The organism is Citrobacter sp. NCU1 (genome assembly GCF_010231475.1).
Taxonomy (GTDB): Bacteria; Pseudomonadota; Gammaproteobacteria; order Enterobacterales; family Enterobacteriaceae; genus Citrobacter_D.
This window is the reverse complement of record NZ_NRDO01000017.1, coordinates 1-57,671: the sequence shown is the minus strand read 5'-3', so window position 1 is coordinate 57,671 and position 57,671 is coordinate 1. Positions and strand designations below refer to the sequence as shown.

Sequence of the window (57,671 nt, the reverse complement as noted above, 5' to 3'; positions counted from 1 at the left end):
TCAGGGTATTGCTAACGCAGTCGGTATGGCTATCGCAGAAAAAACGCTGGCGGCGCAGTTCAACCGTCCGGGCCACGACATCGTTGACCACTTCACCTATGCCTTTATGGGCGACGGCTGCATGATGGAAGGTATCTCTCACGAGGTATGTTCCCTGGCCGGTACGCTGAAACTGGGCAAACTGGTCGCGTTCTACGATGACAACGGCATCTCTATTGATGGTCATGTTGAAGGCTGGTTCACCGACGATACCGCTAAACGTTTTGAAGCCTACGGCTGGCACGTGGTGCGTGGCGTTGACGGACATGATGCACAAGCGATTAAACGCGCAGTTGAAGAAGCGCGTGCTGTGACTGACAAACCGTCCCTGCTGATGTGCAAAACCATCATCGGTTTCGGTTCCCCGAACAAAGCCGGTACTCACGATTCCCACGGTGCGCCGCTGGGCGATGCAGAAATTGCACTGACCCGTGAGCAACTGGGCTGGAAATACGCGCCGTTCGAAATCCCGTCTGAAATCTACGCCCAGTGGGATGCGAAAGAAGCCGGTCAGGCGAAAGAGTCTGCATGGAACGAGAAATTCGCCGCTTACGCGAAAGCCTTCCCGCAGGAAGCTGCTGAATTCACCCGTCGTATGAAGGGCGAAATGCCGTCTGACTTCGACGCGAAAGCGAACGAATTCATTGCTAAGCTGCAGGCCAACCCGGCAAAAATTGCCAGCCGTAAAGCGTCTCAGAATGCGATCGAAGCTTTCGGCCCGCTGCTGCCGGAATTCCTCGGCGGCTCCGCTGACCTGGCACCAAGCAACCTGACCCTGTGGTCCGGTTCTAAAGCAATCAACGAAGATACTGCCGGTAACTACATCCATTACGGTGTACGTGAATTCGGTATGACCGCGATTGCCAACGGTATCTCCCTGCACGGTGGTTTCCTGCCGTACACCTCGACCTTCCTGATGTTCGTTGAATACGCACGTAACGCCGTACGTATGGCGGCTCTTATGAAGCAGCGTCAGGTGATGGTCTACACCCACGACTCCATCGGTCTGGGCGAAGACGGCCCGACTCACCAGCCGGTAGAGCAGGTGGCTTCTCTGCGCGTGACCCCGAACATGTCCACATGGCGTCCGTGTGACCAGGTTGAGTCCGCAGTAGCGTGGAAATATGGCGTTGAGCGTCAGGACGGCCCGACCGCACTGATCCTTTCCCGTCAGAACCTGGCGCAGCAGGATCGTACCGAAGAGCAACTGGCGAACATCGCTCGCGGTGGTTACGTGCTGAAAGATTGCGCAGGCCAGCCTGAGCTGATCTTCATCGCTACCGGTTCTGAAGTTGAGCTGGCTGTGGCCGCATGGGATAAACTGTCTGCCGAAGGCGTTAAGGCGCGCGTGGTTTCCATGCCGTCTACCGACGCGTTCGACAAGCAGGATGCCGCTTACCGTGAGTCCGTACTGCCGAAAGCCGTTTCCGCACGTGTTGCTGTGGAAGCGGGTATCGCTGACTACTGGTTCAAATATGTGGGCCTGAACGGCGCCATCGTTGGCATGACCACCTTTGGTGAGTCTGCGCCGGCTGAGCTGCTGTTTGAAGAGTTCGGCTTCACCGTTGACAACGTGGTTGCGAAAGCGAAAGCGCTGCTGTAATTACGCTGTTTTCGTTAAAAACGGGTCGCTTTGCGGCCCGTTTTTTTTGAGTGGTCAGGATAAATGTAACGGGGATGGGGTTAACAAATGACCTTGTTCAAGGCGAACCACACGTGGAAAGTGATGCTGTGTAAATGCAGCGTCATGGCTAATCGCTACCACGCTGGTTTCCCGCTGGCGGCATATGGCGAGCCAGTTCTCGAAGACGGCCAGCCAGTGTGCGTCAAAGTCCCGGCTGGGTTCATCAAGCAGCAGAATAGCGGGAGCTATTGCCTCAAGGCTTGCCACGGCGACCATACGACGCTGCGCCGTATGCAGATCCAGCGGATGCGCGTCGGCAACATCGTCTAACTGACACAACTGCAATGCAGCGGCAGTGCGTTGCGCAATCTCATCCGGCGGGCGTTTTTGTAACCGCAATCCAAAAGCGACTTCTTCTGATACTTTGCTGTGAAATATTTGGTTTTCAGCTTCCTGAAACAGTACACCGAGCTTTTTGGCGCGTTCCCGATTTTTCAGTTGCGCAATCGGTTTTCCCTGAAGGAGGACGGAACCGGATGACGGGGAGAGCAACCCGGCCATCACTCGCAGCAGAGTGGATTTGCCCGCACCATTATCTCCGGTCAGAGCCAGCCATTCGCCGGTTTTGACCTCCAGCGAGATTGCCCGAAGACAATCGTCAGACGCTCCCGGCCAGCGATAATTGACCTCAGTTAGCGTTAGCATTGTGCAGACAATTCTCCGTGTTGAAGCTGCCAGGTGTGTTGGCAATAGGCGATAAAAGGCGTGGGATTGCGCTCGAAAAGGATAATCAGCGTCTGTTGCGCCTTCGCCCAGGCCTGCAAACGCTCCAGCAACTGGTGGGTGGCGTGTGCGGTTAAACGACTGAACGCCTCATCCAGAATCAATATCCTGGGCTGCATGGCGAGTGCACTGGCAATCACCACGCGTTGCGTTTCTCCTCCTGAAAGCGTTCCAGGATGGCGATGGCGCAGCAACTGACATGCCGTCAGTGTCAGTGCTGCGTCAATCCGGCGCATAATTTCAGCTTCGGTAAGGCAGAGATTTTCCGGGCCAAACGCCACTTCCTCCTCAACGCTGAACGTACAACCGGAAAGCTGCAAATAGGGTGATTGCTGCACAAGCTGGATGGTACTCGACTGCTCGACGAGCGACAGTTGTCCGATGGCGTTACCCAGCAGCGTCCCCTGGCCTTCAATTTCTCCGGGTAGAAAGTCGGGATACCAGCCTGCCATGAGCTGAGCCAGCGTGCTTTTCCCGCTGCCGTTATCACCAAAAATCGCCACCATACCGGGTTCTGCGTAGTGGAAATTCATTCTACACGCAGGACGTGCGGTCTGTGTCGGGTGATAGCAAAACTGCTCTAGCGTAACCATATCCAGACTCCTGCTTCCGCCAGCATGAAAAGCACCATACTGTAGCGCGCCACACGCTGACACGTACTGTCTGCTGGCGCCCATAGCGTGGTACGGCGTTGGTGTAAACGAAATGCCCGCATATCCAGTGCTGCGCCGCGTACTGCCAGATCGTTGAGGGCATTATGTGTCAGAGGAACAATCAGCGCGGATATGGCACGAAGCCGCTGATACCAGCCTTCATCCAGAGGCACGCCGCGCGCGCGTTGCGCTTCGTGGATGATCGACAGTTGTTGCCTGAACTGCTCTACCACCAATAGCGGTCCGGCAAACAGGTAGGCGACGCCAGGTGGTAAACGAGACGCAAACAGCGCGCGGATAAACTGGCGCACCGGCACGTACTGCATCCAAAGTTGTGATGTGGAGACGATTGCCAGGATCCTTAGCCACAACGTGATGGCCTGCGCCCAGCGCTGTGGGTCACGTGGCTTACCGCTGATCCACTCGCTCAACCAACCGCCATGCACGAGCCACAGGCCAAATCCCAGCGATATCATCAGCCACGTAACGTATTTTGCCCGCTGACGTGTGGCCTTCACCCCCGCTAAACAGAGAAAGGCGGCTGCGCTGTAGAGCGGAAGTATGACGTCAGTGGGCAGCAGCAACGTGGAACAGGCCGCTAATGCCCATAGGGTTAACGAGGTAAATGGATGCATTAGCGCACGGCAGACATCGTTGGGAAATGGCGTGTGGTGCGAAGCGGCAGTTGTCGCAGTAGCATCCAGACGATGATCGCCGTCAGGATCTTATCGACCAGATTGGCACCCAGCACGGTAATGGCAACAGACTCCACCAGATTCTGGCCGACAGAGTTCATCCAGGCGATGAACAGATCGGCGCCGCTGCCGGTCACGCCGCCAAAGAGCGCGGTACGCAAGGGCACGGCAACCAACGTGACTGCCAGCGTAATCACAACGCCGCTGGCCACCACTTTCGGTAATGTGCGAAACCAACCTGCCCGTGCCAGCCATCCTGCGACCAGTCCAATCACCATGGCGACAGGCGCGAATGCCGCCGCAATAGGGTCGGTCAACAAACCCCAGAGTAGATTGGTCAGTAGTCCGGTCAACATACCAATGACGGGACCTAACAGCACTGCGCTGAGCAGGGTGCCGATTGAATCCAGAAAAATGGGCAGTTTCAGCATACTGATGAGCTGTCCGCCGATCATATTGATGGCAATAGCAATCACAATCAGCACCAGAGACTGGCTGGAAAATTGACGACGCGCCATAAAGAACCTCTTGCAAAGTAAAGGATTAACGGGAGGAAATCACCAGTTCGTCATAGTGGGACATCGCGCAAGGCTGGCGACTAAACGCCAGTGCGGTTAGCTCGCCGATCACCAGTTCAAGTGTGGTGCGAACAGTGCAGCCAGGCATCATATGGCCGCCCAGCATGGCGCCCTTTGGATCTGAGACGCAGAGATGAAGATGTTCGCCAGTGAGTTCGAGGGTGCCGCTCAGGGAGATCACTTCATAGGTTCCGCGAAGCAGTGTGGTTTCTTCCTGTCCGGCGTATCGCAGGGCGACGTCAGTCAGACTTCCGGTACAGCCTGCAATCCAGGCGGCTTGCAACTGGTGTTGAATGACAAACGCATGTAACTGTGTGAGGACTTCCTGACCGGGAAGCAAACGCAGCGCATAAAACCGTGCTTCAGACGATGGGGGATGAGATGCAGTCATATTTTGAGGGACTCCGAGACTCGGACGTAACGCTGATAATATAGACGCGGGTGGCTGCGCTTCCTGATATAAATCAGGATTTATGACGCGACAACGAAAAGATCTTGCTACGCTTATTCGCAATTCTGGAATATGGAATAAAACCGACGCGAATGGCTACCGAAATGTGATGTACGTCAGATAACTGTGTTCTTTGGCTGGACAATCATTCCTTTTATTCCGCGTTTCGCTTATTCTAGCTGAAGCGTTTCAGTCGCTTAAATGTTCGACAAATAATCAATCAGTCGCAGTTTGCGACAGGTAAGGTTTTCCTGGACGATTTGCTGGATTACTCTGTCAGCCTCATTTGAATCGGGATAGCCTTGCAGGAGACCTATGACCGTACGCGTAGCGATTAATGGCTTTGGTCGCATCGGGCGTAATGTGGTTCGTGCTTTGTATGAATCCGGACGTCGGGCGGAAATCACCGTGGTGGCAATCAACGAACTGGCGGATGCTACTGGCATGGCGCATTTGTTGAAATATGACACCAGCCATGGACGTTTTGCATGGGATGTTCGCCAGGAGCGCGACCAACTCATCGTCGGCGAAGATGCTATTCGCATTTTGCACGAACGGACTCTCGACGCGCTTCCCTGGCGTGAACTGGGTGTCGACGTTGTGCTGGATTGCACCGGCGTCTACGGTAACCGCGAGCACGGCGAAGCGCATATCGCCGCGGGCGCAAAGAAAGTGCTCTTTTCACATCCTGGCAGCAACGATCTCGACGCCACCGTGGTATTTGGCGTGAATCAGGAACAGTTGCGGGCTGAGCACCACATTGTCTCGAATGCCTCCTGCACCACGAATTGCATTATTCCGGTCATCAAGTTGTTGGATGATGCTTACGGCATTGAGTCCGGAACCGTCACCACGATCCACTCGGCTATGCACGATCAACAGGTGATTGATGCGTATCACCCTGACCTGCGACGTACACGAGCCGCGAGCCAGTCGATTATTCCGGTTGATACCAAATTGTCTGCCGGTATCACGCGAATTTTTCCGCAATTCAACGACCGATTCGAAGCGATTGCTGTTCGTGTGCCGACCATAAATGTGACGGCGATCGATTTAAGCGTGACGGTGAAAAAACCAGTAAAAGCCAATGAAGTCAATCAGTTGCTGCAAAAAGCAGCACAAGGTGCATTTCATGGTATAGTTGACTATACGGAATTACCGTTGGTCTCGATAGATTTTAACCACGACCCGCACAGTGCCATCGTCGATGGGACTCAAACACGCGTGAGTGGTGCGCACCTGATTAAGACGCTGGTCTGGTGCGATAATGAATGGGGCTTTGCTAACCGGATGCTCGACACAACGTTAGCGATGGCTGCTATTGGTTTCAGGTAAGGCGCGTGAGCGCTTGCAAAACTTAAAGAATCAACGAGAGGATTCACCATGTCTGTAATTAAGATGACCGATCTGGATCTTGCTGGTAAACGTGTTTTTATCCGTGCGGATCTGAACGTACCAGTTAAAGAAGGGAAAGTAACCAGCGACGCGCGTATCCGTGCTTCCCTGCCAACCATCGAACTGGCCCTGAAGCAGGGTGCAAAAGTGATGGTAACTTCCCACCTGGGTCGTCCTACCGAAGGCGAGTACAACGAAGAATTCTCTCTGCTGCCGGTCGTTAACTACCTGAAAGACAAACTGTCTAACCCGGTTCGTCTGGTAAAAGATTACCTGGACGGCGTTGAAGTTGCAGCCGGTGAACTGGTGGTTCTGGAAAACGTTCGCTTTAACAAAGGCGAGAAAAAAGACGACGAAGCACTGTCTAAAAAATACGCTGCATTGTGCGACGTATTCGTCATGGACGCCTTCGGTACGGCTCACCGTGCGCAGGCTTCCACTCACGGTATCGGCAAATTTGCTGACGTAGCGTGCGCAGGCCCGCTGCTGGCCGCTGAACTGGACGCGCTGGGCAAAGCACTGAAAGAACCTGCTCGCCCGATGGTGGCTATCGTCGGTGGTTCTAAAGTTTCTACCAAACTGACCGTTCTGGACTCTCTGTCTAAAATCGCTGACCAACTGATCGTTGGTGGTGGTATCGCGAACACCTTCGTTGCGGCTCAAGGCCACAACGTGGGTAAATCCCTGTACGAAGCTGACCTGGTTGATGAAGCAAAACGTCTGCTGACCACCTGTGACATCCCGGTTCCAACTGACGTTCGCGTAGCGACGGAGTTCTCTGAATCCGCGCCTGCGACTCTGAAATCTGTTGCTGACGTGAAAGAAGACGAGCAGATCCTGGATATCGGTGATGCTTCTGCACAGCAACTGGCTGAAATCCTGAAGAATGCAAAAACCATTCTGTGGAACGGTCCGGTGGGCGTGTTTGAATTCCCGAACTTCCGTAAAGGTACTGAAATCGTGGCTAACGCCATTGCAGACAGCGAAGCATTCTCCATCGCTGGCGGCGGCGATACTCTGGCAGCTATCGATCTGTTCGGTATTTCCGACAAGATTTCCTACATCTCCACTGGCGGCGGCGCATTCCTTGAATTCGTGGAAGGCAAAGTTCTGCCGGCAGTAGCAATGCTCGAAGAGCGCGCTAAGAAGTAAGTCATTTAAGGGCAGGGAAACCTGCCCAATTTTCAGCGCGCTTCGCAAGCACGCACTCTTTCTAAGGCCCGACGATACAGGACAACGAAACATGTCTAAAATTTTTGATTTCGTAAAACCAGGCGTAATCACTGGTGATGACGTACAGAAAGTGTTCCAGGTAGCAAAAGAAAACAACTTCGCTCTGCCAGCAGTTAACTGCGTCGGTACCGACTCCATCAACGCCGTTCTGGAAACCGCTGCGAAAGTAAAAGCGCCGGTTATCGTTCAGTTCTCTAACGGTGGTGCTTCCTTCATCGCGGGTAAAGGCGTGAAGTCTGACATTCCTCAGGGCGTCGCTATCCTGGGCGCTATCTCTGGTGCGCATCACGTTCATCAGATGGCTGAACACTACGGTGTTCCGGTTATCCTGCACACTGACCACTGCGCGAAGAAACTGCTGCCGTGGATCGACGGTCTGCTGGACGCGGGTGAAAAACACTTTGCTGCTACCGGCAAGCCGCTGTTCTCTTCTCACATGATCGACCTGTCTGAAGAGTCTCTGGAAGAGAACATCGAAATCTGCTCCAAATACCTGGCGCGCATGTCCAAAATCGGCATGACCCTAGAAATCGAACTGGGTTGCACCGGTGGTGAAGAAGACGGCGTGGACAACAGCCACATGGACGCTTCTGCACTGTACACCCAGCCGGAAGACGTTGATTACGCATACACCGAGCTGAGCAAAATCAGCCCGCGTTTCACCATCGCCGCTTCCTTCGGTAACGTACACGGCGTCTACAAACCAGGTAACGTGGTTCTGACTCCGACCATCCTGCGCGACTCTCAGGAGTATGTTTCTAAGAAACATAACCTGCCGCACAACAGCCTGAACTTCGTCTTCCACGGCGGTTCCGGTTCTACTGCTCAGGAAATCAAAGACTCCGTAAGCTACGGCGTAGTGAAAATGAACATCGATACCGACACCCAATGGGCGACCTGGGAAGGTGTTCTGAACTACTACAAAGCAAACGAAGCTTACCTGCAGGGCCAGCTGGGCAACCCGAAAGGCGAAGATCAGCCGAACAAGAAATACTACGATCCGCGCGTATGGCTGCGTGCTGGTCAGGTAACCATGATCACTCGTCTGGAGCAGGCTTTCACTGAACTGAACGCGGTTAACGTTCTGTAATGTGAGTCATTCTGCATGACATGAGGCCCGCTTTTGCGGGCCTTTTTTATGGCGAATTCAAGATACTGTCAGTACAAAAAGTGTGATCGATTTGGCAGAGTTCGTCTTTTTTGTTTACCCTTGTCCAGACTGCCAGTTTTTTGGGACCGGCTTTATTTTCCCGTTTGGGTAAGCAAAAAAGGAATAGTGAATGGAAGATCTCAATGTTGTCGACAGCATTAACGGTGCAGGCACCTGGCTGATTCGCAACCAGGCATTACTGCTGAGTTATGCCGTTAACATCGTTGCAGCTATCGCTATCATCATCGTCGGGATGATCGTGGCGCGTATCGTGTCGAATACCGTGAACCGTCTGATGGTTGCGCGTCAAATTGATACGACCGTCGCTGACTTTCTCTCAGCACTGGTACGTTACGGAATCATCGCCTTTACGCTGATTGCGGCACTGGGTCGTGTTGGGGTTCAGACAGCCTCCGTCATTGCGGTACTGGGTGCCGCAGGTTTAGCCGTTGGTCTGGCACTACAGGGTTCATTGTCTAACCTCGCGGCAGGGGTATTACTGGTGATGTTCCGTCCATTCCGTGCGGGTGAGTATGTGGATCTGGGTGGTGTTGCGGGAACGGTACTTAACGTGCAGATTTTCTCCACTACTCTGCGTTCTGTGGACGGTAAAATCGTGGTGATCCCGAACGGTAAAATCATCGCCGGCAATATTATTAACTTTTCTCGTGAGCCGGTTCGTCGTAACGAATTTATGATCAGCGTGACCTATGACTCCGATATTGATCAGGTGAAAAAAATCCTGACCGATATCATTCAGTCTGAAGACCGTATTCTGAAAGACCGTGAAATGACGGTGCGCCTGAATGAGCTGGGCGTATCATCGATTAATTTCGTGGTTCGTGTCTGGAGCAACAGCGGCGATCTGCAAGAGGTGTATTGGGATGTGCTGGAGCGCATTAAACGTGAGTTTGATGCGAAGAGCATTCGCTTCCCGTCGCCGAAAATGGACGTCAACTTCAAGCGCGTAAAAGAGAACGTAGCAGAGTAATTTTTACCTTCGCGTATGGCCTGATGGCGCAGCACCATCAGGCCGATCAAGCCAGTCTTTCATCGTTCGTATCAAGCATTAGCGGTCATCTGGCCTTTTCTCCTCTTCTCATTAACTTCTCTAATCTGTGATTAAAATTATCAATTTCCGCTAATGATTTTGCCGCGCTATAGTCTGCACTAAAGATGAATAGTTCGGGATATCTAACGTGTTGTCTTATTATTTTCAAGGTCTTGCGCTCGGCGCAGCCATGATTCTGCCGCTCGGTCCGCAGAATGCGTTTGTCATGAATCAGGGGATTCGTCGGCAATATCATCTGATGATTGCCTTACTTTGCGCCATCAGCGACCTGCTGCTGATTTGTGCGGGGATCTTTGGCGGTAGCGCATTGTTGATGCAGTCGCCGTGGCTGATGGCGCTGGTCACCTGGGGCGGCGTGGCCTTTCTTCTGTGGTATGGTTTCGGCGCGTTAAAAACGGCAATGAGCAGTAACCTGGAACTCGCCAGTGCGGAAGTGATGAAGCAGGGGCGTTGGAAAATTATCGCCACCATGCTGGCGGTAACCTGGCTGAATCCGCATGTTTATCTGGATACCTTCGTGGTGTTGGGGAGTCTGGGTGGACAACTGGAGGTAGAACCCAGGCGCTGGTTTGCTCTCGGCACGGTAAGCGCGTCATTTCTTTGGTTCTTTGGTCTGGCGTTGCTGGCCGCCTGGCTGGCACCGAGGTTGCGTACCGCCAAAGCCCAACGCACGATTAATATTCTGGTCGGACTGGTGATGTGGTTTATCGCTTTTCAACTGGCAAAAGAAGGTGTTGCGCACGTTCACGCCCTCTTTATTTAGGTCTGGTCTGATAGACAATATGCAGATACCCGCTAAGCTTGCCTGCATGCGCCCTGAGTTTTTGGGCGATTAACGAAACATGGAGGAGCGACAGTGAAGTTCAAAATGATAGCCCTGGCGGCATTAGTCGGATTCAGTGCAATGTCGGTACAGGCAAATGAACTGCCTTCCGGACCGCACATTGTGACCTCCGGTACAGCAAGTGTGGACGCGACTCCAGATATCGCGACACTGGCAATTGAAGTTAATGTTGCGGCAAAAGATGCGGCAACCGCCAAGAAACAGGCGGACGAGCGTGTGGCTCAGTACCTTTCCTTTCTTGAGCAAAATCAGATAGCGAAGAAAGATATCAGTTCAGCCAACCTGCGAACGCAACCGGATTACGATTATCAGAATGGTAAAAGTGTCCTGAAAGGCTACCGTGCAGTGCGGACCGTTGAAGTGACTTTGCGTCAACTGGATAAACTTAACGCCCTGTTGGATGGTGCATTGAAGGCGGGTTTGAACGAGATCCGTTCAGTCTCGCTGGGCGTTGCGCAGCCGGAAGAATACAAAGACAAGGCGCGCAAAGCGGCGATTGACGATGCCATCCATCAGGCTCAGCAACTGGCGGCGGGTTTTAACAGCAAGCTGGGTCCGGTCTACAGTGTGCGCTACCACGTCTCCAATTATCAGCCGAGCCCGGTGGTACGGATGATGAAAGCGGATGCGGCGCCTGCTGTATCAGCTGAAGAAAGCTATGAGCAGCCAACCATCCAGTTTGGCGATCAGGTCGATGTGGTATTCCAGTTGGAACCTGCCGCAGGGCAGCAACAGGCAACCACCACTAAAGCTCAGTAATCTACAGAACCCGGCGCCACTGCCGGGTTTTTTAATCCTTTCCTTTTTTCCCGCATTTTTTCTGTGAGCAACTGTAAAAGTGGGACGCACGTCCAGTCTTTTTCTTCGACAGAATGAGGATATGCCCTGGTGATTTTATGAGGTGACTATGGATATCTTTATTTCAAAGAAGATGCGTAATTTCATTCTGTTGGCGCAAACTAATAATATTGTCAGGGCGGCAGAAAAAATACATATGACGGCTTCTCCCTTTGGCAAAAGTATTTCGGCGCTGGAGGACCAGATTGGTTACACGCTGTTTACCCGCAAAGATAACAGCATCAGCCTGAACAAGGCGGGGCAGGAGTTGTATCAAAAACTTTTTCCGATTTATCAACGTTTATCCGCAATCGATAATGAAATTCACCACTCGGCTCGTCGCTCACGCAATATTGTGATCGGCATTGACAACACCTACCCCACCATTATTTTCGATCAACTGATAAGCCTCGGCGACAAGTATGACGGCGTGACCGCACAGGCCGTTGAATTTAGCGAAAACGGGGTGATCGATAACTTGTTTGACAGAAAACTCGATTTTATTCTTTCGCCGCAGCAGGTGTCAGCCCGCGTTCAGGAGCTGGACAATCTCACTGTGACTGACTTGCCGCCGCTGCGTTTGGGGTTTCTGGTCTCCCGGCGTTATGAAGAGAGGCAACCGCAGGCGCTTTTACAGGAGCTACCCTGGCTACAAATGCGCTTCCAGAACAGAGCCAATTTTGAAGCAATGCTGGATGCATATATGCGCCCGTGTGGAATTAGCCCTACGATTATCTATCGGCCTTACAGTTTTATGGCCAAAATTAGCGCCGTAGAGCACGGGCAGTTTTTGACGGTAATACCGCATTTTGCCTGGCGTCTGGTGAATCCGGCAAAACTCAAATACTTCGACGCGCCGCACAGCCCGATGTATATGCGTGAGTTTCTCTATTCCCTGAAAAACCATCGTTATACCGCCACGATGCTTCAGCATATTGCCGAAGATCGTGACGGTACCGCGAACTAACCGAGCATTGAACCGCTTTCCAGCAGGTTGCGGTGCAGATCAAACGCATGACTCAGATCGTGATGGATATGCCCGCCGGGGGCATTTTCCATATACCGGTGCAGATAATCCCGGTACAACGGATGCGCGCAGTTGTCGATAATCGTGTGCGCGCGCTGAAGCGGAGATAACCCGCGCAAATCAGCAATACCTTGCTCGGTAATGATGACTTTAACGCTGTGTTCACTGTGATCAACATGACTGCACATCGGGACAATCGTTGAAATCTTCCCGCCTTTCGCAATAGACGGCGCCATAAAGATAGACAAATAGGCGTTACGTTCAAAATCGCCGCTGCCTCCGATGCCATTCATCAGATTGACGCCAGCAATATGCGTCGAGTTGGCGTGACCATAAATATCAAACTCAAGACCGACATTCAGCGCAATCACACCAAGACGGCGAATAATCTCCGGATTATTAGAGATCTCCTGTGGGCGAAGCACGATACGGCTGGCGAAGAAATCCATATTGTCGTAAATCGTCTGCAGTGAGCTGGCAGAAACGGTCAGGCTGGAGGCACTGGCACCGGTAATTTTCCCGGTCTCCAACAGATGCACCACCGAGTCTTGCAGTACCTCGGAATACATCATAAACGGCGGGATCTCCGGATTTTCGCCAAGCCTCGCCATGACGGCATTGTTTATATTGCCAACCCCGCTCTGCAAAGGCAGAAATTCAGGTGGAATGCGCTGATTCACGATTTCATTCAGTAAGAACGCCACGACGTTGTCGGCAATTTGCTGGCAGGTCGGGTTTTCTTTTATCGTCATGTTTCCGGCGTCGGGTAATTCCGTGTCCACCAGGGCGACAATCTTTTTGGGATCAATCTGCACACAATGGCTGCCAACGCGATCCATAGTATGAAAAATGGGGACGCTATTACGTCTCGGCGGCGCGCCGGGAATGACAATATCGGCCAGTTCACAGACCCGTGGGCTATGGTAGTGATTCAGTTCAATGATCACTTTTTTCGCTCGCAACAGCCAGGTCGGTGCGTTGCCGATCCCGCTGGAAAGCCAGATCCGGCCATCCGGCGCAATCGATGAGGCTTCGATCACCGCAATGTCGATGTCGCCAAAGAAGCCGTAATTGACCATTTGCGCCACTTCGCTCAGGTGCAGATCGACAAATTTAACCTGCCCCTGATTGATTTTTTCCCGCAGGCCGGCGGAGGTCTGGTACGGCGCTCGCCACGAGACGGCATCCGCCTCAGACAATGCGTCATCCGCCGCAGCGCCGATAGACGCGCCAGTCAATAGACGGATCTGAAAGGGCTGTTGTGCATCATGTTTTTCACTGGCACGTCTGGCAATGGCGGCGGGCAGGGCTTTCGGCGATCCTGCCGGGGTAAAGCCGCCGAAGGCAACCATATCATCGTGCTGAATAAACTCCGCCGCTTCATCGGCGCTCATTCGTTTCATCCTGCGTTCCTTCGTTGGACGCGATTAATGACCGACAAAATTCGGTTTCCGTTTTTGCAGGAACGCGTTCATCCCTTCCTGATAGTCCTCGCTGTCGTAAACGGCGCGACGCATTCCCTGGATACGCTCAAATTCATCAGAGTTCATGGTGTGTGCTTCACCCAGTACCCGTAGCTCTTCCTTGATGACGGCGATCGCCAAAGGCGCTTTTTCTGAAATATGGTGTGCCATCTGGAGGGTAAAATCTTCCAGTTCGGCGGCATCGACCACATGGTTAAGAATGCCGACAGCCAGCGCCCGTTGCGCGGTAATGGGGGAGGCGGTAAAAATCAGCTCTTTGACGATATGGAAACCGGCGTCGCGCGTCAGGTTGTGAATGCCCACCAGGTTATACGGCACACCGAGATTGACCGGGGTCATCGAGAAGGTCGATGTGCTGGCGGCGATAATCAGATCGGAACTCATGATCATCTCAAACGCGCCGCCCCAGACGCTGCCTTCAACCATAGAGATCACTGGTTTGGGATATTTTTGGATCATGCGGGTGATCTGGCGCAGCGGATCGTCATAAGAAAGCGGATCGCGCCGTCCGGTGGGCAACTCGTGGATGTCATGGCCCGCCGAGAAGACTTTTGCCCCGCTGGGGGCGCGCAAAATAATGCAACGAATTTCCGGTCGATTAAGGTCGCTCAGCGCCTGCATTAAATCGTCCATAAACACTTTACTCAGGGCGTTGAGTTTACGGGAATAGTTAAACTCAATAACGGCAACTTTCTGAATAATGACAACGTTAACATATTGATAAGACATAAAAGATCCTTTATTCAAAATACTGATGCTGAAGAAATTCGTTGATGTGACGCAGGCCAGCGCGCGGTGACAGGTCATTGTTTTTGACCGCCTGCAACATTTGATGGAAATAATGGTTAAATTCGGTGCGGGTAAACAACAGGTGCAGCACCGATGCTTCGGTCTGTTTTTGCAACCACTCAACCGACTGCTGCTGGCGAACTTGCGCCAGTCGACCGCTGGCGGTGAGTGCGGCTCTGAAGTCGGCGATGGTCTGCCAGATCTCTTCAATGCCGCGTTTCTCAAGTGCGCTGCAGGCCAGAACCTGTGGCGGCCACTCTTCATACTTGCGGCGTAAAATGTGCAGCGCGGATTCATACATATGGCGGGCAATGGCAACGTTGGGGCGATTGTCACCGTCGTCCTTGTTGATAATGATCAGATCCGCCATCTCCATGATCCCTTTTTTGATCCCTTGCAGAGCGTCGCCACCCCCGGCGATTTGCAGCGAGACAAAGCAATCCACCATGCGGGCGACTTCAACTTCTGACTGACCCACGCCAACGGTTTCGACAATGACCACATCGAAGCCCGCGGCTTCGCAAAGCAGCATCAATTCGTGAGCGCGCTGGCTGGTGCCACCCAGATGCCCGCTGGAAGGCACCGGGCGAATAAACGCGGCATCTGAGCGTGCCAGCTCTGTCATACGGGTTTTGTCACCGAGAATACTGCCGCTGCTCACCGGGCTGCTTGGATCGACGGCGATAACCGCCACCCGCAGGCCGTGGCTAATAAGCAACATGCCGAACGCGTCCAGAAAAGTGCTTTTTCCCGCGCCTGGCGTACCGGTAATGCCCAGACGCAGGGCGTGGCCTGTAAACGGCATAATCGCATCCAGCAGTGTCGTACTCAGCGCCTGGTGTCCAGGATGACGGCTTTCTATCAGCGTCATGGCCTGAGCGAGCGTAGAGCGATCGCCCAGCCGTAATCGCCGGATAGACTCTGCCAGTGTGGCGTCGTTAATCATGATGTTGCCCAAGGCGGCTCAACACATCGCGTACGCTTTCCAGCATGGGGGTGCCGGGACCATAAATTGCCGCAACACCGTGTTCTTGCAGGAAGGCGTAATCCTGAGGCGGGATCACGCCGCCTGCCACGACGCAGATATCTTCGCGACCCCAGTTTTTGAGCGCAGTCACCAGTTCAGGGATCAACGTTTTATGTCCGGCGGCCAGCGACGATGCGCCGACCACATGCACGTCGTTTTCAATCGCCAGGCGGGCGATCTCCTCTGGCGTGGAAAACATCGGACTGAGATCAACGTCAAAACCGAGATCGGAATAGGCGCTGGCGATCACTTTCGCGCCGCGATCGTGGCCATCCTGGCCCATTTTGGCGATCAGGATCCGTGGGCGTCTGCCGTGGTCGGCGAGAAACTGTTCGGTTTGCGCAAGGATGGCGTCGAACTCAGCGGCGGACTGGCTGGATTGGTGATAGCTTTGCGCAATCACGCCCGTGACGCACTGGCTGGGGACCAGATAACGGTCGAACGCGGTTTCCAGCGCGTCAGAAATTTCACCCAATGTGGCGCGTGCGCGTGCGGCAATCACTGCGGCAGCGAGCAGGTTTTCATTATGCTGTGCGGCATGGGTGAGGGCGGTCAGCGCGGATTTGACCGTCGCCTCGTCGCGTGTGGCGCGGATGTGTTTCAGTGAGGCAATTTGCTCGTTGCGGACTTTAACATTGTCAATTTCCAGCACTGACGTTTCATCTTCCTTCTCCAGCTTGTATTTATTCACCCCGACGATCACCCGTTTTCCCTGATCGATCAGCGACTGTTCGCGAGCAGATGCCTCTTCGATCATCCGTTTCGGCAGTCCGGCTTCGATAGCCTTCGCCATGCCGCCCGCCTCGTCGATTTGCTGGATGATAGCCCGCGCCTGCTTGACTATCTGATCGGTCAACGACTCGACGTAGTAAGAGCCCGCCAGCGGATCGACGGTGCGACAAATTTCTGACTCTTCCTGAATGATGATCTGCGTGTTGCGGGCGATACGCGCTGAAAAATCGCCAGGCAGGCCCAGCGCTTCGTCAAAGGCGTTGGTATGCAGAGACTGCGTACCGCCAAGCGTAGCGCCAAGTGCTTCTATGGTGGTACGGATGACATTGTTATAGGGATCCTGCTCGGTCAGACTCCAGCCGGAGGTCTGGCAGTGGGTGCGCAGCGCCAGCGATTTCGGGTTGGTCGCCCCAAAACTGCTGACCGCTTCGCTCCACAGGTAACGTGCGGCGCGCAGCATGGCGACATTCATAAACAGATCCATGCCGATACCGAAGAAGAAAGATAAACGGGGGGCAAAATCATCTATTTTCAGTCCGGCACAGAGCGCCGCTTTGATGTATTCAATGCCGTCCGCCAGGGTGAACGCGACCTGCTGCACACAGTTGGCGCCAGCTTCACCCATGTGATAACCGCTAATACTGATGGTGTTAAAGCGGGGCATATTGTCCGAACACCAGGCAATGATGTCGGCGATGATGCGCATGGAGGGTTTTGGGGGATAAATATAGGTGTTGCGGCACAGGTACTCTTTCAAAATATCATTTTGAATCGTGCCGGTGAGTTGGTCTGGTGTGACGCCCTGTTCTTCCGCAGCCACGATATAGAACGCCATGACGGGCAATACCGCGCCGTTCATGGTCATGGAGACGGACATTTTATCCAATGGGATCTGGTCGAACAGGACTTTCATATCTTCCACGGTATCAATAGCGACACCGGCTTTACCCACATCGCCAGCCACACGTGGATTATCAGAGTCGTAACCGCGATGGGTGGCTAAATCAAACGCCACAGATAGCCCTTTTTGCCCGGCGGCGAGGTTGCGACGATAAAAGGCATTGGACTCTTTGGCGGTAGAGAAACCGGCGTACTGGCGAATGGTCCAGGGCTGCGCCGTGTACATGGTGGCGCGTGGGCCGCGAACGTAAGGCGGCAGGCCGGGGAGGGTATCCATCACTTCCAGGTTATCGAGGTCGGCGGAGGTATATAACGGCTTGACGGCGATCCCTTCTGCCGTATGGCGTACAAGATCCTCAATGGTTTTTTCCTGGCGGCTGAGTTCCTTATTGGCCAGCCGTTGCCAGTCCTGCAAATTTGACATGTGGTGCTCCGTATTACGCAATGGAATGGGGTCTTGCGAATACGGTGAGCTTTTTAACTTACGCTGTCGCCAGCAAAAAATAGCCAACGACGCGTCGTTTTTTGCCGCCTTGAATTATTAATTTTTGTGATGGATTTCAAAGATTTTTTTGGGTGAGTTAGCCGGATAAACTCAACGCTATCCGGCAATCGGGCATTAATCCTGACGCAGCACTTTATGACCGTACGCCAGCAGCGCGTCAGTGACGTTGCGCATCATGCGGCTCTCCGGCGCAAAACGGTGCCAGTAGAGCATCCTGCGTTGAAACAGACCGGGCGTTAAGTCGATCAACTCGCCGCTGTCCAGCTCTTTCTCAATCTGCAAATGGGGGATCATACAGCAGGTCGTGCCCTGACGAGCCAGCTGTACAAAGGCTTCAGAAGAGTTAACGATGTGACACGGTACGCTACCCGGCGGCAGGTCGAAGTTTTGCTGCAAAAAGGCCTGGTGCATATCATCAAGATGGTCAAACGCCACGGCGGGCGCTTTCAGCAGCGCCGAGCGAGTGACGCCGTTCGGGAAATAGCGTGCCGCAAAGGCTCGTGAGGCCACGAACAGATAGTCGAGTGCGCCGAGCTTATCCACCAGACAGCTTGGCAGCGCCTGGTGCTGAATACTCACGGCGCCCACGACCTCGCCACGGCGCAGACGTTCTTGTGTACGGGTTTCATCTTCCACCTGCAAGTTCAGGCGGATAGGCGAATCAGCCAGCACTGGGGCCAGTGCGGGCAGCAACCAGGTTGCCAGACTGTCGGCGTTAACCGCCAGTGACAACAGCAGCGGCGTGGAGCCGGTTTGCTCGTCTCCCAGCCATTCATCTTCCAACAGCTCGACCTGACGCAGCAGCGCCAGCAGCTTTTGCCCTTGCTCAGTCGGGCGTGGCGGAACGGTACGTACCAGCAACGGCTGCCCGAACATATTCTCAAGCTGTTTTATGCGTTGTGAGACGGCGGATTGTGTGATGCACAGCTTCTGTGCCGCGCGCTCAAATCCTCGTTCACGGATCACCGCATCCAATGCTTGTAGTGTTCTGTAGTCCGGACGTTTCATTGCTCTGACGTACTCCTGAAATTTTTGGGGGTTCTGCACTATGACACAAATTTGCGTTGGGTACAGACGAATTCCGCCGTCTGCAAATGGGGTTGGGGACATTTTTCTCATCAATGTTCTATAATGCGCCTGAAATTTCACACCACAGGCGAAACGATCATGACGCAGGATGAACTGAAAAAAGCAGTAGGATGGGCGGCACTTCAGTATGTACAACCCGGAACCATTGTAGGCGTAGGGACAGGCTCAACCGCCGCGCACTTTATTGATGCGCTGGGTACAATGAAAGGCCAGATTGAAGGCGCAGTGTCCAGTTCGGATGCGTCCACTGAAAAACTCAAAAGCCTTGGTATTCACGTTTTTGATCTTAACGAAGTGGACAGTCTGGGTGTCTACGTTGATGGCGCGGATGAAATCAACGGCCACATGCAGATGATCAAAGGCGGCGGCGCGGCGTTAACCCGTGAAAAGATCATCGCCTCGGTGGCGAAGAAATTCATTTGCATCGCGGATGCTTCCAAAGAGGTGGATATTCTGGGGAGTTTCCCACTGCCAGTAGAAGTGATCCCGATGGCGCGTAGCGCCGTTGCACGCCAGTTAGTGAAGCTCGGTGGTCGTCCGGAGTATCGTCAGGGCGTGGTGACGGATAACGGGAACGTGATCCTCGATGTACACGGTATGGAAATCATCGACCCTATCGCAATGGAAAATGCCATCAACGCGATCCCGGGTGTTGTGACTGTCGGCCTGTTCGCCAACCGTGGTGCGGACGTTGCGCTGATTGGCACCGCTGACGGTGTGAAAACCATCGTGAAATAATCTGACAGGGGAACCGCTTCCCCTGTTAAAAAATTTTTGGTAGGGCAAATTTGGTGACATGTATCACGTTTAGAATCTTGCCCTGCCGATCTCGCTAAACTCTCGCGACTTACTAGCATTTTCCTCTGTTATTTCCTGTCGAATGATATGTCCTCAGAATGGCAACGCAAACGTTCATATTGCCGTGATAGTTTTTTTTGATATGTTGAAGGCGGATGCAAATCCACACACACAACATCAGATTGATAAAAAGACAGGATCGGGGAAATGGCAAAGGTATCGCTGGAGAAAGACAAAATTAAATTTCTGCTGGTTGAAGGCGTGCACCAACGGGCACTGGAAAGCCTTCGCGCAGCAGGTTATACCAACATCGAATTCCATAAAGGCGCTCTGGATACCGAGCAACTGAAAGAATCGATCCGTGATGCCCACTTCATTGGTCTGCGATCCCGTACTCATCTGACTGAAGAGGTGATTGAATCGGCAGAGAAACTGGTGGCGATTGGCTGTTTCTGCATCGGCACCAACCAGGTTGATTTGAGCGCCGCATCAAAACGGGGTATCCCCGTGTTTAACGCGCCATTCTCAAATACCCGTTCTGTTGCAGAACTGGTAATTGGGGAACTGCTTCTGCTGCTTCGCGGCGTCCCGGAGGCAAACGCCAAAGCGCATCGTGGCGTCTGGAATAAACTGGCAACGGGCTCTTTTGAAGCGCGTGGCAAAAAACTGGGCATCATTGGTTACGGCCATATCGGTACTCAGTTGGGTATTCTGGCGGAGTCGCTGGGGATGCATGTCTACTTCTATGATATTGAAAACAAATTACCGCTGGGTAATGCGACTCAGGTGCAGCACCTCTCCGATCTGCTGAACATGAGCGATGTTGTGAGTCTACACGTACCGGAAAACGCCTCGACCAAAAACTTGATGGGCGCGAAAGAGATTGCGTTGATGAAACCAGGTTCACTTCTGATCAACGCTGCGCGTGGGACGGTCGTGGATATTCCGTCACTGTGCGATGCGCTGGCAACCAAACATTTGGCGGGTGCCGCGATCGATGTTTTCCCGACGGAGCCGGCAACCAACAGCGATCCTTTCACCTCTCCGCTGTGTGAGTTCGACAACGTGCTCCTGACTCCGCACATTGGCGGCTCAACTCTGGAAGCGCAGGAGAATATCGGCCTTGAAGTTGCCGGTAAACTGACGAAATACTCTGATAATGGATCCACGCTTTCTGCGGTTAACTTCCCGGAAGTGTCTCTGCCGTTGCACGGCGGTCGCCGTTTGATGCACATTCACGAAAACCGTCCTGGCGTATTAACTGCGCTTAACCAGATTTTTGCTGAGCAGGGCGTCAACATCGCGGCGCAATATCTGCAAACCTCTGCACAGGTGGGTTATGTGGTCATTGATATTGAAGCCGATGAAGATGTGGCGGAGAAGGCGCTGCTGGCGATGAAGGCGCTCCCGGGCACTATTCGCGCGCGTTTGTTGTACTGATTTACCTGTCCTGCCCGGTGGCGTTACGCTACCGGGCCTTATTTCGTGTAGCCATCCACACCGTAGCCCCAGCCAGGCAAAGACGTCGCCCGGTTCGGATGAACATCCCTGAGTCGTTTCCTTTCGCAGTTGAGTCCTCTTGTAACGTATACATCCTGTTTACGAGCGTTGCCGCAATCGGTGATTAAAGGCAGCTTTCCGTGTTGTACAGCAATAAAAGGAATTTACGATAGGAGCTCAGCAGAGTGCTGGAACGGGAAAGCCCCTGGGGAAGCAGGGGCTTTAAAAAGGAAAGGGACGATGATGAGATACGTCATCATGCTGCTAATCCTGTTAATCATCGCTTCGCCAGCATATTAACAGAGAGTACGCAGGAGGGAGGTTCGCCTCCCTCACCCTTTACTGAGGAATTTAGGTCAAAAAAACGACGCTGTCAATCGGCAAAAAACGGCTACCATTCCCACACTTTCGACGGTGTCACTACAGCCGGTAAGGGAATATCCCACTCTTCAACCGGCAGTTTTTCGACTAACTGGCAGTCATGGGCATAGCCTATCGGTTGAATCCTGTGTTGTCGCCAGTTCTGCAATGTCCGGTCATAAAATCCACCGCCCATGCCCAGACGCTGCCCCTCTTCGTCAAACGCCACTAACGGCGTGACCAACACATCCAGTTGCGCAAGGGGTAATACGTCGTGCACATCCAGCTTCGGCTCCTGGATCTTCAGGCGATTAGTGACCAGTTCGCTGTGGGGATGATAGTGCAGAAACAATAAATTGCCGGGGCTAAACGGATGCAGGACCGGGAGATAAACACGTTTTCCGGCTCGCCAGAGTTGTTCAATCAGCGGTTGAGTGTCGAGTTCGCCATCGAACGAGAGGAATAACGCGACAGTGTGTGCCATCACTACCGGCGGGTAAGCAAGCATTCTGTTTGCCGCGTGCTGGCCGAAATCGGTTTGCTGTTGAGGAGTCAGTGCCCGTCTACGTTGACGTATTAGCTGGCGGATTTCTTGTCGGGACAAAGAGAGATCGGGAAGTTGTGTCATAGCTATTGGTAGATAGAAGGGGAATCTCCGAGATGCCGCCGCAGGCTGTAACCCTTGAACCCTTGGTTCAAGGTGAATGCGTCGTCACAGTTTTAAGGCTTCTCGGACGGACCGAGCATGCTCACCAACCGTGGAGCGCCACATTCTTGTGGTATGAAATATCGGCTCAGGGGACTGGCCCGCTTGCAAACATCTCAGAGAAATTTTGTCTTCACGGTCACTCTACCATAGTAAACCGAAAAGTGTTATTCAAAGTTTTGGCCCGTTTTTTCGGTTATGCGACCCTGATCAAGCAACGCCTGTTCGATGGTCTGTTGCAGCATCCGAATACGTTGTTCCATGCTCGCCGCGTAGTCACGCGTCTTCGCTTTTTCCTGAGCTAATTCATAGCTGATGTTCAATGCGGCGATGAAAACCAGCTGCTCAGTATTTGTGACTCTAGTGCGAACTTTTAGATCTTGCAACCGCTGATTAAGATCGTCCGCTGCCTGATTCAACGCATCCTTTTGTTCAGGCGGGCAATTCACTCGCAGTGAACGGCCAAATATTTGGATATCGACGGGTTGTGCAGACATGCCACCTTCCTGCTGATTGACTGCGCTGCCTTCGTCTTCGAACCCTGGGTCCGCGAAGGGGCGACACTATAGCTACCCTGGTATGAAGATACAAGCCCTTTTCTGGTTCACCAGGGTCCAAAGTGGTAGCATATCATGAATATCCTCCCTTTGATGACGAATGCTTATGTCTATACAGAACGAAATGCCTGGTTATAACGAAATGAACCAGTTTTTGAACCAGCAAGGGGCAGGATTGACCCCAGCCGAAATGCACGGTTTGATAAGCGGGATGATTTGTGGCGGCAACAATGACAGCTCCTGGCAGCCGCTGCTTCATGACCTGACAAACGAAGGTCTGGCCTTTGGTCATGAACTGGCGCAAGCATTGCGCAACATGCACGCTGCAACCAGCGATGCGCTGGAAGATGACGGTTTTCTTTTTCAGCTTTTTCTGCCTGAGGGAGACGATGTCAGCGTGTTCGATCGCGCCGATGCACTGGCGGGTTGGGTCAATCACTTTTTACTCGGACTTGGCGTCACACAGCCTAAGCTCGACAAAGTGACGGGTGAGACTGGCGAAGCGATTGACGACCTGCGAAACATTGCGCAGTTGGGGTATGACGAAGACGAAGATCAGGAAGAGCTGGAGATGTCGCTCGAGGAGATCATCGAATATGTGCGTGTTGCGGCGCTGTTGTGCCACGACACCTTTACGCGTCAGCAGCCCACCGCGCCGGAAGTGCGCAAACCGACCCTGCACTAAGAACGAAAACGCCAAGGAGAGTGTTATGAGCGAGCTATCCCTGCAAGAATACCTGCGTCGTCGCCAGGCATTACTGGCGCAAATGCCACCGGGCAGCGCGGCGCTGATTTTCGCCGCGCCAGAAGCTACGCGTAGCGCGGACAGTGAATATCCGTATCGTCAGAGCAGCGACTTCTGGTATTTCACCGGTTTTAATGAACCGGAAGCGGTGCTGGTACTGATTAAAAGCGATGACACTCATAACCACAGCGTTTTGTTTAACCGCGTTCGCGACCTGACCGCAGAGATTTGGTTTGGCCGTCGTCTCGGGCAGGATGCTGCGCCAGAAAAGCTGGGTGTGGATCGAGCTTTGGCGTTCAGCGAAATCAATCTGCAACTCTTCCAACTGCTCAATGGCCTGGATGTGGTGTACCACGCGCAAGGCGAATATGCCTGGGCGGATGAAATCGTCTTTACCGCGCTGGATAAGCTGCGTAAAGGGGCGCGTCAGAATCTGAAAGCGCCTGCGACACTTACCGACTGGCGCCCGATGGTGCATGAAATGCGCCTGTTTAAATCAGCGGAAGAAATCGCCGTAATGCGACGTGCCGGAGAGATCAGCGCGCTGGCGCATACACGGGCGATGGAGAAATGTCGTCCGGGCATGTTTGAGTATCAACTGGAAGGGGAGATTCACCACGAATTTACGCGTCATGGCGCGCGTTATCCTTCCTATAACACCATTGTTGGCAGCGGCGTAAATGGCTGCATCCTGCATTACACCGAAAATGAAAGTGAAATGCGCGATGGCTCGTTGGTGTTGATTGATGCTGGCTGCGAATACAAAGGATATGCCGGGGACATCACGCGAACCTTCCCGGTCAACGGCAAGTTCACCCCCGCACAGCGCGAGATCTACGACATTGTGCTGGCGTCGCTGGAGACCAGTTTGCGTCTGTATCGCCCGGGTACCTCCATTCAGGACGTGACCGGTGAGGTGGTGCGCATTATGGTCACCGGCCTGGTGAAACTGGGCATCCTGAAAGGCGAAATCGATCAACTGATCGCCGATAACGCCCATCGTCCTTTCTTTATGCATGGCCTGAGTCACTGGCTGGGGCTGGACGTGCATGATGTCGGCACCTATGGCAAGGATCGCTCCCGTCTGCTTGAGCCGGGCATGGTTCTGACCGTGGAACCGGGTCTCTACATCGCGCCGGATGCCGACGTACCGGAAGCGTATCGTGGTATTGGTATCCGAATTGAAGATGACATTGTCATCACACAAACCGGTAACGAAAACCTGACCGCCAGCGTAGTGAAAAAAGCGGACGATATTGAAGCCTTAATGGCTGCGGCGCGCCAACAATGAGTGTGATTATCGTAGGCGGCGGGATGGCTGGGGCGACGCTGGCGCTGGCAATATCTCAACTGAGTCATGGCAAACTGCCGGTGCATCTGATTGAAGCGACATCACCTGAAGCACAGGATCATCCAGGTTTCGACGCCCGGGCGATCGCTCTGGCGGCAGGCACCTGTCAGCAACTGGCGCGGATGGGGATCTGGCAGGCGATTGCCGATTGCGCAACGGCCATTAATACCGTTCACGTCAGCGATCGCGGACATGCCGGGTTTGTGACCCTGGATGCGCAGGATTATCGTATTGCGGCGTTAGGACAGGTCGTTGAGTTACACGATGTCGGTCAGCGTTTGTTCGGACTGTTGCGCAAAGCGCCGGGCGTGACGTTGCATTGCCCCGCTCGTGTCGCCACTGTCTCACGCACGCAGGAGCAGGTAAACGTTACGCTGGAAAACGGTGATGTGATTACCGGCGACGTGTTGGTTGCGGCTGATGGCACGCGCTCAGCGCTGGCAACGGCTTGCGGTGTGGACTGGCAGCAAACGCCCTACGAACAGTTAGCGGTGATCGCTAACGTGGCTGTCTCTGTGCCCCATGAAGGTCGTGCGTTTGAGCGCTTTACTCAACATGGACCACTGGCGATGTTGCCAATGTCCGCAGAGCGCTGCTCGCTGGTATGGTGTCATTCGCTTGAGCGGCGTGATGAAGTGATGGCCTGGTCTGATGAACAGTTTTGCCGTGAATTGCAGAGCGCATTTGGCTGGCGGCTGGGGCGTATTACCCAGGCGGGGAAACGCAGTGCCTATCCGCTTTCGCTGACGACGGCGGTCAAAGCTGTCACCCATCGTACCGTGCTGGTGGGAAATGCCGCACAGACACTGCACCCTATCGCAGGACAAGGTTTTAATCTTGGGTTACGCGATGTGATGAGCCTTGCCGAAACGTTGACCCAGGCATGGCAAGCCGGCGAGGACGTCGGCGAATATCGCGTGCTGTCGCGTTATCAACAACGTCGACAGGCTGATCGTGAAACAACGATTGGCGTGACAAACAGTCTGGTTTATCTGTTTGCCAATCATTGGGCGCCGCTGGTTGTCGGGCGTAATGTCGGATTGATGGCAATGGAATTATTGACACCGGCACGCGATGTGCTGGCGGAGCGCACCCTGGGTTGGGTCGCGCGTTAAAGATGACCTGTAGGCCGGATAAGGCGAAGGCGCCATCCGGCAGGGGTACCCGCACAAATGCCTGATGGCGCTACGCTTATCAGGCCTACGGATTACAGGTTTTGTTTCGAGGAGCAAACAGTGCAAAGTGTTGATGTAGCTATTGTGGGGGGAGGCATGGTAGGTCTGGCCGTCGCCTGCGGTTTACAGGGTAGCGGCTTACGCGTCGCCGTGCTGGAACAGCATGTCCCTCAGCCACTGGCGAATGATGCTCCACCGGCGCTTCGCGTGTCGGCCATTAATGCGGCCAGCGAAAAATTGCTCACGCGTCTGGGTGTATGGTCAGATATTGTTGCCCGTCGGGCCAGTTGCTATCACGGTATGGAAGTCTGGGATAAAGACAGTTTTGGACGCATTGCGTTCGATGATAAAAGCATGGGATACAGCCATCTTGGGCACATCGTTGAAAATACGGTGATCCACTACGCTTTGTGGCAAAAAGCGCAGCAATCCTCAGATATTACGCTGATGGCTCCTGCCGAACTGCAGCAGGTGGCCTGGGGTGAAAACGAAACGTTTCTGACTCTGAAAGACGGCACGATGTTAACTGCTCGTTTGGTGGTTGGGGCGGACGGCGCGAACTCCTGGCTGCGTAACAAAGCCGATATTCCGCTGACCTTCTGGGATTACCGCCATCATGCGCTGGTAGCCACCATTCGCACCGAAGAGGCGCATGATGCGATTGCGCGCCAGGCGTTTCATGGCGAGGGTATTCTCGCGTTTCTGCCACTCACCGACCCACATCTTTGCTCTATTGTCTGGTCGCTTTCGCCGCAAGAGGCTGAGCGGATGCAACACGCGAGCGAAGAGGAGTTTAACCGGGCGTTGAATATTGCATTTGATAACCGACTGGGGCTGTGTCGTGTGGAAAGCGAACGTCAGGTGTTCCCGCTGACGGGGCGCTATGCGCGCCAGTTTGCCGCCCATCGCCTGGCATTGGTCGGCGATGCCGCCCATACCATCCATCCGCTGGCGGGGCAGGGGGTTAACCTCGGTTTTATGGATGCTGCGGAACTTATCGACGAACTGAAGCGCTTGCAGCGCCAGGGCAAAGATATCGGTCAGTATCTCTATTTGCGTCGTTACGAGCGCAGTCGTAAGCACAGTGCCGCCATGATGCTGGCCGGTATGCAAGGTTTTCGCGAGCTGTTTGCGGGTGAAAATCCAGCGAAGAAATTACTGCGCGACATTGGTCTGAAACTGGCCGATACCCTCCCAGGTGTAAAACCGCAGCTTATCCGTCAGGCGATGGGGCTTAATGATTTGCCTGAGTGGCTTCGTTAAGACATCCCCCGCTTTTAAGAGTTTGAGACCCGTCACACTTTCTTCTCCCGGCCTTCACGCCGGGGGACTCTCCTCATTTGAAATAATCTAATTCCACGCTGTTTTTCGCATTAGATTTTTTTATATCACATTTTTTTCTCGTCTCGATTTTTGGCATTTTTTTAGAATTTAATATCGATTTATTTGGTTTTAACTGCCGCATAATCATGTGTTATGGATGTGTTAATGGTATTTTTGGTTTTTTGTTCTGTGGTCTGCTTTGCCAAATTTTGGCATAAGCTAATGTGATGGTTAATTTTACCTTATGGTTAAGCGTCAGTTTCGGTGGTAAGTTCAAGGGAAAGAGAACGTTTGCGTTGAGGCCATAACGTGGCTTCGATAACGGGTTTCGTGGCGTAAATTTCATCACGAAATGGTTGTAAGCCCTGCTTATTCAACGAGGAAAAGATGGCTCAACAGACTCCTTTGTACGAACAACACACGTTATGTGGTGCACGGATGGTCGATTTCCATGGCTGGATGATGCCGCTGCATTACGGTTCCCAGCTCGATGAGCATCATGCTGTGCGCACCGATGCCGGTATGTTTGATGTTTCGCACATGACTATTGTCGATCTGCGAGGCAGCCGCACCCGGGAGTTTTTGCGTTATCTGCTGGCAAATGACGTGGCAAAGCTAACGAAGAGCGGGAAAGCCCTCTACTCCGGTATGCTTAATGCCTCGGGCGGCGTAATAGATGATCTTATCGTCTACTACTTTACTGAAGATTTCTTCCGCCTCGTTGTTAACTCCGCCACCCGCGAAAAAGACCTCACCTGGATTTCCCAACACGCCGAACCTTATGCCATCGACATTACCGTCCGTGACGATCTGTCATTGATCGCCGTACAGGGACCAAACGCACAGGCGAAAGCAGCAGCGTTGTTTACTGAAGAACAGCGTCGCGCAGTCGACGGGATGAAACCGTTCTTTGGCGTCCAGGCGGGCGATCTCTTCATTGCGACAACCGGTTATACCGGTGAAGCGGGCTATGAAATCGCCATGCCAAATGAAAAAGCAGCCGATTTCTGGCGTGCGCTGGTGGAAGCTGGCGTGAAACCGTGTGGTCTGGGAGCGCGTGATACGTTGCGTCTGGAAGCAGGTATGAACCTGTACGGCCAGGAGATGGACGAAAGCATTTCTCCATTAGCCGCCAACATGGGCTGGACCATTGCCTGGGAACCGACTGACCGTGATTTTATCGGTCGTGAAGCGCTGGAAACGCAGCGTGAAAAAGGGCATGAGCAGTTGGTCGGTCTGATCATGACAGAAAAGGGCGTGTTGCGTAATGAATTGCCAGTTCGCTTTATTGACGCGCAGGGCAACACGCAGGAAGGCATTATCACCAGCGGCACTTTCTCTCCGACGCTGGGTTACAGCATTGCGCTGGCGCGGGTGCCAGCGGGCATTGGTGAAACGGCGATTGTGCAGATCCGTAACCGTGAGATGCCAGTAAAAGTAACGAAACCTGTTTTTGTGCGTAACGGCAAAGCCGTCGCGTGATTCATCCTTTTTTGGAGATTGATTGATGAGCAACGTACCAGCAGAACTGAAATACAGCAAAGAACACGAATGGCTGCGTAAAGAGGCGGACGGTACTTACACCGTGGGCATTACCGAACACGCTCAGGAACTGTTGGGCGACATGGTGTTTGTCGATCTGCCAGACGTCGGCAGCACCGTTAGCGCAGGCGATGATTGCGCGGTTGCAGAGTCCGTTAAAGCGGCCTCTGATATTTATGCGCCAGTCGGTGGCGAGATCGTCGCCGTTAACGACGCGCTCAGCGACTCTCCGGAGCTTATCAACAGCGAACCGTATGCCGGTGGCTGGATTTTCAAAATCAAAGCCAACGACGCGAGCGAAATCGACGCGCTGCTGGATGCGACCGCATACGAAGCCCTGTTAGAAGACGAATAATGTTGTGCCGGATGGCACTGCGTTTATCCGGCCTACAGGTCACCGTAGGCCCGGTAAGCGTTAGCGTCACCGGGCAATTGAGTTAGAGACAATCACGATTCACTGCACGTTTCAGGAACCATCGCCCATGACACAGACGTTAAGCCAGCTTGAAAACAGCGGCGCTTTCATTGAACGCCACATCGGACCGGACGCTGCGCAACAGCAAGAAATGCTGAATGCCGTAGGTGCCGAGTCGTTAAACGCGCTGATCGGCCAGATTGTGCCGAAAGATATTCAGCTTGCGACCCCGCCGCAGGTAGGTGAAGCCGCGACCGAATATGCTGCGCTGGCAGAACTCAAAGCTATCGCCAGCCGCAATAAGCGCTTCACGTCTTACATTGGCATGGGCTACACCGCCGTGCAATTGCCGCCGGTTATCTTGCGTAATATGTTAGAGAATCCGGGTTGGTATACCGCGTATACGCCATACCAGCCGGAAGTTTCTCAGGGGCGTCTGGAATCGCTGCTGAATTTCCAGCAGGTGACGTTGGATCTGACCGGACTGGACATGGCCTCTGCGTCTCTGCTTGATGAAGCGACGGCGGCTGCCGAAGCGATGGCAATGGCAAAACGCGTCAGCAAGCTGAAAAACGCTAACCGTTTCTTTGTCGCCTCTGACGTACATCCGCAAACGCTGGACGTGGTCCGCACCCGTGCAGAAACCTTCGGTTTTGACGTCATTGTCGACGACGCCGCAAAAGTGGTTGATCACCAGGACGTGTTTGGCGTGCTGTTGCAGCAAGTGGGTACGACCGGTGAAGTCCACGATTACAGCGCGCTGATTGCCGAGTTGAAGTCGCGCAAAATTGTGGTCAGCGTCGCCGCCGACTTTATGGCACTGGTTCTGCTGACTGCGCCGGGCAAACAAGGCGCAGATATCGTTTTCGGTTCTGCACAGCGCTTTGGCGTACCGATGGGCTACGGCGGCCCACATGCGGCATTCTTTGCCGCGAAAGATGAATTTAAACGCTCGATGCCAGGCCGTATTATCGGCGTATCTAAGGATGCGGCGGGCAATACCGCTTTGCGTATGGCGATGCAGACCCGCGAGCAACATATTCGCCGCGAGAAAGCGAACTCCAATATCTGTACCTCTCAGGTACTGCTGGCCAATATCGCCAGCCTGTATGCGGTTTATCATGGCCCGGTAGGGTTGAAACGCATCGCTAATCGCATTCATCGCCTGACCGATATTCTGGCAACTGGCCTGCAACAGAAAGGGTTGAAGCTGCGTCATGCGCACTACTTTGACACGCTGTGCGTGGAAGTGGCTGACAAGGCTGCGGTGCTGGCGCGCGCTGAAGCGGCAGAAATCAACCTGCGTAGCGATATTCACAACGCGGTCGGCATTACGCTGGATGAAACGACCACCCGTGAAAACGTGCTGGCGTTGTTCTCCGTCCTGCTGGGCGATCATCATGGCCTGAATATCGACACGCTGGACAAAGACGTAGCGCATGACAGCCGTTCTATTCAGGACAGCATGCTGCGTGAGGACGAGATCCTGACGCATCCGGTGTTTAACCGTTATCACAGCGAAACCGAGATGATGCGTTACATGCACTCTCTGGAACGCAAAGATCTGGCGCTGAATCAGGCAATGATCCCGCTGGGGTCTTGCACCATGAAACTGAACGCGGCTGCCGAGATGATCCCCATTACCTGGCCGGAATTTGCTGAACTGCATCCTTTCTGCCCGGCGGATCAGGCGGAAGGGTACCATCAGATGATAAGCCAGCTTTCTGAATGGCTGGTTAAACTGACCGGTTATGACGCCGTCTGCATGCAGCCAAACTCAGGTGCGCAGGGTGAATATGCCGGTCTGTTGGCGATTCGTCATTACCACGAAAGCCGCAATGAAGGACATCGCGATATCTGCCTGATCCCGGCGTCTGCTCACGGTACAAACCCGGCGTCCGCACAAATGGCGGGGATGCAGGTTGTTGTTGTCGCTTGCGACAAACAAGGCAATATCGATCTGGCGGATCTGCGTGAGAAAGCAGAGCAGCACGGCGACAGCCTCTCCTGCATCATGGTGACTTACCCGTCCACCCACGGCGTGTATGAAGAGACGATCCGCGAAGTGTGCGAAATCGTTCACCAGTTTGGCGGTCAGGTTTACCTTGATGGCGCAAACATGAACGCGCAGGTCGGTATTACCACGCCAGGCTTTATCGGCGCAGATGTATCGCACCTCAACCTGCATAAAACCTTCTGCATTCCGCACGGCGGTGGCGGCCCAGGTATGGGGCCTATTGGGGTGAAATCGCACCTGGCTCCGTTTGTGCCTGGTCATAGTGTGGTGCAAATCGAAGGCATGCTGACCCGTCAGGGCGCGGTTTCCGCCGCGCCGTTCGGTAGCGCTTCTATTCTGCCTATCAGCTGGATGTACATCCGCATGATGGGCGCAGAGGGCCTGAAAAAAGCAAGCCAGGTGGCTATTCTCAATGCCAACTACATTGCCAGCCGTCTGAAAGAGGCTTATCCGGTGCTGTACACAGGGCGTGATGGCCGCGTGGCGCACGAATGCATTCTCGATATTCGCCCGCTGAAAGACGAGACTGGCATCAGTGAACTGGATATCGCCAAACGCCTGATCGACTACGGTTTCCATGCGCCGACCATGTCCTTCCCGGTTGCGGGTACGCTGATGGTGGAGCCGACGGAATCCGAAAGTAAGGTTGAACTGGATCGCTTTATCAATGCGATGCTGGCGATTCGTGCTGAAATTGATCGCGTGAAAGCGGGTGAATGGGCACTGGAAGATAACCCTCTGGTTAACGCGCCGCACACCCAGAATGAGCTGGTGGCGGAGTGGAATCATGGCTACACCCGTGAAATCGCCGTGTTCCCTGCGGGCGTAGAGAACAAATACTGGCCGACGGTAAAACGTCTCGACGATGTTTACGGCGACCGTAATCTGTTCTGCTCTTGCGTACCGATGAGCGAATATCAGTAATTTTCCGCTTCAGCTATCTTTTAAAGGCGCTTCGGCGCCTTTATTTTTGGAGGGAATGATATGGCAATCGCACTTGTCACGGGAGGCAGTCGGGGGATCGGTCGCGCAACGGCATTGCAACTGGCGACAGAGGGTTACACCGTCGCCGTTAACTTTCACCATAATATTCGCGCGGCTACGGAAGTGGTTAATATGATTGTCGCCGCAGGCGGTAAGGCATTTGCTCTGCGCGCAGACATTAGCGATGAAAGCCAGGTGATGGCGATGTTTGACGCTCTCGATCGTAGTGGCGAACCGTTGTCTGCGTTGGTGAATAACGCCGGGATTTTGTTTGAACAAAGCACGGTAGAAAACCTGACCGCCGAACGGATTAATCGCGTGCTGGCCACTAATGTGACCGGTTATTTTCTGTGTTGCCGGGAGGCCGTGAAGCGAATGTCGCTTAAGCATGGCGGTAAAGGAGGGGCGATTGTGAACGTCTCTTCGGCGGCGGCACGGCTTGGTGCACCCTTTGAGTATGTCGATTACGCCGCGTCGAAAGGGGCGATAGATACACTCACCACTGGACTGGCGCTGGAAGTGGCGGCTCAGGGGATTCGCGTAAACTGCGTACGCCCTGGCCTTATCTATACCGAAATGCATGCTTCTGGCGGTGAGCCTGGCAGGGTTGATCGCGTTAAGTCCATGTTACCTATGCAACGAGGCGGGCAACCGAAAGAGGTTGCGCAGGCGATTGTCTGGCTTTTGAGTGAGAAAGCGTCGTATGTGACGGGCAGTTTTATGGATATAGCAGGCGGGCGATAATGCCCGGTGGCGCTACGCTTACCTGGCCTGTGGTTTTGTAGGCCGGTGCAAGCGTAGCGCAGTCTGGCGAGACAGCGTTAAAGTGATTCGCCGTTGCTGGCAATCACTTCTTTATACCAGTTGAAGCTTTTCTTACGCGAACGAGACATATCGCCCGTGCCGTCGTCATGCTTGTTCACATAGATAAAGCCGTAGCGCTTGCTGTACTGGCCGGTGGTGAACGATACACAGTCGATGCAGCCCCACGGGGTATAACCCATGAGATCCACGCCATCATAGGTCACGGCTTTTATCATCTCTTCAACGTGGGCACGCAAATAGTCGATACGGTAGTCATCGTTAATACTGCCGTCTTCTTCCACTTTGTCGTAGGCACCAAACCCGTTCTCCACGATAAACAACGGTTTCTGATAGCGTTCATACAGCTCGCAAAGTGCGTAACGCAGACCGGTCGGGTCAATTTGCCACCCCCAGTCGGAGGCTTTCACGTGTGGATTCGGTACACTGCCTTCGAAGCCGGAAATCGCATCGCCACTGCCGCCTTCGGCTTTCACGGCGTTGGTCATGTAATAGCTGAAACCAAGGTAATCACAGGTACCTTCACGCAGGACTGCGTTATCACCTTCTTCCATTTTGATGTTAAAACCACGGCGTTCCCATTCGTTCAGCACATAAGAGGGGTAGTAACCGCGAAGCTGAACGTCGGTAAAAACATAGCGCTCGCGCATTGATTCCTGGGCGAACATCACATCTTCGGGTTTGCAGGAGAAGGGATAGAGCGGCACCATCGCCAGCATGCAACCGACTTTCATTTCAGGATTAATACGGCGTGCCGCTTTCACCGCCAGGGCGCTGGCGACAAACTGATGGTGCAGTACCTGATACAGGGTTTCTTCTGGGTTTTCATGTTCGGTGTAGACCACACCAGAACAGCAGTAGCCAAACAGTGGCGCGCGCCAGTTCCGCTGATTGTTTATCTCGTTGAAGGTCATCCAATATTTGACCTTGTGCTGGTAGCGTTCAAACACGACTTCAGCGAAACGCACAAAGAAATCCACGACCTTACGGTGAGTCCAGCCCCCGTATTGCTGTACCAGATGCAACGGCATTTCGAAGTGGGAGAGGGTGATAACCGGTTCGATATTGTATTTGAGCAATTCGTCGAACATGTCGTCGTAGAATTTCAGCCCCTCTTCGTTAGGTTGGGTTTCGTCACCTTGCGGGAAGATGCGAGTCCAGGCGATAGAGGTTCGGAAGCATTTAAAACCCATTTCAGCAAAGAGTTTAATATCTTCTTTGTAGTGACCGTAGAAATCGACCGCTTCGTGGTTGGGATAGTATTTTCCCGGCACCACTTGCTGGGTGATTTCACGTGGAACGCCGTGTGCGCCGCCGGTCAGCACGTCGCAAATGCTCGGTCCTTTGCCGCCTTTGTTCCAGCCGCCTTCAACCTGGTGGGCAGCGACTGCGCCACCCCATAAGAAATCTTTCGGTAAGGTGAGTTTTTTCATTTAGGCTCAATCTCAAATTAATAATCTTCTGATTTTGAGTCTAACAAAGAGAAATGAAATGTCACGATATAACAAAATAGCCGCGTTGTGACTTATTACATCGAAAAAACAAATTGTTTTTTTACGCTAATTTTTTCGCAAGTTTACGGCCTAATGTTTCAAGAATATAAATAACCGGGATCTGCGTAGTAATATCATAAACACCGGCAATGCGCGTTTGCGGCACATGCCAGGAGAGATTAAAGTCAGCCAGTTTTGCCAGTGCGGAGTGTTCATGGCTGGTAACAGACAGTACTTTGCAGTTATGCAGGCTGAACTGGCTGGCAAAACGCAGGATCTCCGCAGTTTCTCCAGAGACTGAAAGTACGATCGCAAGGGCGTTTCTGGCCATATCATTGGTGACGGGGAAGTAGGGGTCATCAATGTGATTACTGAATTTCCCGACATTCGAGAAAAAACGCGCGCCATATTTAGCTAAGGCCCCGGAGGTTCCGGCACCGACAAATATAATTCTCTCGGAAGATAAAATAATCTCTACTGCACGATCGAGTAATTTATCAAATTCGTCGTTATTCACACTTTTAAAAAAGCTGATAATTTCGCTGGCGCCGAAATTAGCCTGTTGCGGTTCATTCTGCTCTAAATATAATTTAAACCGCACACGAAACTCAGAGTAGCCATCACAGTTCAGTTTGCGGCAGAAGCGAAGCACCGTGGTGGTCGAAACCCCCGCAGCATCTGCCAGTTCGCGAATGGTCATGTAGACGATGTTATCGCGGTTTTTGATGACATAGTTGTAGACCAACATCTCAAGATTGTTGAGACTGGCGATGGCAGCGTGGGAGAACATACTCACAATGGCAATACTCACTCATCAGACTTCATCTTCAGGAAATAATAACATGCAGCCAAACGACATCACTTTTTTTCAGCGCTTTCAGAATGACATTTTGGCGGGACGTAAAACCATTACCCTGCGGGACGCTTCAGAGTCTCATTTTAACGTGGGGGATATTCTGCGTGTAGGGCGTTTTGAAGATGACGGCTATTTCTGCACGATCAAAGTCACAGGAACCTCAACCGTGACCCTGGACACGCTCAGTGAAAAACATGCGCAACAAGAAAACATGACTCTTGATGAGTTGAAACGGGTGATTACGGAAATTTACCCAGGACAGTCACAATTTTATGTGATTGATTTTAAATCTCTTTAATTGTTAAGAACAACTGTTAGTTGAAAATTATGATTTAATCACATGATTTATAATGATTATTTTAAATCGAGTATTTATTTGAGCTAACAGGTGTTCACTGGAACCATTCTCAGTTACGCTAGAGAGGCAATCACGAACGTGAACGTTTCTCCGGAGTTACTCATGGTTAAAAAACCATTAATAAAACAGGGATACTCTCTGGCTGAAGAAATAGCCAACAGCGTCAGCCACGGGATTGGCCTGGTATTTGGCATTGTGGGGCTGGTTCTGTTGCTGGTACAGGCGGCAGAAAGTCATGCCAGTGTCACGGCAATCACCAGCTATAGCCTGTACGGCGGCAGCATGATTCTGCTTTTTCTGGCCTCTACGCTGTATCACGCTATTCCACATCAGCGGGCGAAAGTGTGGCTGAAAAAATTTGACCATTGTGCGATTTACCTATTAATTGCAGGTACTTACACGCCGTTTCTGCTGGTAGGGTTGGATTCACCGCTGGCGCGTGGACTGATGATCGTCATCTGGAGCCTGGCGCTGCTGGGCATTCTGTTCAAGCTGACCATCGCGCATCGGTTCAAAGTGCTCTCGCTAGTGACATATCTGACGATGGGTTGGCTGTCGCTGATTGTGGTGTATCAACTCTCGGTCAAACTGGCGGCAGGTGGCGTGACATTGCTGGCGGTCGGCGGCGTGATTTACTCGCTGGGTGTGATTTTCTACGTCTGCAAACGCATTCCCTATAACCATGCAATCTGGCACGGTTTTGTGCTGGGGGGCAGCGTCTGCCATTTCCTGGCGATTTATCTGTATGTCGGACAGGCATGAGCTGTTGTTGCCGGATGACGCTTACACGTATCCGACCTGGAAACGCTGATCGTAGGCCGGACACGGCATAAGCCTCTATCCGGCCATTAATACATTATTCTTCCAGCGAGTATGGCAGCGGTTCAATGTGCAACGTGTTGGCATCGTCGCGAACGCGAAATACGCTGTCGGCTTCCATGTCGTTGTTCATTACAACCTGTAAGCGCAACCGGCCATCATCTAACTGTACCGCAGCGAGAACCGTACCGGTACGACGCCAGTTTTCACCCATCTGCAGTTCAAGATCTTCTCCCGCTTCCGGCACCCGACTGGCAACGCCCACCAGGGACCACAGCGCCCGTTTGTTGGCGCCACGGAATTTCGCACGAGCCACCATCTCCTGACCGGTATAGCAACCTTTCTTAAAGCTGATCCCTCCCAGCGCCTGAAGATTGGTTGCCTGAGGAATAAACTGTCCGCTATTTACCATGTCAATGACCGGGATACCGGCTTCAATATCCAGGGCAAGCCATTGCTGGCTGTTGTTGAGTGCGGCTTCGCCGTGCAACTTTTCGGTCAGCGCTTTTGCTGTGGCGGTATCGGTTACCAGCAGGAAACGCTCCGACGGATGTTCAAACCACAATAACGTCGAAGCACCTTTCGTTACCACCGGGTTTGCGGCGTCCGGCAACTCACTAAAGAGAGGCGTCAGTGCAGCGCGTGCCTGAAACCCGGCAACGCCAAGCAGAACACGCTCATCATCAGGCGCGATGACGACTTTAGAGAACACGGCGTACTTTTTCAGTTCAGTCAGTTGGGCATCGCGCAGACTACGGCGCTCAATCCAGGCAAACCCTTCGCCATCACGGAACAAACGAAGATTGCTCCACATCTTTCCTTTGGCATCGCAATGAGCGGCCAGGACATGCTGATGCTCCGTAAGTTGACTCACGTCGGCAGTGACCTGCCCCTGGATATATTTTTCGCAGTCTGCACCAGTAATGGTGGCCAGTGCCCAGTCATCTAATGTGATCAACGTCAGAGGCAAACGCGCCGACGTTGAAGGCTGACGAGGAGGAAAAGGTGTAAACGCCATAATAATGTCCTGATTTGCTTAACGCCGTAATAATGACTAATGGTAAAAGAGCTATTGCCCATTGCAAGCGCTTTAGGCATTCCATTTGTGCCCTTTCGTCCGCTTTGCGAAGCGCCATGCAAAATGGATGAAGCATTTGACTCAATGCCTTTTTATTTAGCGATCGCGCTTCCGATGATGGAGATTCCCGCAAAAGAACATGAAAAACACGTTACAATAGCCGGGTACTTCATTTTCGCGAAACAGGAAGAAGAACATGGATATTAACAACAAAGCACGTATTCACTGGGCATGCCGTCGCGGTATGCGTGAGCTCGACATTTCCATCATGCCGTTTTTCGAACATGAGTACGATAGCCTCAGTGATGATGAAAAACGCATTTTTATTCGTTTGCTGGAATGCGATGACCCGGATTTATTCAATTGGTTAATGAATCATGGTAAGCCGGCAGATGCAGAACTGGAGCAGATGGTGAGACTCATCCAGACACGGAATCGGGAACGTGGTCCTGTGGCAATCTGATTTACGCGTCTCCTGGCGCGCGCAGTGGATGTCCCTGCTGCTTCATGGGTTGGTCGCCGCATTGATTTTGTTGATGCCGTGGCCATTAAGCTATACCCCTTTGTGGCTGATATTGCTCTCACTGGTGGTGTTCGATTGCGTGCGTAGCCAGCGACGTATCAATACCCGTCAGGGCGAGATTAAATTGTTGATGGATGGGCGTTTGCGCTGGCAGGGTCTGGAGTGGGCGATTCTGAGTACTCCCTGGATGCTCAAAACGGGCATGATGTTGCGTTTACGCTCGGATAGCGGTAGACGTCAACATTTATGGCTGGCGGCAGATAGTATGGATGAAAAAGAATGGCGTGAGTTACGTCGGGTCATGTTGCAGAAAACGGAACAAGAGAAGCACTGACGAACGGGCGGAATGCCTGATTCGTCAGTGAGGCGTATCTGAAAGCAATCTTTTTAATGGCTCTCGTTTCAGGAATAGTGTTCAGCCATTTCACTGAGAATTTGTTCGCACCAGACCTGAATACGTTCGTCGCTAAGATCGTACTGATTGGTTTCATCCAGCGCCAGACCGACAAACAGTTGCCCATCGGCAATCACCGGCTTAGGGCTGGTGAACTCGTATCCTTCTGTTGGCCAGTAGCCGACAAATTTCACCCCTTTGGTGGCGAGTTTGTCATGCAGCATGCCAAGCGCATCCAGGAACCATTCGCCGTATCCCAACTGGTCACCCATACCGTAAAGCGCGACGATTTTGCCTTCCAGATTAAGAGAGTCCAGTTGTTCCCAGACGGCTTCCCAGTCTTCCTGAATTTCACCGAAATCCCAGGTAGGGATACCTAAAATGAGCACATCGTACTGCTCCATTAAGGTGGGGGAGTCATCCTTGAGGTTGTGCAATGTCACCAGCTCGGGCCCCAAAATATCGCGGATTTTTTCTGCCGCCATTTCGGTGTAACACGTGCTGGAACCGTAAAAAAGACCCATGTTCATTACGTAACATCTCGATTCTGCTGTAGCGTTGCGGGTAGTGTACCAGAATCGCTGCATTCACGGCACAATGAGGCATAATGCATCAAAAATGAGAGTGGAATAAGGGGCGAAAGTGGAACAGGATCTGGCACGCATTGAGCAGTTTCTTGATGCTCTGTGGCTGGAGCGCAATCTGGCGGAAAATACGTTAAGCGCGTATCGTCGCGATCTGTCGATGGTGGTTGAATGGTTGCATCATCGCGGGGTGTCGCTGGCGACGGTGCAAAGCGACGATCTGCAAGCCTTACTGGCGGAACGGATGGATGGCGGCTATAAAGCCACCAGTTCTGCACGCTTGTTAAGCGCCATGCGGCGTTTTTTTCAGCATCTTTATCGTGAAAAGTTTCGTGAAGACGACCCGAGCGCGCAACTTGCGTCGCCTAAACTTCCGCAGCGTTTGCCAAAAGATCTCAGTGAAGCGCAGGTAGAGCGTTTGCTGCAAGCGCCGCTGATTGAACAACCGCTGGAGCTGCGCGACAAAGCCATGCTGGAAGTGCTTTATGCCACGGGGCTCCGTGTCTCTGAGCTGGTAGGACTAACGATGAGCGACATCAGCCTGCGCCAGGGGGTTGTGCGGGTCATCGGTAAGGGAAACAAAGAACGGCTGGTTCCGCTGGGCGAAGAGGCGGTGTACTGGGTGGAAACGTATCTCGAACACGGCCGTCCCTGGTTGTTGAACGGAGTGTCGATTGATGTTTTGTTCCCCAGCCAGCGTGCGCAGCAGATGACACGCCAGACATTCTGGCACCGAATTAAACACTATGCCGTGCTGGCGGGGATCGACAGCGAGAAATTGTCACCACACGTTTTGCGTCACGCTTTTGCTACGCATTTGCTCAATCATGGCGCGGATTTACGCGTTGTGCAGATGTTGCTCGGGCATAGCGATCTCTCGACGACGCAAATTTATACTCATGTCGCGACCGAGCGCTTGCGTCAACTTCATCAACAGCATCACCCCAGAGCGTGATGCTGACAGGAAAGGATTGGTTATGAAAAAAAGTATTATGATGTTCACCCTGCTGTCGACGGCGTTTGCGGGTATGGCACATGCCGACGATGCCGCGATTCGCCAGTCGCTGGCCAAACTGGGTGTTCAGAGCGCGGAGATTCAGTCGGCGCCGGTTGCCGGAATGAAAACGGTGATGACCAATAGCGGTGTGCTGTACGTTACCGAAGACGGTAAACACATTATCCAGGGACCGATGTATGACGTCAGCGGCGCCCATCCGGTAAACGTCACCAATAAATTGCTGATGAATCACCTGAACGCGCTGGAAAAAGAGATGATCGTCTATAAAGCGGCGCAGGAAAAACACGTCATTACCGTTTTCACCGACATCACCTGCGGCTACTGTCACAAGCTGCATGAAGAGATGAAAGACTATAACGCGCTGGGGATCACCGTGCGTTATCTGGCCTTCCCGCGCCAGGGGCTGGCAAGTCAGGCTGAGCAAGATATGAAGTCTATCTGGTGTGCAAAAGATAAAAATAAAGCTTTTGATGATGCGATGGCGGGTAAGAGCGTCACCGCTGCCAGTTGCGATGTGAATATCGCTGACCATTATGCGCTGGGCGTGCAGTTTGGCGTCAGCGGTACGCCGGCAATCGTGTTAAGTAACGGCTATGTTGTTCCCGGATATCAAGGCCCGAAAGAGATGAAAGCCTTCCTTGATGAGCACCAGAAACAGACCAGCGGTAAATAATTCGCGTGAAACAACAGATACAACTGCGTCGGCGTGAAGCCGATGAGACGGCGGATCTTCCCGCTGATTTGCCGCCTTTGCTGCGCCGTTTGTACGCCAGCCGGGGCGTGCGCTGCGCGCAGGATCTTGAGCGTAGCGTTAAAGGCATGCTGCCGTGGCAGCAATTGAGCGGCGTCGAAAAGGCCGTTGAGATCCTCTATAACGCATTTCGCGAGGGAACCCGCATTATCATCGTGGGCGACTTTGATGCAGACGGGGCGACCAGCACCGCGCTCAGCGTGCTTGGAATGCGCGCGCTGGGCTGTGACAACATCAGCTACCTGGTGCCTAATCGTTTTGAAGATGGTTATGGTTTAAGTCCAGAAGTGGTGGATCAGGCGCATGCCCGTGGCGCGCAATTGATCGTGACCGTGGATAACGGCATCTCCTCCCATATGGGTGTGGATCATGCGAAAACGCTGGGTATTCCGGTCATCGTGACCGATCACCATTTGCCGGGCGATACACTGCCTGCCGCAGAGGCCATCATCAACCCGAATTTGCGTGACTGTACATTTCCGTCGAAGTCACTGGCGGGTGTGGGCGTTGCGTTTTATTTGATGCTGGCGCTGCGGACTTTCCTGCGTGATAAAGGGTGGTTTGAGGAGCGCGGTATTGCGCCGCCGAATCTGGCGGATCTGCTGGATCTGGTCGCGTTAGGAACGGTGGCGGACGTGGTGCCGCTCGATACGAATAACCGTATCCTGACATGGCAGGGGTTGAGCCGTATTCGGGCGGGCAAGTGTCGTCCGGGTATTAAAGCGCTGCTTGAGATCTCAAATCGCGATCCGCAAAAACTGGCCGCCAGCGACCTGGGCTTTGCGCTTGGGCCGCGACTCAATGCGGCAGGGCGGCTGGACGATATGTCCGTAGGCGTGGCGTTATTGCTGTGCGACAACATCGGGGAGGCGCGCGTACTGGCCAATGAACTCGATGCGCTGAATCAGACTCGCAAAGAAATAGAACAGGGTATGCAGGCGGAAGCGCTGACGCTGTGCGAGAAGCTGGAGCGTAGCGGCGAAACGTTACCTGGCGGTCTGGCGATGTATCACCCCGAGTGGCACCAGGGGGTCGTTGGGATCCTTGCCTCTCGCATTAAAGAGCGTTTTCACCGCCCGGTGATTGCTTTTGCCCCTGCGGGTGACGGCACGCTAAAAGGATCTGGTCGTTCGATTCAGGGACTGCATATGCGTGATGCGCTGGAGCGTTTAGACACGCTCTATCCGGGCATGATGCTGAAGTTCGGCGGTCATGCGATGGCGGCAGGATTATCTCTGGAGGAAGCCCAGTTTGAACGCTTCCAGCAACGATTCGGTGAACTGGTTACCGAGTGGCTTGATCCGGCGCTTTTACAGGGTGAAGTGGTCTCCGATGGTCCGCTGAGCGCAGATGAGATGACGATGGAAGTGGCGCAATTGTTGCGCGATGCCGGACCGTGGGGGCAAATGTTCCCTGAACCGTTGTTCGACGGGCGATTTCGCCTGTTGCAGCAACGGCTGGTGGGGGAGCGTCATCTGAAGGTGATGGTCGAACCCGTCGGCGGCGGCCCACTGCTTGACGGTATCGCGTTTAACGTCGACACGACGTGTTGGCCGGACAACGGCGTGCGCGAAGTGGAACTGGCCTACAAGCTGGATATTAACGAGTTCCGCGGCAATCGCAGTTTACAGATTATCATTGATAACATCTGGCCGATTTAGCATCACTTTCACTGTAATTGAAGGGCGAAATCCGCTAATATTCCGCCCTTATAACCGCATTTTGACTCGTCCAATAAAAGAAATCAGACCATGTTTGAAATTAATCCGGTAAATAACCGCATTCAGGACCTCACGGAACGCTCCGACGTTCTTAGGGGGTATCTTTGACTACGATGCCAAGAAAGAGCGTCTGGAAGAAGTAAACGCCGAGCTGGAACAGCCGGACGTCTGGAACGAACCCGAGCGCGCTCAGGCGCTGGGGAAAGAACGTTCTTCCCTTGAGGCCATTGTCGATACGCTCGATCAAATGTCGCAGGGACTGGAAGATGTTTCTGGCCTGTTGGAACTGGCTGTAGAAGCCGACGACGAAGATACCTTTAACGAAGCCGTTGCTGAACTCGATACGCTGGAAGACAAACTGGCGCAGCTGGAATTCCGTCGTATGTTCTCCGGTGAATATGACAGTGCGGATTGCTATCTCGACATCCAGGCAGGTTCCGGCGGTACTGAAGCGCAGGACTGGGCAAGCATGCTGGAGCGTATGTATCTGCGCTGGGCAGAAGCGCGCGGCTTTAAAACAGAAATTATCGAAGAGTCGGAAGGTGAAGTGGCAGGGATCAAATCCGTGACCATTAAAATCTCTGGCGATTACGCGTATGGCTGGCTGCGTACCGAAACGGGCGTGCACCGCCTGGTGCGTAAGAGCCCCTTCGACTCGGGCGGCCGTCGCCATACGTCGTTTAGCTCTGCGTTTGTTTACCCGGAAGTGGACGATGATATCGATATCGATATCAACCCGGCTGACCTGCGTATTGATGTCTATCGCGCATCCGGCGCGGGCGGTCAGCACGTTAACCGTACAGAATCTGCGGTGCGTATCACCCACATTCCGACCGGGATTGTTACCCAGTGCCAGAACGACCGTTCCCAGCACAAAAACAAAGACCAGGCCATGAAGCAGATGAAAGCGAAGCTTTATGAACTGGAAATGCAGAAGAAAAATGCAGAGAAACAGGCGATGGAAGACACCAAATCCGACATCGGCTGGGGTAGCCAGATTCGTTCATATGTCCTTGATGACTCCCGCATTAAAGACTTGCGTACTGGGGTAGAAACCCGCAATACGCAGGCAGTGCTGGATGGCAGCCTGGATCAATTTATCGAAGCAAGTTTGAAAGCAGGGTTATGAGGAACCAACATGTCTGAACAACACGCACAGGGCGCTGACGCGGTAGCCGATCTTAATAATGAACTGAAAACGCGCCGCGAGAAGCTGGCTGGCCTGCGCGAGCAGGGTATCCCGTTCCCGAACGATTTCCGTCGCGATCACACCTCAGACCAACTGCACGCTGACTTCGACGCGAAAGAAAACGAAGAACTGGAAGCGCTGAATATCGAAGTGTCCGTCGCGGGTCGTATGATGACACGTCGCATTATGGGTAAAGCGTCTTTTGTTACGCTGCAAGACGTCGGCGGCCGTATTCAGCTGTACGTTTCCCGTGACGACCTGCCGGAAGGTATCTACAACGAGCAGTTCAAAAAATGGGATCTCGGCGATATCCTTGGCGCGAAAGGTAAGCTGTTCAAAACCAAAACGGGTGAACTGTCGATCCATTGCACCGAGCTGCGTCTGTTGACCAAAGCGCTGCGTCCGCTGCCGGATAAATTCCACGGCCTGCAGGATCAGGAAGCACGTTACCGTCAACGTTATCTGGACCTCATCTCTAACGATGAATCCCGCAACACTTTTAAAGTGCGTTCACAGATCATGGCGGGTATCCGTCAGTTCATGGTGGGTCGTGGCTTTATGGAAGTAGAAACCCCGATGATGCAGGTGATCCCTGGTGGTGCCGCAGCACGTCCGTTCATCACTCATCATAACGCGCTGGATCTGGATATGTACCTGCGTATCGCGCCGGAACTGTATCTGAAACGTCTGGTGGTGGGTGGTTTTGAACGTGTATTCGAGATCAACCGTAACTTCCGTAACGAAGGGATCTCCGTTCGTCATAACCCAGAGTTCACCATGATGGAACTCTACATGGCATATGCGGACTATAAAGATCTGATCGAACTGACCGAATCTCTGTTCCGTACGCTGGCGCAGGACGTTCTGGGTACCACTGAAGTGCCTTACGGTGATGAAGTCTTCGACTTTGGTAAACCGTTCGAAAAACTGACCATGCGTGAAGCCATTCAGAAATACCGTCCGGAGACGAATATGGCGGATCTGGACAGTTTCGATTCTGCTAAAGCGATTGCTCAAAGCCTCGGTATCAAGATTGAGAAGAGCTGGGGTCTGGGTCGTATCGTGACCGAGATCTTTGAAGAAGTAGCAGAAGCGCATCTGATTCAGCCGACCTTCATCACGGAATATCCGGCTGAAGTCTCTCCTCTGGCGCGTCGTAACGATGAAAACCCAGAAATTACTGACCGCTTCGAATTTTTCATCGGGGGCCGTGAAATCGGTAATGGCTTTAGCGAGCTGAACGACGCCGAAGATCAGGCTCAGCGTTTCCTGGATCAGGTTAACGCGAAAGATGCGGGTGATGACGAAGCAATGTTCTACGACGAGGACTATGTGACGGCGCTGGAACACGGTTTGCCGCCAACGGCGGGTCTGGGCATTGGTATCGACCGTATGGTTATGTTGTTCACCAACAGCCACACCATCCGCGACGTGATCCTGTTCCCGGCGATGCGTCCGGTGAAATAAACCTCACGGTGTCAGTGAAAACAACCCCGGCAAATGCGTCGGGGTTTTTTACTTTTGGCGGCTGTAATTTAGCAATGCCTCACGCGCTGCATCATCCGATGCCTGCATCACCATCCACGGACTGAAAGCCCACGGTGTAGCGCCAATCCCATCCAGAACACTTTCCAGAGCGCACCACTGGTACTCCATCACCTCATCGTTATTCACGCTGAGCTCGCTGACCATTTGCGCAGCGTAGACCGGGCACACTTCGTTCTCCACAATTCCGTTTGGATCGGTGGCTCGGTAACGAAACGCAGAATAAACAGGGGTGAGGCCAGCGATCTCCACGCCCAACTCAAAACGGCAGCGTCGAACAATAGCGTCTTCTGTACTTTCGCCTTGCTGTGGATGGCCACAAACCGAATTCGTCCAGACCCCCGGCCACGCCTTTTTCGACAGCGAACGACGGGTGACCAGAAGCTGGCGCTGCGTGTTGAACAGCCAGCAAGAGAAGGCGAGATGCAAAGGAGTATTGAAGGTGTGGCCAGCATACTTTTCCAGCGTTCCGGAAGGATTATCCTGCTCATCCAATAAAATGATGTGTTCCTGTTGCATAAAATCTCGCCGTGAATTTTTAACACACACCATTATAGGGCATGAAATATCGCGACAGAATGATTAATAACTATTGTACGTGAGTCTGTGGCATTCGACATCCGCGTCCAGGGCTGGCGGATGTCGGGAACAAGGAGAGGATTAGAAAATCGCGATGGGGATGAAAGCGCTGGGAATACTCTCTTCCCGAGGATAATCCGAGATGGCTTGCGCATTGATACGCAAATCTGGACGCGCCGTTCATAACAAAACGCCCCGACCACAAGGCCAGAGGGAAGATGTCAAAAATCCGTGAGCCAGTAAAACGTCGTGCGGCTTCGCGTAAGTGAACGGTACTGCGCGCCACGCAGACCTATTGGTATAAGAGTAGGGAAATCTGTGGCTTACAAACCGTACTGTTTAATTTTTCGGTATAGCGTGGCGATACTGATCCCCAATTCTGCCGCCGCTTGTTTCTTACCCTCAACGCTTGATCCAAATCGTTGTATGCCGTTTTCAATAGCGTCCCTTTCCGTTTGTCTGCCCTGGTCTGAAAGTTGGCGAGGTTGAGTCTGTAAGGCGGTTTTTCTGCCGTCAGCCGCGGTAAGCAGGTAAGGAGGTAGGTGACTCGCGTTGATCCCGGCAGCCTCTCCGCGCATGACAAAAATGTACTCAATGACGTTTCGTAATTCACGGATGTTGCCGGGCCAGTGCCAGGTATACAGGCGGTTGATTACATCATCAGGTAGCTTTTGTGGGGGGCGCTGGTAGCTTGCTGAAAACTCGTCCGCAAAATTTTGCGCCAGGACGGCGATATCAGCACGTCGCTCTCTCAGGGAAGGGAGCACAAGAGGGACCACATTCAGGCGATAGAAAAGATCTTCGCGAAACTGATTATTCTCGACCATCGCATTAATGTTTTTATTCGTCGCCGCAATAATACGTACATCAATATCGATGATGTTGTTCGAACCAACGCGGGTGATTGCTTTTTCCTGCAGTACTCTGAGCAATTTGGCTTGCAGATGAAGTGGCATGTCACCGATCTCATCCAGAAATAAGCTCCCACCGTTGGCCAGTTCAAATTTACCCATTCGTCCTTTGGGATCAGCGCCACTGAACGCACCGCGAACGTAACCAAAAAGCTCGCTTTCCAGCAACTGCTCGGGTATGGCTGCGCAGTTGATCGTCACGAAAGGAGCGACTTTACGCGGGCTGCTCTGGTGGATAGCAAATGCCACAACCTCTTTACCTGATCCACTCTCCCCGGTAATAAGAACGCTGGCGTAACTGTTAGCGATTTTGCCAATGGTACTCCTGAGCTGTTCCATTGAGGGAGAATGGCCGATCAGGCGTACCTGAGTGTCAAACTCATAAGGGGACGTGGCGATAGTGCTGAGATAGTCTCGCGCATCGCGAAAGATAACCATGGTTAAGCGATCATTATCCTGTGATGACAGTGAGATTTGTTTGCACAGCACATGGTGTTTTTGTCCTTCAAGCGTCAGCCACGCTTCTTCATCACCATACAAACTGTCGCCGGTTGTCTCAATGGTCAGGGGCAAACCCTGAACCTCACGATTGAGAATGCGATCTGCTGAATGGTTGGCATGCCAGATGCGGCTATTACCATCGATAGCGACTACACCGCGATCCATGGCATCAATCAGAAGACGAAATGCCCCCAGCGTTTCCTGCGCGCGCAACCGTTCCAGACATTCAAAGACCTTACTTGAGATCATGACGGCGATTTGTTCAATGAAAGTGACAAACTTATCGATCTGACTCAGCAAAGTTTCACGCTGTGCCTGTGTTGAGCAAATAATCCCGATCACCCCAATGACGCGATTATTGAGAAAAATGGGAGCATTCAAATCAAGCATTTCTGAACAATAACGATGTTTTTCACAGAGCTGGCAGAGCGGATGTTCACCCGGATTTTTGATCAACACCGTTTCGCGTACCTGCAAAACATGACGATAGATATAGCCATTTTTAGCCACATTTTCGTTGAGCATATGCCGGTATTTCCCCGTGCCAGCTATGCGCGTTAAAGATTCATCAATGATTTCAACATCCGTACCGGTAATACCGGAAATAGCGTCGGCATAATTGCAGATATCATCCTGAATATTACTGAGTACTGAAATCATGCTACATCTCCGGCAGGGCTGAGAATTTCTCAGGGAGAATGATAAATATGCGAATTTCTGTCAGATTGATTTGAGTGGAATCAATTTATTGCTTTGTTTTTAGATATGTTTTTTGTTTTCTCTTCTGCGATCACACTATTTCTCATTTGTGAGAATTTATCAAAGTGACTCGAGAAATCCGGCAAGCCATTTTTGCCGGGTAAGTTGCTGCTCTTCTTTTTAATTTATTGAAATTAAAGATATTATTAAAAAATATTCATAAATTTGTCATTTTATAAAAAACTGGTAAGCATTTTGCTTTTATGGATTACCGCTCGCTTAATTATCTCTGTATGACATCGATTACAGGGAATGAAATACCAGGACAATGAGGCTCTATGATGCAGGAAAAATTATCATTTTTTATCAACCAGACGCCGTTTACCGAGAACCCCGATGCACCATTGGCACCGTTTAGTCACCAGGAATTGGTAAAAGCGCTGAATTTTCATCGTTCTATTCCGGGTTACGCACCGACGCCGCTGTATTCGCTTCCAGCACTCTCACAAAAACTGGGTGTTAAAAATATTTACCTTAAGGATGAATCTCAACGTTTTGGCCTCAAAGCTTTTAAAGCACTGGGGGGGGCCTATGCGATGGCATGCCATATCGCGGAATTGGTGGGTAAGGATATCAGCGAATTACCCTTTGACGTGATGACCAGCGAAGAGGTGCGCCATGACCTGAAGACCGTGACATTCGCGACCACCACCGATGGCAACCACGGTCGTGGCGTGGCATGGATGGCACGTCAACTGAAGCAAAATGCCGTGGTCTACATGCCGAAAGGCTCTTCGCAGCAGCGTCTGACGTCTATTCGTAATGAAGGGGCGACGGCTGAAATCGTTGATATGAACTATGACGATGCCGTGCGTATGACTGCAGAGCAGGCTGAAAAACATGGCTGGATCGTGGTGCAGGATACGGCCTGGGAAGGGTACGAAAAGATCCCGCTTTGGATTATGCAAGGCTACGGCACCCTGATGCTGGAAGCGATGGATCAGCTTCACCAGGTTGCTCCGACACACGTGTTCGTTCAGGCGGGCGTCGGCTCGTTTGCGGGGATGGTTCAGGGAATGGTGACGGCTGCCTGGGGGGAAAATCGCCCGAAAGTGATCGTCGCCGAGGCATTGATTGCCGATTGCCTCTACCGCTCAGCGCTTGCGAAAGAGGGCGATGCGGTGGCGGTTGGTGGGGATTTGCAGACCGTGATGGCCGGGCTTGCCTGTGGGGAAGCTAACAGCATCGGCTGGAAACTGCTGCGTGATTATGCCGCCGCATTCGCCTCTTGTCCTGATGAAGTGGCGGCGCTGGGTATGCGCATGCTGGGTAACCCGTTAGCGGGCGATCCGCAGATTACTTCTGGTGAATCAGGGGCTGTGACTTCGGGTCTTCTGGCATTGCTGATGACCTCGCCTGTACTGGCGCAAACACGTGAACAACTGGGGCTGGATGAACATTCTCGCGTGCTGTTGATAAGCACGGAAGGGGATACCGACCCGCAACAATATCTGGATATTGTCTGGGGCGGTCAGTACCCGGGCATCAACTAATAAATTCCTGATTGAAAGTTATAACGGAGAAAATCCATGTTATCTGCAAACCGTATTGAAGAAGTGATTAAGAATTGCCAGGCACTGATCCAGCAGAAAAGTTATTCCGGTCAGGAAGGGGATGTGGTTAATGCAATAAAAACAATGATGGAGCATTACCAGTTTGATGACATCCATGTTGATAAATACGGCAATATCGTCGGCGGCATTGTCGGCAACCAGCCAGGGAAAACGCTGGTGCTGGATGGACATATTGATACTGTGCCGGTGAATGAAGAGAAGTGGACCCACAATCCGTATGGCGGCGATATTGAAGATGGCAAAATTTATGGGCGTGGCACAACGGACATGAAAGGTGCCGTGGCGGCGATGATCTCTGCCGTTGGATTTTTTGGCCAGGATAATGATCGTGATTTTGCCGGTAAAATTTATGTCGCCTGTATCGTACATGAAGAGTGTTTTGAAGGCATTGCCGCCCGTTTGGTCAGCGAACGTTATAAACCTGACTATGTAATTATCGGGGAAGCGTCGGAATTAAACCTGAAAATTGGTCAGCGTGGCCGCGCTGAAATTGTTGTCGAAACCTTTGGTAAACCAGCGCATTCCGCTAACCCACAGGCCGGTATTAACGCGGTGTATAAAATGGCGCAACTGATCGACAAAATTCGCACCATCACTCCGCCAACTCACCCGGTATTAGGTCCAGGTATCCTGGAACTGACAGACATTAAATCCTCGCCGTATCCTGGGGCGTCCGTTGTACCAGATTACTGCCGTGCGACCTACGATCGTCGTCTGCTGGTGGGTGAAACCAAAGAAAGCGTCATTGCGCCACTGGAAAATGCACTGGCTGAGCTGGTTGCTCAGGATCCGCAGTTCAAGGCCAGCGTCTCCTACGCTGTGGGCCAGGAGTCTTGCTATACCGGTGCCACCATTGAGGGGGAGCGTTTCTTCCCTGGGTGGGTTTACGAAGAGTCCGATGAATTTGTTCAGGCCGCCCTGGCAGGCGTTCGCGCGGCAGGGTTTGAACCGACCATCACACAGTACTCATTTTGCACTAACGGTAGCCACTATGCGGGCGAAGCGGGAATCAAAACCATTGGTTTTGGACCTTCTCGCGAAAACCTGGCGCACACCATTGATGAGTTTATCGAGATTGATCAACTGACCGGTTCGGCCAGCGGTTATTACAGCATTATCAAGACACTGTATCGCCATTAAAAAATAAAGATAAAACCCTCTTACCCTACAGGTGGTGCCGTTTATCGGCACCGTAATGGAGAATAACGATGAAAACCATTTTCAAAAACGGAAATGTGATCGATGGGACGGGCTGTGAAGGCAGGATTGCCGATGTGATGGTTGATGACGGTCGTATTGTGGCGATCGGAAAAATTGACGCTGGCGTAAATGAACAGGTTATTGATGCGACGGGAAAAATAATTTGTCCGGGTTTTATTGATACGCACACCCATTCCGATTTATCGGCAATTATTAATCCCGCGCTGTCTGCGAAAATTCGTCAGGGTATTACCACCGAATTGCTGGGGCAGGATGGCGTAGCGCTTGCACCGTTACCCGAGGAATATATTCCAGCCTGGAGAAAGAATATTGCCGGACTGGATGGTGATACCGACAAAATTGACTGGAAATATAAAGATACGGACGGTTATCTCAACCTGCTGGCATCGCGTCACCCGGCCACGAACCTTGCGTATCTGGTTCCACATGGCAATGTGCGCATGGAAGCTATGGGGCTGGACGGGCGTCCTTCTACTCGTGAAGACGTGGCGAAGATGTGCGAAGTCCTTGAGCGGGAGTTAAAAGCTGGGGCGTTTGGCCTTTCCACTGGGCTTATCTATATGCCTTGTGCCTTTGGTGATACCGCTGAAATGATTGAACTGTGTAAAGTCACGGCGAAATACAACGGGATCTTTGTAGTGCACCAACGCAGTGAAGCTGACGACATTATCAACTCCACGCAGGAATTGATTGATATAGCCAAAGCAACCGGCGTCTGGCTGCACATTTCGCATATGAAAGTGTGTGGCAGGAAAAACTGGGGGCTTATCGATCAGATGCTGGGGATGCTGGAGCAGGCGCAGGAAGAGGGTCTTCGCATCTCATACGACCAGTATCCCTATGTGGCGGGCAGCACAATGCTTGGTGTGATTCTGCCTCCGTGGGTGCACTCCGGCGGAACTGACAAATTACTCGAACGTCTGACTTCACCTGAACTACGCGCCAAAATGATCGCTGATATTCAGCAGGGAATTCCTGGCTGGGATAACTTTATTGATTTTGCGGGTCTGGACCAGATTTTTGTCACCAGCGTCAAAACAGAAAAAAACCAGGATGCTGTCGGTCTCAACCTGGTTCAGTTGGGTGAGTTGCGTGGTAAAGATCCCTACAACGCCACGTTTGATCTGCTGTTTGAAGAAGAAAACGCCGTCGGGATGGTTGATTTCTACGGCACTGAAGAACACGTCATTAAGTTCCTCTGCCGGCCGGAACAGAACGTGTGTACTGACGGCCTGATGGGGGCTGGAAAACCCCACCCGCGCGTGTTCGGCGCATTTCCCCGCGTACTTGGTAAATACGTACGGGAAGAGGGATGCCTGAGTTGGGAGGCGGCTATCCGCAAGATGACAGGAAAACCGGCTGAAGTGCTGGGCCTGCAAGATCGCGGACTGCTCAAAGTGGGATACGCCGCAGATATTGTGATGTTCGATCCTAATACCATTACAGATAAGGGCACATTTGTTGAGCCCAATCAGTACCCGGAAGGGATTGAAATGGTCATGGTTAACGGACGCATTGCATTAATCAATGGCATAGAAAGTTATGCCTGTAGCGGTAACGTTATCAGAAAACAATAAATACTAATAAATAACGTTAAATAAACACAAATCTATCGCGGTCATTTATGGCCTGCGATAGATAACAACACCCCAAGGACATACCATGAACCTACAAACTTCTTTACCTTCAGGTAAAACAAAGACCTGGAAAGCAAGATATACCGTCCTGTCATTAATTTGGCTGGCATGGTTACTTTCTTTTCTCGATAGAATGGTCATGAGCGTTTCATTACCTTATATTGGCAAAGATTTAAATCTTGATACGACGCAACAAGGTTTAATTATTAGTGCCTTTTTCATTGGTTATGCCGCATTTCAAATTCCCGGCGGTTTACTGGCGGATAAATTTGGCTCGCGTAAAATAATGGCCATCGGTATTGCATGGTGGTCTATTTTTACTAGCTTAACCGGCGCAGTGCTGACGCTTCCCCTGATGTTGGCCGTTCGCTTTTTATTTGGCGTAGGTGAAGGCTGTTTCCCGTCGGCCTCCTGGAAGATGATTTCGACCTATTTCCCCTCTAAGGAACGCGGTCGTGCAACAGCAATTCAGTCAACGGTGAATACATTAGGCCCAGCGCTGGCAGTTGTTGTCGCCGCGAGTATTATCGGAGCGTTTGGCTGGCACATGGTCTTTATCGTACTGGGTATTCCCGGTCTGTTTATTGCTGCTGGCATCTACTTTTTCACACGTGACAACCCGAAAGATCATCCTGCTATTACGCAGCAGGATCTGGAAGAACTGGCCGCTGACGATCAAGGCAGTCCGCAAAATACAGGCTCCGTCGCGTTCAAGGACGTGTTAAAAATGCCTGTACTTTGGCAGATGGCAAGCATCTGGTTCTTGTTTGATATTACCTTCTGGGGTTTTTCTACCTGGTTACCAAGCTACCTCATTACTGTACGTGAATTCTCTCTGGCGAAAACCGGCGTTATGGCGGCAATTCCCTTCCTGTTTGGCGCATGTGGGACATTGTTAGGTGGGTATTGCTCAGATAAATTCAAACCACAACGCAAAATGCTGTACGTCATAACGTCAGTTATTGCAGCAGGTTTCTTGTACCTGACCTTCAGCGTAAGCAGCGCGGATATGGCGGTCGTTTATCAGTGTATTTCAGCACTGTTTATGTTTTTCGCCATGGCGACCTTCTGGGGTATTTTGATGGATACCATCCCCAACAAAATCATGGGCAGAGCTTCCGGCATCGTTAACTTTGGCGGGCAGATGGCGGGGGTTGTTTCCGCGCCTGTCATCGGTTGGCTGATCCAAAGCAGTGGTGGAAGCTATAACAGTGCTTTTATCTTTATGATTGCTGCACTGATAGGTTCGGCACTGGTCACACTGACAGTAAAAAGTTCGCATTCTTTAGGTGCCATTCCCAGTAAGGTTTAATTAATGTCCACCCCCTGTGGTTCTGTTATTTCAGCACCGCAGGGGGTTCACCTCGGTGGCAAGTATGCAACGTGTTGATCATATTTTACGAAACTTTTTGGCCGAGTGTCTGGAATGGACAACGGTGACGTAAAATGCCCGTTTTATGAACACACTGTTCGGGTATAAACAGGATTTGGGAATAACGCTAAGCATCGTTGTTATCAGTAGAACGTTCCAGCCTGATTATGCGTATCGTGCTTCTTTGACAGTCATGAAAGAGCGCGTTGTCGCCCCTCGATGAATAATGCCAGTGTTTGAGTGATTGCACAGATGCTGCATACCAGCATGAATGCCTTCGTGCGCATGTTAAATCAAACAAACTGAAAAGTATTACGGTTTTGTATTTAATCTTCATCAGAAAAATTGTCTCAAAAATGCCTGGCATGTAATGAGATTCTTCACTTGAGTCATTCTATTTTAAAATAAAGAGAATAGTATAATTATGAGTTCTTATAATGCAGTGTTAGCAAGAAATACCGATAATGCACCTAAAGATTTAGGGCCATATTCACAAACGGTTGCCTTCTCTCATTACAATAATTTTTCAGCACAGCTCCCTGTTGATCCCAAAACGGGTAAGTTGGTTTCTGGTGGGATAAAAGAACAAGCTGAACAGTGTTTTAAAAATATCAAGGCTATCGTAGAAAGCATTAACCATGTCATGAGTGATGTCGTTAAAATTACGGTCTTTGTCAAAAACATTAAGGATATTGATGCCGTAGACGAAATGTATAAATCATTCTTCCCCGCTTATGTACCTGCGCGCACGATCGCTGCAGTTTCTGCGTTGCCAATGGAGGCTTTGGTTCAAGTTGAAGCATTGATTTCAAATGGTGAGGGCACAATTCCCAACGAGCCGCAAACGGCTAATCTAATAAAATTGACCAATAATACGCCTAATGCGCCAATGAACCTGCTGTCTACTCAAACTGTGGCTTTTTCTCATTACAATAATCTTTCTGCCCAATTACCTGTTGATCCAATATCGGGTAGATTAGTCACCGGTGGTGTAAAAGAACAAACTGTACAGTGTTTAAAAAATATCAAAGAAATTTTGCAGAGTATTGATGTTTCTTTTGACGACGTTGTGAAGGTTAATATTTTTATAAAAAACATTTCGGATATAAGTTCTGTAAATAAAGTATATACTGCATTTTTCCCGGACTCCTCTATCGCTCGGGCTGCCGCTTATTTACCCGCTCGTACAATAATTGCAGTATCCGCTTTACCCATGGATGCTCTTGTGCAAATCGAAGCCGTTGTGTCACACGGCGATGGGACTCCTCCACAGGCTGTCGAAGACAGGCATGGGTTGATAATAGAAGCAAATAATACTGTAAATGCCCCAATAAGTTCATTGCATACACAGACTGTGGCTTTTTCTCATTACAATCACCTCTCAGCACAATTACCATTAGATCCAAAAACAGGTGCGTTAGTCTCAGGTGGCATAAAAGAACAAACTCAACAGTGCTTAAAAAATATTAAGGCCATTATTGAAAGTATCGACCACGCGTTAGACGATGTGGTTAAAGTGAATATATTCCTTAAAGATATTTCTGATATTGATTCTGTCGATGCTGTTTACACAACGTTCTTCCCGGGCGGCATTCCTGCACGTAGAATAGTGGGTGTACCAGCATTACCTAATGCCGCATTAATCCAGATCGATGCCGTTGTAGCAAACGAAGAAGGTACACCACCAAAAGCATAATTAATGCTTATGAGTAAATACCATTAGTATAAAAGAGTCTTGTTTATACTAATGGTGAATACACAATCACACATCCCACTTTTCACAGCAGAGAGATACTTTTACGGGAATGCGGTCATCGCGTCTTCCGGCACATCTTGTTTATTGCCAATGCCGACATCCGGTTTGATAACCCAAACGCGGGACCACGGAATGCCATACGCCTGACCGACCATTCGCCGTACTATATGGGGGACAGAAGATGCTTGAAGTCCGGGAGTCTTCTCCATCCTGGCAACAGAAGTCGCGTTTTCCATATGACAATACTGAATGACAGGAACTGATAGTGGCCCAGGACTTTATCGTTTGCCGCATCAATCTGTACCGGTCGTCATTTCGCTCTGTTTAAGAAGATTTCCACCGGCGTCAGGTACCAGAACCTCCGGCAGGTTTTGGCCTGCTCGCTGGTGATGCTGACAACATAACGATGGGCAATAGGACTACGAACGTATATCGCGCAGCACATGCCCGCCATAACATAATCATCAGTGTAGCGACCCCGTCCGGTGACTTTAGCAATGGCATCCACGCGCATGCATGATTCCCCGGTTGCGGTTGCTTCCCGCGCTTCCATAGACGCCCCCCTTGATTTGAACATTTGTTCTTAATGCCATGTATTCGTCAAATCAGGCAAGAATTACGCCAGAAGCGGAAATGGGCGGCAGGATGTCAGGGAAATGTGATGATGATAAAAATATAATTCTGCCATGATGGGAATTACCGCAAAATTCTGGTTACTCCATTTATCATTATGAGTCTAATCAAATCATTGTGATACACGGGGGTAACGTCGTGATACCGCTCATCAGGCGTCTTTCCAGACGCAATACATTGGGCATCCTACTTCTGGCTGTTATTATATAGCGTCTGGAAATATTGCGAGGAATGGTTTTGAGTGCGGGATGCCTGAACAAAAATAGCCTGAGTATTGCGATGTTACTGTGTGCGGGGTTGCTATTAGCCGGTTGCTCCAGCGATCAATCCTCTGATGCGGGCAGCTATTCTGGTTCTGTTTATACAGTGAAGCGAGGGGATACGCTCTACCGCATTTCGCGTGTGACGGGAACCAGCGTTAAGGAAATAGCGCGTCTTAACGGGATTTCACCGCCTTATACCATCGAAGTAGGGCAAAAACTGAAAGTCAGCGGTGGGGCTAAAAAAACCAGCACCGCATCCAGCAAAACGACGAAGAAATCCTCTACAAAAACGGCTGCTGTCACGCCGTCTGCGGCGGTGCCGAAGTCTTCCTGGCCTCCAGTGGGGCAACGATGCTGGGTATGGCCTGCCAGCGGTAAAGTGATTCTGCCGTATTCGACTGCGGATGGCGGCAATAAAGGGATTGATATTTCCGCCGCGCGTGGAACACCTGTCTATGCGGCGGGGGATGGGAAGGTGGTGTATGTCGGCAATCAATTACGTGGTTACGGCAACCTCGTCATGATTAAGCACAATGAGGAATACATCACTGCGTATGCCCATAACGACACGATGCTGGTGAATAACGGACAAAGCGTGAAAGCCGGGCAGAAAATCGCCACGATGGGGAGTACTGACGCCGCTTCCGTGCGGCTGCACTTCCAGATTCGCTATCGCGCCACGGCGATCGATCCGCTGCGATATTTACCGCCGCAAGGGAGTAAACCCAAATGCTGACGGCGAATTAATCGCCAGTCAGTGTGAGAGTCTCTTGCTAACAAGAGCGTAAGGTTTATAATGCCTTACGCAATTCAAAGCGGGCGTAGTTCAATGGTAGAACGAGAGCTTCCCAAGCTCTATACGAGGGTTCGATTCCCTTCGCCCGCTCCAGATCTCTCCCCTTGTGGAGAAGCCTTAAAAGCCTTCTCTATCAGC

General features: G+C 52.0%; 52 protein-coding genes, 1 tRNA gene, 1 other RNA gene and 1 pseudogene (1 of these 55 running past the window's edge). 35 read left to right on the top strand and 20 right to left on the bottom strand.

Features of this window, described 5'->3' with window-relative positions:
* Positions 1-1,642: the 3' portion of a transketolase gene (tkt, locus tag CJP72_RS07185; protein WP_162380196.1), read on the top strand. The gene continues 350 nt to the left of window position 1, outside the view; the window shows 1,642 of its 1,992 coding nt (coding positions 351-1,992); the start codon falls outside the window, past its left edge; it ends in the stop codon at positions 1,640-1,642.
* Positions 1,643-1,696: 54 nt separating this feature from the next.
* Here the strand turns inward: tkt and CJP72_RS07180 are convergent, their stop codons facing one another.
* From CJP72_RS07180 to CJP72_RS07160, 5 genes are read right to left on the bottom strand one after another with little or no spacing between them, the layout of a single operon-like run.
* Positions 1,697-2,368: an ABC transporter ATP-binding protein gene (locus tag CJP72_RS07180; RefSeq protein WP_162380195.1), complete on the bottom strand. Its 672-nt coding sequence runs from the start codon at positions 2,366-2,368 to the stop codon at positions 1,697-1,699.
* Positions 2,362-3,039 (bottom strand): ABC transporter ATP-binding protein, encoded by a 678-nt coding sequence (locus CJP72_RS07175; protein ID WP_162380194.1) that lies wholly within the window; start codon positions 3,037-3,039, stop codon positions 2,362-2,364. Before CJP72_RS07175 ends, CJP72_RS07180 begins: the two co-directional genes overlap by 7 nt.
* Positions 3,027-3,734 carry an energy-coupling factor transporter transmembrane component T gene (locus CJP72_RS07170; RefSeq protein ID WP_162380193.1) on the bottom strand — a complete coding sequence of 236 codons (708 nt, stop codon included), beginning with the start codon at positions 3,732-3,734 and terminating at the stop codon, positions 3,027-3,029. The genes CJP72_RS07175 and CJP72_RS07170 overlap by 13 nt, the downstream gene beginning before the upstream one ends.
* On the bottom strand, positions 3,734-4,312 hold the full coding sequence (locus CJP72_RS07165) for an ECF transporter S component (protein ID WP_162380192.1): 579 nt from the start codon (positions 4,310-4,312) through the stop codon (positions 3,734-3,736). The genes CJP72_RS07170 and CJP72_RS07165 overlap by 1 nt, the downstream gene beginning before the upstream one ends.
* Before the next feature lie 25 nt (positions 4,313-4,337).
* Positions 4,338-4,763, bottom strand: coding sequence for a PPC domain-containing DNA-binding protein (locus CJP72_RS07160; RefSeq protein ID WP_162380191.1), 426 nt, complete (start codon positions 4,761-4,763; stop codon positions 4,338-4,340).
* A gap of 375 nt (positions 4,764-5,138) precedes the next feature.
* Between CJP72_RS07160 and epd the strand changes: the two genes are divergently transcribed.
* The 7 genes from epd to srsR all read left to right on the top strand — a co-directional run bounded on the left by epd (position 5,139) and on the right by srsR (position 12,321).
* Positions 5,139-6,158, top strand: a complete 1,020-nt coding sequence (epd, locus tag CJP72_RS07155; protein ID WP_162380190.1) for an erythrose-4-phosphate dehydrogenase — start codon at positions 5,139-5,141, stop codon at positions 6,156-6,158.
* Between the two features lie 48 nt (positions 6,159-6,206).
* Entirely contained in the window at positions 6,207-7,370 is a 1,164-nt protein-coding gene (gene pgk / locus CJP72_RS07150) for a phosphoglycerate kinase (RefSeq protein ID WP_162380189.1), read from the top strand.
* A 91-nt stretch (positions 7,371-7,461) separates the two neighbouring features.
* On the top strand, positions 7,462-8,541 hold the full coding sequence (gene fbaA / locus CJP72_RS07145; RefSeq protein WP_162380188.1) for a class II fructose-bisphosphate aldolase: 1,080 nt from the start codon (positions 7,462-7,464) through the stop codon (positions 8,539-8,541).
* Between the two features lie 190 nt (positions 8,542-8,731).
* Positions 8,732-9,592 (top strand): small-conductance mechanosensitive channel MscS, encoded by an 861-nt coding sequence (mscS, locus tag CJP72_RS07140; protein ID WP_162380187.1) that lies wholly within the window; start codon positions 8,732-8,734, stop codon positions 9,590-9,592.
* Between the two features lie 208 nt (positions 9,593-9,800).
* A complete protein-coding gene (gene argO / locus CJP72_RS07135; RefSeq protein ID WP_162380186.1) occupies positions 9,801-10,436 on the top strand; it encodes an arginine exporter ArgO in 636 nt (211 codons plus the stop codon).
* 93 nt (positions 10,437-10,529) lie between these two features.
* A complete protein-coding gene (locus CJP72_RS07130) occupies positions 10,530-11,276 on the top strand; it encodes an oxidative stress defense protein (RefSeq protein ID WP_162380185.1) in 747 nt (248 codons plus the stop codon).
* 148 nt (positions 11,277-11,424) lie between these two features.
* Positions 11,425-12,321: a LysR family transcriptional regulator SrsR gene (srsR, locus tag CJP72_RS07125; RefSeq protein ID WP_162380184.1), complete on the top strand. Its 897-nt coding sequence runs from the start codon at positions 11,425-11,427 to the stop codon at positions 12,319-12,321.
* On the opposite strand, the gene CJP72_RS07120 is transcribed toward srsR, so the two are convergent.
* The 5 genes from CJP72_RS07120 to argP all read right to left on the bottom strand — a co-directional run bounded on the left by CJP72_RS07120 (position 12,318) and on the right by argP (position 18,826).
* Positions 12,318-13,784, bottom strand: a complete 1,467-nt coding sequence (locus tag CJP72_RS07120) for an acetyl-CoA hydrolase/transferase family protein (protein ID WP_162380183.1) — start codon at positions 13,782-13,784, stop codon at positions 12,318-12,320. The two genes, srsR and CJP72_RS07120, sit on opposite strands and share 4 nt — an antisense overlap.
* A 24-nt stretch (positions 13,785-13,808) precedes the next feature.
* Positions 13,809-14,594, bottom strand: coding sequence for a methylmalonyl-CoA decarboxylase (gene scpB, locus CJP72_RS07115; RefSeq protein ID WP_162380182.1), 786 nt, complete (start codon positions 14,592-14,594; stop codon positions 13,809-13,811).
* Positions 14,595-14,604: 10 nt separating this feature from the next.
* Complete coding sequence (meaB, locus tag CJP72_RS07110) at positions 14,605-15,600, bottom strand: methylmalonyl Co-A mutase-associated GTPase MeaB (protein WP_162380181.1); 996 nt, start codon at positions 15,598-15,600, stop codon at positions 14,605-14,607.
* Positions 15,593-17,737, bottom strand: a complete 2,145-nt coding sequence (scpA, locus tag CJP72_RS07105) for a methylmalonyl-CoA mutase (RefSeq protein WP_162380180.1) — start codon at positions 17,735-17,737, stop codon at positions 15,593-15,595. Before scpA ends, meaB begins: the two co-directional genes overlap by 8 nt.
* 195 nt (positions 17,738-17,932) lie before the next feature.
* Complete coding sequence (gene argP, locus CJP72_RS07100; protein ID WP_162380179.1) at positions 17,933-18,826, bottom strand: DNA-binding transcriptional regulator ArgP; 894 nt, start codon at positions 18,824-18,826, stop codon at positions 17,933-17,935.
* A gap of 159 nt (positions 18,827-18,985) precedes the next feature.
* Here argP and rpiA point away from each other — a divergent pair, with 159 nt between their 5' ends.
* Positions 18,986-19,645 carry a ribose-5-phosphate isomerase RpiA gene (gene rpiA / locus CJP72_RS07095; protein ID WP_162380178.1) on the top strand — a complete coding sequence of 220 codons (660 nt, stop codon included), beginning with the start codon at positions 18,986-18,988 and terminating at the stop codon, positions 19,643-19,645.
* A gap of 267 nt (positions 19,646-19,912) precedes the next feature.
* Positions 19,913-21,145, top strand: coding sequence for a phosphoglycerate dehydrogenase (gene serA, locus CJP72_RS07090; protein ID WP_162380177.1), 1,233 nt, complete (start codon positions 19,913-19,915; stop codon positions 21,143-21,145).
* A 451-nt stretch (positions 21,146-21,596) separates the two neighbouring features.
* Here serA and CJP72_RS07085 read toward each other — a convergent pair whose 3' ends face one another.
* The 3 genes from CJP72_RS07085 to zapA all read right to left on the bottom strand — a co-directional run bounded on the left by CJP72_RS07085 (position 21,597) and on the right by zapA (position 22,768).
* Positions 21,597-22,193: a 5-formyltetrahydrofolate cyclo-ligase gene (locus CJP72_RS07085; RefSeq protein ID WP_162380176.1), complete on the bottom strand. Its 597-nt coding sequence runs from the start codon at positions 22,191-22,193 to the stop codon at positions 21,597-21,599.
* A gap of 20 nt (positions 22,194-22,213) precedes the next feature.
* Positions 22,214-22,397: non-coding RNA, 6S RNA (ssrS, locus tag CJP72_RS07080), on the bottom strand.
* A gap of 41 nt (positions 22,398-22,438) precedes the next feature.
* Positions 22,439-22,768 (bottom strand): cell division protein ZapA, encoded by a 330-nt coding sequence (gene zapA / locus CJP72_RS07075; protein WP_162380175.1) that lies wholly within the window; start codon positions 22,766-22,768, stop codon positions 22,439-22,441.
* A 166-nt stretch (positions 22,769-22,934) separates the two neighbouring features.
* Here zapA and CJP72_RS07070 point away from each other — a divergent pair, with 166 nt between their 5' ends.
* The 8 genes from CJP72_RS07070 to CJP72_RS07035 all read left to right on the top strand — a co-directional run bounded on the left by CJP72_RS07070 (position 22,935) and on the right by CJP72_RS07035 (position 33,124).
* Entirely contained in the window at positions 22,935-23,513 is a 579-nt protein-coding gene (locus CJP72_RS07070) for a YecA/YgfB family protein (protein WP_162380174.1), read from the top strand.
* 25 nt (positions 23,514-23,538) lie between these two features.
* Entirely contained in the window at positions 23,539-24,864 is a 1,326-nt protein-coding gene (pepP, locus tag CJP72_RS07065; RefSeq protein WP_162380173.1) for a Xaa-Pro aminopeptidase, read from the top strand.
* Positions 24,861-26,039 (top strand): 2-octaprenyl-6-methoxyphenyl hydroxylase, encoded by a 1,179-nt coding sequence (ubiH, locus tag CJP72_RS07060; protein ID WP_162380172.1) that lies wholly within the window; start codon positions 24,861-24,863, stop codon positions 26,037-26,039. Before pepP ends, ubiH begins: the two co-directional genes overlap by 4 nt.
* A 120-nt stretch (positions 26,040-26,159) precedes the next feature.
* Positions 26,160-27,362 (top strand): FAD-dependent 2-octaprenylphenol hydroxylase, encoded by a 1,203-nt coding sequence (gene ubiI / locus CJP72_RS07055; RefSeq protein WP_162380171.1) that lies wholly within the window; start codon positions 26,160-26,162, stop codon positions 27,360-27,362.
* A gap of 447 nt (positions 27,363-27,809) precedes the next feature.
* The gene (gcvT, locus tag CJP72_RS07050) at positions 27,810-28,904 is read left to right on the top strand and encodes a glycine cleavage system aminomethyltransferase GcvT (RefSeq protein ID WP_162380170.1); all 1,095 of its coding nucleotides are present in this window, start codon (positions 27,810-27,812) and stop codon (positions 28,902-28,904) included.
* 25 nt (positions 28,905-28,929) lie between these two features.
* Positions 28,930-29,319, top strand: coding sequence for a glycine cleavage system protein GcvH (gcvH, locus tag CJP72_RS07045; RefSeq protein WP_162380169.1), 390 nt, complete (start codon positions 28,930-28,932; stop codon positions 29,317-29,319).
* Positions 29,320-29,446: 127 nt separating this feature from the next.
* Positions 29,447-32,320, top strand: a complete 2,874-nt coding sequence (gene gcvP, locus CJP72_RS07040) for an aminomethyl-transferring glycine dehydrogenase (RefSeq protein ID WP_162380168.1) — start codon at positions 29,447-29,449, stop codon at positions 32,318-32,320.
* A 60-nt stretch (positions 32,321-32,380) separates the two neighbouring features.
* Complete coding sequence (locus CJP72_RS07035; protein ID WP_162380167.1) at positions 32,381-33,124, top strand: SDR family oxidoreductase; 744 nt, start codon at positions 32,381-32,383, stop codon at positions 33,122-33,124.
* Positions 33,125-33,201: 77 nt separating this feature from the next.
* Here CJP72_RS07035 and bglA read toward each other — a convergent pair whose 3' ends face one another.
* Both bglA and CJP72_RS07025 read right to left on the bottom strand, forming a co-directional pair.
* Positions 33,202-34,635, bottom strand: a complete 1,434-nt coding sequence (gene bglA / locus CJP72_RS07030) for a 6-phospho-beta-glucosidase BglA (protein WP_162380166.1) — start codon at positions 34,633-34,635, stop codon at positions 33,202-33,204.
* A gap of 121 nt (positions 34,636-34,756) precedes the next feature.
* Positions 34,757-35,485, bottom strand: coding sequence for a MurR/RpiR family transcriptional regulator (locus tag CJP72_RS07025; protein ID WP_162380247.1), 729 nt, complete (start codon positions 35,483-35,485; stop codon positions 34,757-34,759).
* A 52-nt stretch (positions 35,486-35,537) separates the two neighbouring features.
* Between CJP72_RS07025 and yqfB the strand changes: the two genes are divergently transcribed.
* Together yqfB and trhA are read left to right on the top strand one after the other, a co-directional pair.
* On the top strand, positions 35,538-35,849 hold the full coding sequence (yqfB, locus tag CJP72_RS07020) for a N(4)-acetylcytidine aminohydrolase (protein ID WP_162380165.1): 312 nt from the start codon (positions 35,538-35,540) through the stop codon (positions 35,847-35,849).
* Positions 35,850-36,011: 162 nt separating this feature from the next.
* Positions 36,012-36,671, top strand: coding sequence for a PAQR family membrane homeostasis protein TrhA (gene trhA, locus CJP72_RS07015; protein WP_162380164.1), 660 nt, complete (start codon positions 36,012-36,014; stop codon positions 36,669-36,671).
* Between the two features lie 94 nt (positions 36,672-36,765).
* Here trhA and ygfZ read toward each other — a convergent pair whose 3' ends face one another.
* A complete protein-coding gene (ygfZ, locus tag CJP72_RS07010) occupies positions 36,766-37,746 on the bottom strand; it encodes a tRNA-modifying protein YgfZ (protein ID WP_162380163.1) in 981 nt (326 codons plus the stop codon).
* Positions 37,747-37,785: 39 nt separating this feature from the next.
* Between ygfZ and CJP72_RS07005 the strand changes: the two genes are divergently transcribed.
* The 3 genes from CJP72_RS07005 to CJP72_RS06995 are packed head-to-tail and all read left to right on the top strand — an operon-like array spanning position 37,786 to position 38,663.
* Positions 37,786-38,013: a hypothetical protein gene (locus CJP72_RS07005; protein WP_162380162.1), complete on the top strand. Its 228-nt coding sequence runs from the start codon at positions 37,786-37,788 to the stop codon at positions 38,011-38,013.
* Positions 38,003-38,269 carry an FAD assembly factor SdhE gene (gene sdhE, locus CJP72_RS07000; RefSeq protein WP_162380161.1) on the top strand — a complete coding sequence of 89 codons (267 nt, stop codon included), beginning with the start codon at positions 38,003-38,005 and terminating at the stop codon, positions 38,267-38,269. Before CJP72_RS07005 ends, sdhE begins: the two co-directional genes overlap by 11 nt.
* Positions 38,250-38,663, top strand: a complete 414-nt coding sequence (locus CJP72_RS06995; protein ID WP_162380160.1) for a protein YgfX — start codon at positions 38,250-38,252, stop codon at positions 38,661-38,663. Before sdhE ends, CJP72_RS06995 begins: the two co-directional genes overlap by 20 nt.
* Before the next feature lie 68 nt (positions 38,664-38,731).
* Here the strand turns inward: CJP72_RS06995 and fldB are convergent, their stop codons facing one another.
* Positions 38,732-39,253 (bottom strand): flavodoxin FldB, encoded by a 522-nt coding sequence (gene fldB, locus CJP72_RS06990; RefSeq protein WP_162380159.1) that lies wholly within the window; start codon positions 39,251-39,253, stop codon positions 38,732-38,734.
* 112 nt (positions 39,254-39,365) lie between these two features.
* Here fldB and xerD point away from each other — a divergent pair, with 112 nt between their 5' ends.
* The 5 genes from xerD (at position 39,366) to lysS (ending at position 45,453) form a co-directional block, all read left to right on the top strand.
* Positions 39,366-40,262 (top strand): site-specific tyrosine recombinase XerD, encoded by an 897-nt coding sequence (xerD, locus tag CJP72_RS06985; RefSeq protein WP_162380158.1) that lies wholly within the window; start codon positions 39,366-39,368, stop codon positions 40,260-40,262.
* 22 nt (positions 40,263-40,284) lie between these two features.
* Entirely contained in the window at positions 40,285-40,998 is a 714-nt protein-coding gene (dsbC, locus tag CJP72_RS06980; protein WP_162380157.1) for a bifunctional protein-disulfide isomerase/oxidoreductase DsbC, read from the top strand.
* 5 nt (positions 40,999-41,003) lie between these two features.
* Positions 41,004-42,737 carry a single-stranded-DNA-specific exonuclease RecJ gene (gene recJ, locus CJP72_RS06975; protein ID WP_162380156.1) on the top strand — a complete coding sequence of 578 codons (1,734 nt, stop codon included), beginning with the start codon at positions 41,004-41,006 and terminating at the stop codon, positions 42,735-42,737.
* A gap of 90 nt (positions 42,738-42,827) precedes the next feature.
* A protein-coding gene (prfB, locus tag CJP72_RS06970) for a peptide chain release factor 2 (RefSeq protein WP_162380155.1) occupies positions 42,828-43,926 on the top strand; the annotation gives its coding sequence in 2 pieces (ribosomal slippage) (positions 42,828-42,902 and positions 42,904-43,926; 1,098 coding nt in all).
* Between the two features lie 9 nt (positions 43,927-43,935).
* Positions 43,936-45,453: a lysine--tRNA ligase gene (lysS, locus tag CJP72_RS06965; RefSeq protein ID WP_162380154.1), complete on the top strand. Its 1,518-nt coding sequence runs from the start codon at positions 43,936-43,938 to the stop codon at positions 45,451-45,453.
* A 48-nt stretch (positions 45,454-45,501) separates the two neighbouring features.
* On the opposite strand, the gene idi is transcribed toward lysS, so the two are convergent.
* Both idi and CJP72_RS06955 read right to left on the bottom strand, forming a co-directional pair.
* Positions 45,502-46,050, bottom strand: coding sequence for an isopentenyl-diphosphate Delta-isomerase (gene idi / locus CJP72_RS06960; protein WP_162380153.1), 549 nt, complete (start codon positions 46,048-46,050; stop codon positions 45,502-45,504).
* 383 nt (positions 46,051-46,433) lie between these two features.
* On the bottom strand, positions 46,434-48,182 hold the full coding sequence (locus CJP72_RS06955) for a sigma-54 interaction domain-containing protein (protein WP_162380152.1): 1,749 nt from the start codon (positions 48,180-48,182) through the stop codon (positions 46,434-46,436).
* Positions 48,183-48,562: 380 nt separating this feature from the next.
* On the opposite strand from CJP72_RS06955, the gene dpaL reads away from it, so the two are divergent.
* From dpaL to CJP72_RS06930, 5 genes are all read left to right on the top strand, one after another.
* Positions 48,563-49,774: a diaminopropionate ammonia-lyase gene (dpaL, locus tag CJP72_RS06950; RefSeq protein WP_162380246.1), complete on the top strand. Its 1,212-nt coding sequence runs from the start codon at positions 48,563-48,565 to the stop codon at positions 49,772-49,774.
* A gap of 36 nt (positions 49,775-49,810) precedes the next feature.
* A complete protein-coding gene (locus CJP72_RS06945; RefSeq protein WP_162380151.1) occupies positions 49,811-50,995 on the top strand; it encodes a YgeY family selenium metabolism-linked hydrolase in 1,185 nt (394 codons plus the stop codon).
* 68 nt (positions 50,996-51,063) lie between these two features.
* Positions 51,064-52,653, top strand: coding sequence for an N-acyl-D-amino-acid deacylase family protein (locus tag CJP72_RS06940; protein ID WP_162380150.1), 1,590 nt, complete (start codon positions 51,064-51,066; stop codon positions 52,651-52,653).
* Positions 52,654-52,738: 85 nt separating this feature from the next.
* Positions 52,739-54,025: an MFS transporter gene (locus CJP72_RS06935; protein ID WP_162380149.1), complete on the top strand. Its 1,287-nt coding sequence runs from the start codon at positions 52,739-52,741 to the stop codon at positions 54,023-54,025.
* A gap of 484 nt (positions 54,026-54,509) precedes the next feature.
* Entirely contained in the window at positions 54,510-55,781 is a 1,272-nt protein-coding gene (locus tag CJP72_RS06930) for a RidA family protein (protein WP_162380148.1), read from the top strand.
* A 107-nt stretch (positions 55,782-55,888) separates the two neighbouring features.
* Here CJP72_RS06930 and CJP72_RS06925 read toward each other — a convergent pair.
* Positions 55,889-56,394, bottom strand: a pseudogene (locus tag CJP72_RS06925) (molybdopterin cofactor-binding domain-containing protein); the annotation flags it as partial.
* Positions 56,395-56,705: 311 nt separating this feature from the next.
* Here CJP72_RS06925 and actS point away from each other — a divergent pair.
* Complete coding sequence (gene actS / locus CJP72_RS06920; protein ID WP_162380147.1) at positions 56,706-57,473, top strand: amidase activator ActS; 768 nt, start codon at positions 56,706-56,708, stop codon at positions 57,471-57,473.
* Positions 57,474-57,552: 79 nt separating this feature from the next.
* Positions 57,553-57,626 (top strand) — tRNA-Gly (locus CJP72_RS06915).
* Positions 57,627-57,671 lie beyond the last annotated feature (45 nt).

What these genes read in the sequence shown, in the direction of transcription:
- dsbC (WP_162380157.1), top strand. Translation starts at nt 40,285, where the DNA reads ATGAAAAAAAGTATTATGATGTTCACCCTGCTGTCGACGGCGTTTGCG.
- ygfZ (WP_162380163.1), bottom strand. Translation starts at nt 37,746, where the DNA reads ATGGCGTTTACACCTTTTCCTCCTCGTCAGCCTTCAACGTCGGCGCGT.
- lysS (WP_162380154.1), top strand. Translation starts at nt 43,936, where the DNA reads ATGTCTGAACAACACGCACAGGGCGCTGACGCGGTAGCCGATCTTAAT.
- CJP72_RS07025 (WP_162380247.1), bottom strand. Translation starts at nt 35,485, where the DNA reads ATGTTCTCCCACGCTGCCATCGCCAGTCTCAACAATCTTGAGATGTTG.
- yqfB (WP_162380165.1), top strand. Translation starts at nt 35,538, where the DNA reads ATGCAGCCAAACGACATCACTTTTTTTCAGCGCTTTCAGAATGACATT.
- dpaL (WP_162380246.1), top strand. Translation starts at nt 48,563, where the DNA reads ATGCAGGAAAAATTATCATTTTTTATCAACCAGACGCCGTTTACCGAG.
- CJP72_RS07175 (WP_162380194.1), bottom strand. Translation starts at nt 3,039, where the DNA reads ATGGTTACGCTAGAGCAGTTTTGCTATCACCCGACACAGACCGCACGT.
- gcvT (WP_162380170.1), top strand. Translation starts at nt 27,810, where the DNA reads ATGGCTCAACAGACTCCTTTGTACGAACAACACACGTTATGTGGTGCA.
- CJP72_RS07005 (WP_162380162.1), top strand. Translation starts at nt 37,786, where the DNA reads ATGGTAAAAGAGCTATTGCCCATTGCAAGCGCTTTAGGCATTCCATTT.
- bglA (WP_162380166.1), bottom strand. Translation starts at nt 34,635, where the DNA reads ATGAAAAAACTCACCTTACCGAAAGATTTCTTATGGGGTGGCGCAGTC.
- meaB (WP_162380181.1), bottom strand. Translation starts at nt 15,600, where the DNA reads ATGATTAACGACGCCACACTGGCAGAGTCTATCCGGCGATTACGGCTG.
- gcvP (WP_162380168.1), top strand. Translation starts at nt 29,447, where the DNA reads ATGACACAGACGTTAAGCCAGCTTGAAAACAGCGGCGCTTTCATTGAA.
- idi (WP_162380153.1), bottom strand. Translation starts at nt 46,050, where the DNA reads ATGCAACAGGAACACATCATTTTATTGGATGAGCAGGATAATCCTTCC.
- CJP72_RS07165 (WP_162380192.1), bottom strand. Translation starts at nt 4,312, where the DNA reads ATGGCGCGTCGTCAATTTTCCAGCCAGTCTCTGGTGCTGATTGTGATT.
- CJP72_RS07085 (WP_162380176.1), bottom strand. Translation starts at nt 22,193, where the DNA reads ATGACACAACTTCCCGATCTCTCTTTGTCCCGACAAGAAATCCGCCAG.
- CJP72_RS07035 (WP_162380167.1), top strand. Translation starts at nt 32,381, where the DNA reads ATGGCAATCGCACTTGTCACGGGAGGCAGTCGGGGGATCGGTCGCGCA.
- CJP72_RS07120 (WP_162380183.1), bottom strand. Translation starts at nt 13,784, where the DNA reads ATGAAACGAATGAGCGCCGATGAAGCGGCGGAGTTTATTCAGCACGAT.
- CJP72_RS06945 (WP_162380151.1), top strand. Translation starts at nt 49,811, where the DNA reads ATGTTATCTGCAAACCGTATTGAAGAAGTGATTAAGAATTGCCAGGCA.
- actS (WP_162380147.1), top strand. Translation starts at nt 56,706, where the DNA reads ATGGTTTTGAGTGCGGGATGCCTGAACAAAAATAGCCTGAGTATTGCG.
- epd (WP_162380190.1), top strand. Translation starts at nt 5,139, where the DNA reads ATGACCGTACGCGTAGCGATTAATGGCTTTGGTCGCATCGGGCGTAAT.
- sdhE (WP_162380161.1), top strand. Translation starts at nt 38,003, where the DNA reads ATGGATATTAACAACAAAGCACGTATTCACTGGGCATGCCGTCGCGGT.
- scpA (WP_162380180.1), bottom strand. Translation starts at nt 17,737, where the DNA reads ATGTCAAATTTGCAGGACTGGCAACGGCTGGCCAATAAGGAACTCAGC.
- fbaA (WP_162380188.1), top strand. Translation starts at nt 7,462, where the DNA reads ATGTCTAAAATTTTTGATTTCGTAAAACCAGGCGTAATCACTGGTGAT.
- pgk (WP_162380189.1), top strand. Translation starts at nt 6,207, where the DNA reads ATGTCTGTAATTAAGATGACCGATCTGGATCTTGCTGGTAAACGTGTT.
- CJP72_RS07170 (WP_162380193.1), bottom strand. Translation starts at nt 3,734, where the DNA reads ATGCATCCATTTACCTCGTTAACCCTATGGGCATTAGCGGCCTGTTCC.
- CJP72_RS07180 (WP_162380195.1), bottom strand. Translation starts at nt 2,368, where the DNA reads ATGCTAACGCTAACTGAGGTCAATTATCGCTGGCCGGGAGCGTCTGAC.
- serA (WP_162380177.1), top strand. Translation starts at nt 19,913, where the DNA reads ATGGCAAAGGTATCGCTGGAGAAAGACAAAATTAAATTTCTGCTGGTT.
- CJP72_RS07070 (WP_162380174.1), top strand. Translation starts at nt 22,935, where the DNA reads ATGTCTATACAGAACGAAATGCCTGGTTATAACGAAATGAACCAGTTT.
- mscS (WP_162380187.1), top strand. Translation starts at nt 8,732, where the DNA reads ATGGAAGATCTCAATGTTGTCGACAGCATTAACGGTGCAGGCACCTGG.
- srsR (WP_162380184.1), top strand. Translation starts at nt 11,425, where the DNA reads ATGGATATCTTTATTTCAAAGAAGATGCGTAATTTCATTCTGTTGGCG.
- CJP72_RS06940 (WP_162380150.1), top strand. Translation starts at nt 51,064, where the DNA reads ATGAAAACCATTTTCAAAAACGGAAATGTGATCGATGGGACGGGCTGT.
- trhA (WP_162380164.1), top strand. Translation starts at nt 36,012, where the DNA reads ATGGTTAAAAAACCATTAATAAAACAGGGATACTCTCTGGCTGAAGAA.
- CJP72_RS06930 (WP_162380148.1), top strand. Translation starts at nt 54,510, where the DNA reads ATGAGTTCTTATAATGCAGTGTTAGCAAGAAATACCGATAATGCACCT.
- CJP72_RS07160 (WP_162380191.1), bottom strand. Translation starts at nt 4,763, where the DNA reads ATGACTGCATCTCATCCCCCATCGTCTGAAGCACGGTTTTATGCGCTG.
- zapA (WP_162380175.1), bottom strand. Translation starts at nt 22,768, where the DNA reads ATGTCTGCACAACCCGTCGATATCCAAATATTTGGCCGTTCACTGCGA.
- scpB (WP_162380182.1), bottom strand. Translation starts at nt 14,594, where the DNA reads ATGTCTTATCAATATGTTAACGTTGTCATTATTCAGAAAGTTGCCGTT.
- CJP72_RS06935 (WP_162380149.1), top strand. Translation starts at nt 52,739, where the DNA reads ATGAACCTACAAACTTCTTTACCTTCAGGTAAAACAAAGACCTGGAAA.
- rpiA (WP_162380178.1), top strand. Translation starts at nt 18,986, where the DNA reads ATGACGCAGGATGAACTGAAAAAAGCAGTAGGATGGGCGGCACTTCAG.
- argP (WP_162380179.1), bottom strand. Translation starts at nt 18,826, where the DNA reads ATGAAACGTCCGGACTACAGAACACTACAAGCATTGGATGCGGTGATC.
- ubiH (WP_162380172.1), top strand. Translation starts at nt 24,861, where the DNA reads ATGAGTGTGATTATCGTAGGCGGCGGGATGGCTGGGGCGACGCTGGCG.
- fldB (WP_162380159.1), bottom strand. Translation starts at nt 39,253, where the DNA reads ATGAACATGGGTCTTTTTTACGGTTCCAGCACGTGTTACACCGAAATG.
- gcvH (WP_162380169.1), top strand. Translation starts at nt 28,930, where the DNA reads ATGAGCAACGTACCAGCAGAACTGAAATACAGCAAAGAACACGAATGG.
- pepP (WP_162380173.1), top strand. Translation starts at nt 23,539, where the DNA reads ATGAGCGAGCTATCCCTGCAAGAATACCTGCGTCGTCGCCAGGCATTA.
- CJP72_RS06955 (WP_162380152.1), bottom strand. Translation starts at nt 48,182, where the DNA reads ATGATTTCAGTACTCAGTAATATTCAGGATGATATCTGCAATTATGCC.